The organism is Kitasatospora sp. NPDC056800 (assembly GCF_042789775.1).
GTDB lineage: Bacteria > Actinomycetota > Actinomycetes > Streptomycetales > Streptomycetaceae > Kitasatospora.
This window is the reverse complement of the sequence record NZ_JBHUAL010000031.1, coordinates 1-54,467: the sequence shown is the minus strand read 5'-3', so window position 1 is coordinate 54,467 and position 54,467 is coordinate 1. Positions and strand designations below refer to the sequence as shown.

The window sequence follows — 54,467 nt, the reverse complement described above, 5'->3', positions numbered from 1 at the left end:
CCGCCTGGGGGCGAGCCCCCCCGACACCAGCGTCCCCCGGGCCGCCCCGGCTCCGGCCGCGGGCCCGGCGGGCGGGGGCGGCGGCCCGGCGGCCGCGGGCACCGGCGGGCTGCGGGCCCGCTGGCGGACCGTCCCGGCGCCGGACGGGACGGCCCGGCTGGAGGCCACCTGGCACCCCGGCCGCTGTGCGGGCGGAGCGGCGCTCCCGCTCCGCCCGCACCCCCGCCCCGTCCGCCCCGTCCGCGCCGCCCGTCCCGTCCACCCCGGTCGCCCCGGCCGCCCAGACCCCGAAGGAGCCCCTCCGCCATGGCCCTGCGCTACCCCAGGCTCGACGCCCTCTTCTCGGACCACCCCGCGCCCGCCCGGCGCCCGGCCCCGCGGCCGGCTCCCGCGCCCGGCCTGGTGGTGGACACCGAGCAGCGCACCGTCACCGTCGAGGGCCGCCCCGTCACCATGCCGTACCTGGAGTTCGAGCTGCTCGCCCACCTGGTCGGCAACCCGCTGCGGGTGCACTCCCGGCGCCAGCTGATGGAGAACGTCTGGGGGCGCCCGGACAGCGGCGACTCCCGCACCGTCGCCACCCACATCGCCCGGATCCGGCGCAAGCTCGGCCCCGGGCACCGGGAGGCGATCGCCACCGTCCGGCAGATCGGCTACAAGTACGACCCCCGGCTGGCCCGGACCGCCTGACGCCACCGGCCGGACCTGACCCGACCTGACCCGACCTGACCTGACCTGACCGGACCGCCCGACCCCACCACCGAAGGACCCGACGACCGTCCGAAGGAGGACCCCCGCGATGACCCGAACCGCCCTGTTCCCCAGGACCGGCAGAGGGACCGCGCTGTGCGGCGTCCTACTGCTGATCACCGCCGAGGGCCTCGCCGTCGCCCTCGCGCCCCACCCCCTGCGGCTCTTCCTGTCCGGCACGCTCATCGGCGCCTCGACCGCCGGGCTGCTGCTCGCCCTGCTGCTGGCCACCAGCCGGCGGCGGGCGGGCGCGGCCGCGGCGGCGGGGGCCCGGCCGTTCCGCGACGACGCCCAGTGGTTCAGCGCCCGCTCGCTGGACGGCTTCCCGATGGAGCAGGTCCGCCCGCTGCTGCTCGCCCCCGGCGCGCCCGGCCTGAGCCGGCTCTACACCGCCTGGGTGTTCGCCACCCACGGGCACGACCCCCAGTGGATCGCCCGGCACCTGGACCTGCCCGTCCGCACCGCCCGGCTGCTGGTCACCGCGGCCCGGCGGCACACCGGGGCCGCTCCCACCCGGTAGCGACCGGCGGGGCCCGGGCAGCGGTCCTCGAAACGCGGGACGGGTTTGCGTACGGACGTACCGAGGGAGCAGACTGCCCGGGTTTGCGCCGGAGGTACCGCCATGACCCTGCCGAAGTCCGTCCCGGCCCTGTCCCGGGGCTCGCTGCCCGCCCGGACGGCGAGCCGCCTCGGCGGTCGGGTGTGGGTGGACCTGGTCGTCGCGGCCGCCGTGCTGGTGCTGCTCTACCTGGGGCTGCGCCTCGGCCAGGGCGGCACCCTCCGGTTCTCCACCGCCCGGGACGCGGCCGTCGACACCGACCCGGCCCGGCTGCCGTACGACGCCCTGCGCTCGCTGCTGCGGATGTTCACCGCGCTCGCCGTCTCGGTCGTCTTCACCTTCGGCTACGCCTACGCGGCCGCCCGCAGCCGCCGGCTGGAGCGGGTGCTGATCCCGGCGCTGGACATCCTCCAGTCGGTGCCGGTGCTCGCGTTCCTGAGCGTCGCCGTCTCCGGCTTCCTCGCGCTCTTCCCCGGCTCGATGCTCGGCCTGGAATGCGCCGCCGTGTTCGCCATCTTCACCTCCCAGGCCTGGAACATGACCTTCGCCTTCTACCAGGCGCTGGTCTCGCTGCCGCCCGAACTCGACGAGCTGTCCCGCTCGTTCGGGTTCAGCCGGTGGACGCGGTTCTGGAAGGTCGAACTGCCCTCGGGCATGATCGGCCTGGTCTGGAACGGCATGCTCGGCTTCGGCGGCGGCTGGTTCTTCCTGGTCGCCTCCGAGGCGATCACCGTGGACGGCCAGCGGTACGCGCTGCCCGGGGTCGGCTCGTACGCGGGCGCGGCCATCGCCGCCGGGGACCTCGGCCGGGTCGGCTGGGCGATCGCCACCATGGTGGTGCTGGTGGTCGGCGTCAACTTCCTGTTCTGGCGGCCGCTCACCGCCTGGGCCGAGCGGTTCAAGAACGAGCAGTCCGAGGCCACCGAGGTGCAGCGCTCGGTCGTGCTGGACCTGCTGCGCCGCTCCCGCCTGCCCACCGCGCTCGGCCGGGCGCTGCGGCCCGTCGGGCGGGCCCTGAACCGGGCCGGGCGGGTGTTCGGCACCGCCGAGCGCCCGCCGGCCGTCCACCCCGGCCGGCGGCGGGCCGGGGACGTGGCCTTCGGCCTCGTCTCGGGCGGCATCGTGCTCTGGGGCCTCGTCGACCTCGGCCGCTACCTCGCCGACCGCACCGGCCTCGGCGTGTTCGGCGAGCCGCTGCTGCTCGGGCTCGCCACCCTCGCCCGGGTGGTCGTGCTGGTCGCGGTGGCCACCGTGGTCTGGGTGCCGATCGGCGTGCGGATCGGCTTCTCGCCCCGGCTGACCAGGATCGCCCAGCCCGTCGTCCAGGTGCTGGCCGGCTTCCCGGCCAACTTCGTCTTCCCGCTGGTGGTCTGGCTGCTGCTGCGCACCGGGGTGTCGATCGACCTCGGCGGCATCCTGCTGATGGCCCTCGGCTCCCAGTGGTACATCCTGTTCAACGCCATCGCCGGGGCCATGGCCGTCCCCGCCGACCTGCGCGAGGCGATGGACGACCTCGGCGTGCGCGGCCGGCAGCGCTGGCGGCGGCTGATCATCCCCGGGATCTTCCCGGCGTACGTCACCGGCGGCATCACCGCCTCCGGCGGCGCCTGGAACGCCTCCATCGTCGCCGAGGTGGTCACCTTCGGCTCCACCACGCTCACCGCGACCGGCCTCGGCGCGTACATCGCCCGGGCCGCCGAGCACGGCGACCACCCGCGCCTGCTGGCCGGGGTCGCGGTGATGAGCCTGTACGTCGTCGTCCTCAACCGTCTGCTCTGGCGCCGGCTGTACCGGCTGGCCGAGCGCCGCTACTCGCTGTAGTCCGGAGTCCGCCGATGCGCTTCCCCTTCCGCCGCCGCCCCGCCGAGCCCGCGCCCGTCGAGCCCGCGCCCGTCCCGCGCGGGGACGTCCCGCACGACGACGCCCCGCGCCCGGACGACGAGGTCCTGCTGGAGACCGTCGGCCTGACCAAGGCCTACGCCGGGGCCGCCGGCGAACTGCCGGTGCTCTCCGGCATCGACCTGACCGTGCGGGCCGGCGAGATCGTCGCCGTGCTCGGCCGCTCGGGCTCCGGCAAGTCCACCCTGCTGCGCTGCCTGGCCGGCCTGATCCCGCCCAGCTCCGGCACCGTCCGCTACCGCGGCACCCCGCTCACCGGCGCCAACCCCGGCACCGCGCTGGTCTTCCAGACCTTCGCGCTGCTGCCCTGGCTGACCGTCCGGCAGAACGTCGAGCTCGGATTGGAGGCCCGCGGGGTGCCGCCCCGGGAGCGCGCCCGGGCCGCCGCCCAGGCCATCGACCTGATCGGCCTCACCGGCTTCGGGTCCGCCTACCCCAAGGAGCTCTCCGGCGGCATGCGCCAGCGGGTCGGCTTCGCCCGGGCGCTGGTCGTCGAACCGGACGTGCTGATGATGGACGAGCCGTTCTCCGCCCTCGACGTGCTCACCGCCGAGAACCTGCGCGGCGAGCTGATGGAGCTGTGGGACTCCGGCCAGTTCCCGACCCGGGCCGTCGTGCTGGTCACCCACAACATCGAGGAGGCGGTGCTGATGGCCGACCGCGTCGTGGTCCTCGGCGCCCGCCCGTACGGGACCATCCGGGAGACCGTCGAGGTCGACCTGGAACGGCCGCGCGACCGCGACTCGGCCGCCTTCGACGAGCGGGTGGACCGGGTGTACCGGATCATGACCGGCCGCCCCAAGGACACCCGGGCGCCCGGCCGCACCGACCAGCCGGGCCCCGACCCCGACCGCCGCACCGTCGCCAGCACCCCGCTGCCCACCGCCGGCGTTGACGGCCTCTCCGGTCTCGCCGAGACGATCGCCCACCGGGGCGGCGGCTGCGACCTGGCCGGCCTCGCCGACGAGCTCGGCCTGGACATCGACGACCTGCTCCCCCAGGTCGACGCCCTCGACCTGCTCGGCTTCGCCGAGGTCCACGGCGACGACCTGCTGCTCACCGACGCCGGCGCCGCCTACACCGGGGCGGACGCCCAGGACTCCCGCGCCCTCTTCGCCGCCGCGGCCCTGGAGGTCCCGCTGATCAAGCTGATCGCCAACAGCCTCGGCGACCGGCCCGGCGCCACCGTCCGCACCGGCTTCCTGCGCGACCTGCTAGGCCGCCACTACACCGTCGAACAGACCGACCGGCAGTTGGAGACGGCGACCGACTGGGGCCGCTACGCGGGGCTCTTCGCGTACGACGCCGACCGGCAGGAGTACCGGCTGGACGCCCCGGAGCGCTGAGGGCTCAGCCCGTCGCCGGGCGGCGGCGCACCGCGCGGGCCGCGCGGGCGAAGGGCTGCGGCGCGGTGGCGCCGGCCGGGTCGGCGCCGTCGTCGCCGCCGTCGCGGCGGTCGGGCAGATCGTGGGCGATCAGCGCGGCCTCGGTGAGCAGCCCGCGCACCTCGGTGGCCCGGTAGAAGATCCGGGTCCCCTCCCGCCGTGCCACCACCAGCCCGGCCGCCCGGAGCTTCGCCAGGTGCTGCGAGGTCGCCGCGACGTGCGCCCCCAGCAGCTCGGCCAGCTCGCTCACCGGCAGCTCCCGACGGCTCAGCGCCCACAGCAGCCGGTACCGCGACGGGTCGGCCACCGCCTTCAGCACCGCCACCGCCCGCTCCGCCGCATCGGCGTCCCAGGCCTCTTCCCGCGCACCACCCATACAGGGATCGTACCGATCCGTACCCGGGCACCCGGAGCCGGGAATCCCCGCCGCCCGCGCCGACGGCGGCCGCCGGGTGAATGAAGCGCGACAGAACCGGGGGTACGCGCCGCGGCGGCGCCTAGCCTGGGCCTGGGCCCGGCCGGAACTGCGCACCGGCCGGGCGGAGTTGGTCCTGTCCGCCGCGAGGAAGGGTCGGCCGTGGCTGCCATCAGTGTGATTCCGGGCGACGGCATCGGCCCCGAGGTGGTCGAGTCCGCGCTGGGGCTGGTCGAGGCGTTCGGCCTGGGGCTGGACGTCGACGTGCTGGACCACGTGGGCGCGGAGCGCTACCGCCGGGAGGGCGTGGCACTGGGCGAGGCGGACCTGGCCCGGGTGGCGGCGAGCGGCGCGGTGCTGCTCGGCGCGATCGGGCGGCCGGACCTGGAGCACACCGGGTACGTGCGCGACGTCCTGCTGGAGCTGCGCTACGCCTTCGACCTGTACGCCAACTACCGGCCGGTGCGCCTGTGGCACGACCGGCTCAGCCCGCTGCGGGACCCGGCCCGGCGCGCCCTGGACTGCGTGATCGTCCGGGAGAACACCGAGGGGCTCTACAGCGGCATCGGCGGGAACCTCCGCGCCTCCTCCGACCACGAGGTGGCCGTCGACGCGGACGTCAACACCCGGCACGGCGTCTCCCGGATCCTGGACTTCGCCTTCGCCACCGCCCGCCGGGAGGTCTGCCTGGTGGACAAGGCCAACGCGGTGCGGGCCGGCGGCCGGCTGTGGCAGGAGTGCTGGCGGCGGGCCGCCGAGCGGCACCCCGGCGCGGCCACCCGGCACCTGTACGTCGACGCCGCCGCGATGAAGCTGGTCACCGAGCCCGAGCGGTTCGACGTCATCGTGGCCAGCAACTCGCACGGCGACATCCTCAGCGACCTCGCGGCCGCGATGGCGGGCGGGATCGGGCTGGCGCCCTCGGCGAGCCTCAACCCGGAGAGCGGCTTCGGGATGTTCGAGCCGGTGCACGGCTCGGCGCCGGACATCGCGGGCCGGGGCGTCGCCAACCCCTTCGCCTGCCTGCTGACCGCCGCGCTGCTGCTGCGCCACCTCGGCCACGACACGGAGGCGGCCGCGACCGAGGCGGCTGTCGCCGGATCGATCGCGGCCGGACGGACCACCCCGGACCTCGGTGGCACGCTGAGCACCCGGGAGGCGACGCGCGCGGTCCTCGCCGCCCTGTGACGGCGTCCGCCGGGGGCCGGGACAGCGGCCTCAGGGCGCCGGGTACGCCTCGGGCTCCAGGGTCGAGCTGGTCCGGATCACCTCGGCGACGGTCAACTCGTAGAAGGCGTACCACTTCTCCTTCCCCTGCTGCTGGGCGTTGTGGTGCTCCACGTCGGCGCGCCACCGCGCCAGCGTCTCGGGGTCGCGCCACCACACCAGGGCGAGGCGTTCGCCGTCCTCGGTCTCGTAGTTCTTGACCTGGACGAGGTCGTCCCCGTAGACCGCCCGCACCTTCTTGGCGAGGTAGTCCTCCGTGGTCTCGTACTCGTGGTCGTACTGCTCCGAGAAGCGCGACCTGAAAACGACCAGAATCATCGTTGATCTCCCGTCAGTTCCGGCTGGTGACACGACAGTTCACGCGACTCGTGCAGATCGGGCGGACCGGGCAGGCAGAGCGGGCCGAGTAGGCAGAGCGGGCCGAGCGGACCGAGTGGACCGGGCGGCTCAGCCGGCCCCGGCGAAGGCCCGCAGCTGCGGGTCGGGCAGCTCGGCGGCGCCGGCGCCGTGCCGGCTGAGGATCCGCCGGGCAAGCTCGCGCAGCCGGTGCTCCTCGGTGAGCGCCAGGGAGTAGCTCTCCTCGCTGAACGCGCAGCGCTCGTACAGGGGCCGGAACCGCTCCGGCATCAGGTCGACCAGTCGGCGCGCGATGGCCTCCTCCGCCTCGTGCCTGGGGTCCGGCAGCCGGGACATCGTCCAGTAGTGCCGGTAGGAGATGTCCGCGATCGCGTCGCCGTCGCCCTTGCGGATCCGCTCGTACGCGGCGAAGGCCCGTTCCCAGTCCCGCTCCCGGTCCAGGCAGGCGACCAGGGTGCGGACGTCCTCGAAGGCGGCGTTCATGCCCTGGCCCATGAACGGCGCCATCGCGTGGCAGGAGTCGCCGACCAGCGCGGCCGTGCCGCCCAGGACCCACCGGTCGCACCGGGTGAGCCGGACGGCGGAGACCGGCTTGGCGCCCAACTGCTCCTCCAGGTCCGGGATTCCGGCCGCCAGCCGGGGGAAGACGGCGGCGAACTGCTCGGCCAGGGCCCGCCCGCCGACCGCGGCCCGGTAGGACGGGCGCGGGCCCTCCCGGCGGAAGAACACCGAGCCCGCGAAGCGCCGGCTGGACACCTGCGGGAAGGCCCCGAACAGCGCGTCCCCGGCCGGCCAGTAGTGCATCACCCCGCGGTCGCAGTCGGGCAGGTCCAGGACGATCTCCTGGTAGGCCAGTTCCAGGGTGCTCACCCGCGCCCGGGCGCCCCGCTCGACGAGGGCGCCGCGCACCGCCGAGTGGACGCCGTCGCAGCCGATGACGTGCCGGCACCGCACCCACCGCTCGGCGCCGCCCGCCCCGACCAGCAGCGCGGGCGCCGCCGGGTCGACGGCCAGCACCGGGTGGTCGAAGCGCAGGTCGACCCCCGGCTCGGCCTCGGCCGCGTCCAGCAGCAGCCGGTGCAGCGCCTGCCGCTCGACCGCCCAGATCGCCGCGCCGTCCCGGCTGTACGGGGTGACGGCGGTGCTGCCGTCCGGCAGGTGCCCGCACCGGCCGGTGATCGGCGCGCAGATCCGCCGCACCGCCGCTTCCAAGCCGAGTTCCCGCAGCACCCGCCGGCCCCGCTCGGAGAGGATCACCATCAGCGACCGGCCCTGTCCGGCCGGGATCCGCCGGGGGTCCGCGTGCCGTTCCAGGACGGTCACCCGGCCGTGGCGCCGGGCCAGGTAGAGCGCGGCGACCGGGCCGGCCAGCCCGGCCCCGACCACCACGATGCCGCCGCCCGCCGTCGCGGGCCCGTACGAGTCGCTCATCGGGGCCTCCCGCCGCTACCAGGTGACCGGGAGCTCGCGGACGCCGTAGGCCACGCCGTCGTACTTGAACGGGACGTCGGCGAAGTCGATGGCCAGGCGCAGCGTCGGGATCCGCCGGTAGAGCGTGCCGTAGACGGTCTGGAGTTCGAGGACGGCCAGCGGGCGCCCCAGACAGTGGTGGGGGCCGAAGCCGAACGCCAGGTGGTGCGCGGCGTCCCGGGTGATGTCGAGGCGGTCCGGGTCGGGGAAGTTGTCCGGGTCCCGGTTGGCCAGTTCGCTGGTCAGGATGATGCCCTCGCCGGCCCGGATGACGACGTCGCCGACGGTGATGTCCTCCAGGGCGACCCGGCGGCGGCCGGAGTGCGAGATGTTGAGGTAGCGCAGCAGCTCGTCGACGGCGCGGTTGACCACGCCCGGGTCGTCGGTCTCCCGCAGCACGGCCAGCTGCTCGGGGTTGCGCAGCAGGGCCAGCGTGCCGAGGGCGATCATGTTCCCGGTGGTCTCCAGGCCGGCGACCAGCAGCGTCATGGAGATGTACGACAGCTGTTCGGGGCTGAGCGCGCCGGGGCGGACCTGGGTCTCGATCACCTCGGAGATCAGGCCGTCGGCGGGTTCGCGCAGCTGGCGGTCGATCAGCTCCCGCAGGTAGCCGCGCAGCGCCTCCTGGGCGCCGACCACCATGTCGGGCGAGCTGTCCCGGTGCAGCATCCGGGTGCTCTCGTCCTGGAAGAACTCGTGGTCGGCGTACGGGACTCCGAGCATCCGGCAGATCACCTTGGTGGAGGTCGGGAAGGCGAGGCCGCCGACCAGGTCGGCGGGCCGGGGCCGGGTGAGGAACTCGTCGATGAGCCCGTTGACGATGTCGGCGACCTCGTCCTTGAGCGCGTCGATGTTGCGGATCGCGAAGGGCGGGGAGACCATCCGGCGCTGGCGGGCGTGCTCGGGGTCGTCGAGGGCGACGAAGGAGCGGCCGTCCTTGCGCCGTTCGCGGCTGCCCAGGTCGAAGTGCGGGTAGCCGGACCTGGTCGAGTCGGCGCTGACCCGGGGGTCGACCAGGAGCTTGCGCCCGAGGTCGTAGCCGGTGACCAGCCAGGGGGTGCTGCCGTCCCAGAGCCGGACCCGGACCGGGCCGGCGCCGAGCTCGCGCATGGCGGAGGGCGGGTCGAAGGGGCAGGCGGGCTCCTTCAGGATGGGGAAGCGGGTGAGCTGCCCGGTCGCGGAGCCGCCGGCGGGGTCGCCGGCGGAATCGGTTGCGGACCCGGTCGCGGAACCGGTCGCGTCGTCGATGGTCACGGAATCTCCCTTCCTCGCCGCGCCGCGCGGGGTCCCGCCGGGCGGCCCTTCGTGGTCTGTCACCCGTGCAGGGCCCGGGCGATCTCCCGCAGGTCCTGTGCCGCGAGGACCGAGCGGATCGGCACGCGCACCCCGAGCTCCTCGCGCAGCGCGCCGATCAGCCGCCCCGCCAGCAGTGAATTGCCGCCCAGGTCGAAGAAGTTGGCCTCCGGCTCGACCCGCGGCAGGTCGAGCAGCCGGGCGATCGTGCGGTACAGCCGCTCCTCCCGGGAACCGGGCTCCGCGCCGCCGTCGGATCCGGTCGCACGGTCCAGGGCGGAATGGTCCGAGGCGGAATGGTCCGGCGCGGTGCGGTCCAGGGCGGCGCGGTCGATCTTCCCGTTCGGGGTGGTGGGGAAGGCGTCGAGCACCTCGATCCGGGCCGGCACCATGAACTCCGGCAGCACGTCGGCGAGTCGGGCGCGCAGCGCCGCGGGGTCGAGGGCGGCGCCGGGGCTCGGGGTGACGTAGCCGACCAGGCGCGCGTCGGCCTGTCCGCCCCGTACCAGCACCGCGGCCAGGTCCACGTCGGGCTGCCGGGTGAGCCGGTCCTCGATCTCGCCCAACTCGACCCGGAAGCCCCGCAGTTTGACCTGTCCGTCGGCCCGGCCGGCGAAGTGGAACCGGCCGTCGGCGGTGCGCCGGCCGCGGTCGCCCGAGCGGTACATCCGGGCGCCGGGGGGACCGAACGGGTCGGGCAGGAAGCGGGTCGCGGTCAGCCCGGGGCGGCCGACGTAGCCGCGGGCCAGCCCGGAGCCGCCCAGGTAGAGCTCGCCCTCCGCGCCGCCGGCCACCGGCCGCAGCCGCTCGTCCAGCACGTACACCCGCGCCCCGGTCCAGGGGACGCCGATGTCGACCCCGTCCGCCGCGTCGATCGGCCCGGCGAGGGTGCAGCCGACGGTCACCTCGGTGGGGCCGTAGCCGTTGAACATCCGGCGCCCGGGCGCCCAGGCTCCCAGCAGTGCGGGGGTGCAGGCGTCGCCGGTGGAGGTCACCGTGCCGCCCTGGAGCACGTTCTGACTGTCCGTCACACTCAGTGCGGCGGGCGGCAGGGTGGCGTGGTCGATCGCGTGCCTGGCCAGCGTCCCGTGCAGGGCGTCGCCCGGCAGCAGGTCCTCGTCGTCGGCGACCACCAGGGCGGCGCCGTGCAGCAGGGCCAGCGAGAGGTCCCAGAACCCGGCGTCGAAGCTGACCGAGGCCCAGGAGAGCACCCGCTCGCCGGGGGCCGGGCGCAGGTGCTCGGCCTGGGTGGCGACCAGGTCGGCGACGCCCTCCTGGGGGACGGCGACGCCCTTCGGGGTGCCGGTGGAGCCGGAGGTGTAGATCACGTACAGCAGGTGGTGCGGCGACAGCGGAGCCAGGCGCTCGTCCTGCCGGACGTTCCCGTCGCCGTACCGGGCGCAGGCCGCCGCGCACTCCGCGGAGTCGAGCACGACCTCGTCCAGTTCCACGCCCTCGGGCCGGGCGGCCGCGGTGCGCAGCAGCAGCCGCGGTGCCGCGTCCCGCACCATGAAGGCCTTGCGGGACGCGGGGTAGCGGGGGTCGAGCGGCAGGTAGGCGCCGCCCGCCTTGAGCACGGCGAGCTGGGCCACCACCAGCTCGGGCGAGCGCGGCACGGCCAGCGCCACCAGGTGGTCCGGGCCGACGCCGCGGTCGATCAGCAGCCGGGCCAGCCGGTTGGCCCGGGCGTTGAGCCGGCCGTAGTCGAGCGCGGTGTCCCGGTACAGCACGGCCGTCGCCCCAGGGCGGAGCGCCGCCTGCTCCTCGAACAGTTCGGCGACCGTACGGGCTCGCGCGGCCGCGGGTGCGGCCACCGTACGGACGGGCGCGGTCACGGCGCCTCGCCCAGCCGCGGGCGGACCTCGGTGGCGAACAGCTTCAGGCTGCGCGACATGCTCTCCAGCGACTGCTGGCCGTAGTCGAGCTGGAACAGCACCACGTCCGTCCCCAACTCGGCCTCGATGCGCCGCAGTTGCTCGACCGCGCTGCGCGGGGAGCCGATCACCGCCAGGCCCGCCGCCTCGCTGGGGCCGGCCTGGTGCTTGTCGACCATGGCCTCGCGGTAGCCCTGGTAGGAGGTCGAGCTGCGCTCGCGCCAGGACTCCGCGGCCGCGCCGAAGGTGTCCCAGTGCCGGCGCAGCGCGGCGTTGCCCTCCGCCACGGCCTCCTCGTCGGAGTCGGCCAGGTACAGCGCGACGCTGATCGCGACCTGGGGCCGGCGGCCGGCGTTCTTCGGCGCCGCGGCGAAGCGCTGCCGGTACAGGTCGATCATCTCCCGTACCTGGCCGACCTGTTCGCGGCTGGGGGCGGAGGCGATCAGCAGGTTGTAGCCGGAGTCGCCGATCCACTCGAAGCTGGAGCGGGTGATCAGCGCGGCGGCCCACACCGGGGGGTGGGGGTCCTGGGTGGGCAGCGGGAGGGAGTCGGCGTCCCGGTAGCGGAAGAAGGGGGTGTCCTCGCTCACCCGGGACTCGGTCCACAGCCGCACCACCGCGTCCACCACCGCCCGGAACCGGTCCTTGCTGCTGTCCAGGTCGATGCCGAAGGCGTCGAACTCGTACGGCAGGAAGGCGCGGGCGAAGCCGACGTCCAGCCGGCCGCCGCTGAGCGCGTCGAGCTGCGCGGTGCGGGCCGCGAGCTGGATCGGGTGGTGGAAGGAGGCCTGGATGCCGCCGGTCATCAGCCGCACCCGGCTGGTGCGCGCGGCGACGGCGGAGAGGAAGGCGAGCGGGTCGGGGCAGTAGCCGCCGTAGGCGTGCAGGTAGTGCTCGGTCATCTTGACGTACTCGAGGCCGAGGTCGTCGGCCAGTTCGGACACCGCCAGCAGGTTGCCGTAGTACTCCTCGGCACTGCGCACCAGCGGCGGGGTGTCGGGCAGCAGGGATATTCCGTAGGTCGTCATCTCTGGGCCTCCGTGGTCGGGTCCGGTGGTGCGTCGGGCAGGGCGCCGCGGCCGCCGAGGGACCAGTACGCGCGCAGTCCGTGGACCAGCGGCCGCGGCCGTCCGTCGTCCGCCGCGGCGGCCCGGTAGACCTCTCCGAAGAGCACCACGTGGTCGGCAACGGTCACCGAGCCGGTGATCCGGCAGTCGGCGACGGAGTGCGCGGCCCGGTCGAGGTGCGGGCCGGCCCAGTCCGGGCGGGCGGTCCACCCGACGTGCTCGAAGCGGTCGGGTCCCCGGGCGGCGAAGAGTTCGGCGACGGCGCGGGCCCGGTCGTCGAGCAGGTTCACCGCGAAGCCGCCGCTCCGTTCGAGGACGGCGAGGGTACGGCTGGAGCGCTGCAGGCACACCAGCAGGGTGGGCGGGTCGGCCGACACGCTGGAGATCGCCGTGCAGGTCGTGCCGTACGGTCGGCCGGCCTCGTCTGCGGCGGTGATGACGGCGACGCCGGCGGGGAAGCCCGCCATCAGGGTTCTGAACGCGGTCGCGGAGACCGGTCCGGCCGTCGTGCGGCCGCCGGCCCCCGTCATGGGCGTGGGGGGCATGGGGAGGAACCTCCTGGCGTCCCGTCGGGAGCCGACGGTCGCGCTGTCCTCGGTCACGGTGTACGTCCTGGTCACGGCGTACGTCCTGGTGCGCGGCCTGGTCCTCGGCCGCCGCACACCGACTCTGGCACGGGCCCCGGCCGGGCCGTTCGGCGGAAAAAGATTTGCGAAAGAGGCGCTCCGCCCGCGCTGGTCGGGGCGGCCGGGCGGGGGCCGGAGTCGGGGCCGGGACGGCCCGCACCACGTCGGGCGCCAGGGCGGCGGCGATCAGCCCGGTGTCCCCGGTGGCGGCCGCGAGCCGGAAGGCCGCCACCGCCTCCCGGTGGCGCTCCGGCTCCACCGGGTGCCGCTCCAGCGGGGACCGCACCTTCTGCCGGGCCCGGCTGGCCAGCTTCTTGGCGGTGGTCCGGCTGCGGTCGAGGAGCGCGCCGATCTCGTCGAAGGGCACCCCGAAGACGTCGTGCAGCACGAACGCGACCCGCTCGGCCGGGCTCAGCGCGTGCAGGACCACCCGCAGCGCGAGGCCCACCGACTCGGCCGCCAGCGCCTCCTGTTCCGGGTCCGCCTCCGCGCCGGGGCCGCAGGTGTGCGTCAACTCCTCGCCCCCGCACCGCTGTTGGCCACCCGACCGGCTGCGCAGCGCGTCCAGGCAGACCCGGGAGGCGACGGTGCGGATCCAGCCGGGCAGGTTGCGCACCGCCGTGGTGTCGGCGCGGTCCAGCCTCAGCCAGGTCTCCTGCACCGCGTCCTCGGCCTCCTCCCGGGAGCCGAGGATGCGGTACGCGAGCCCCAGCAGCGCCGTTCGGCTCTCCTCGAAGAATTCCGCCAGCAGTTGGCGCTGATCCATCGGTCACCTTCCGGGTTCACGGTCCGTCGTACTGATGACCCGCGCACCGCGGGGCTTGTGACTCACGACCGTTCGAAGGAGAGTTCCGATGACGGAGGCCGTCGCCGAGATCCCCGCGTACACCGCGGGCACCTGGAGCATCGACAAGGCCGACCCGCACATCACCCCGGACGTCCAGGCCTCGCTCGACGCCTGAGCCCGGCCCGGCGGGACGCCCTCTGCCCGTGTGAGGTACGGGCAGAGGGCACCGGCCGCACGCCGGGGTGGCGGCGTGCCGGCTGTACGGCGTACGGGCTTCGCGGTGTGCCGCCCGCGCGGGGTGTCAGCCGCGGTCGGCGCCGCCGGTCACAGGCCGTCCGCCTCCAGGATGTAGCCGCGGCCCCACACCGTCCGGATGCAGAGGCCGACCTCGGAGATCCGCCTCCGCAGCCGCATGATCTGCAGGTCCAGGGCGTTCCTGGAGATCGCTCCGGTGGCCCGGACCACCTGCTGCTCCAGCTCGGCCCGGTACACCACCTCGCCGTAGTGGGCGACGAGTTCCTCCATGATCCCCACCTGGGTGGTGGAGATGGCGACCGAGTTGCCGCCGAAGCAGAGCACCCCGGTGGAGTCGACGGTCGGGACCCTGCGCCCGTACACGCGTTGGGACAGCGCCTGGATGCGCGCCTCGACGTCCCCGCGCGGGGCCGGCGACCTGATCCAGTCCTCCCCGGGGTCGACGCACACGGGAGCGTCATTGCCGGCCTCCACGACGAGCAGGCAGGGAATTCCCGCCTTTCGGCAGTGATTCCGTTTGTCCGCCTCGATGGGCCATCGTATTAACGTGACACCTTTGCTCAAGGGTGTCTCCCTCGTCAGAGAAAAAGGCAGTCTCGGCTTTCCTTGCTTTCTCGTACGAACCGCCCCGAAGGCAGTGGGAATCGACGCCCGGCGCGGCTCACGGCCGGGCCCGCGGCCTCCCGCCGGGGCGGGGCTCCGCAAGGCCCGGTTGCACACGTTCACCGACTGGTAAGCACACGTTTGCTGCTGGGCACTCGGCCCTCGGCAGCGCCGTGCCCGCCCCCCTGGAATCCGGGAGCGGGCGCGACGTACCGGTGGTTCGGACCACCTCCTACCTTGCCCGAGCTCTATCCGCGCACCCGCGTGACATGGGTCACGGACGGGGGCGCAGACCCTTTCCGGCCACCGTCACCTCGTCGGCGGACGAACCGCCCGCCGGTCGGGGTCCGGCCGGCTCCGGAGTACTCGACTCCGGGGTGGTCGGCTCCGGGGCCATCGGCAGCTGTCCGGCGCGCTGCCGGAACCCGGCCCAGGCCAGCACCGCCGCCACCGCCGTGGCCGCGGCGGCGATCCCGATCGACAGCTGGTAGCCGTGCAGGAAGGAGTCGACGGCCGGCTGCCGGAACGGCTCGCCGAGCGCCTCCACCACCGTGTGCAGCCGGCCGCCGCCGACCTCCCGCGACCGCTCCAGCACCTGGGCCCGCTGGGCCCCGTCCAGCCCGGCCGTCTTCTCCTGCCAGGCGGAGACCGCCGAGTTGACGCCGACGGCGCCCAGCACCGCGAGGCACACCGAACTGCCGATCTGCCGCGAGGCGTTCAGCACGCCCGAGGCGGCGCCGGAGGCCCCCGGGGGCACGTCCCGCATGGCCACGTGGGTCACGGCGGGCACGAAGGTGCCGAACCCGCCGCCGTACAGCACGTACCCGAGCGCGCTGACCGCGAAGGGCGTGGTCCCGGCCCGGCTGAGCAGGAACACCCCGACCGCGGCCAGCAGGATCCCCGAGACGGCCACCGTCACCGAGCGGAACCGCGAGTCCAGGCGGCCGCCGAACTGCGCCATGGTGAGGAACGGGATGTTCATGAACAGCCACGACAGCCCGGTGCGCAGCACCGACCAGCCCGCCACGTCCTGGAAGTACAGCGTCACCCAGAACAGCGCGCCGCTCATGCCGCCGTAGCACAGCAGGTAGATCCCCGAGGCGCTCGCGAAGCTGCGCGCGCGCAGCAGGGCGGGCGGCATCATCGGGTGCGGGGCACGGCGCTCCCACCCGAGGAAGGCCAGCAGCAGGACCACCCCGGCCGCCAGCGGGAACGCCACCACGGCCGAGCCCCACGGGTGGTCGGCGGACTCGACGAAGCCGAGCGTGAGGCAGACCAGCCCGAGCGCGCTGAGCACGATCCCCGGCACGTCGAGCCGGCGGGCCTGCGGGTTGCGCGACTCCCGCACCGCCAGGAAGGTGCAGGCGATGCCCAGGGCGGCGAACGGCAGGTTGATCCAGAAGACCGACTGCCAGCCGAAGAAGGTCAGCAGGATGCCCCCGCCGACCGGGCCCGCGCCGAAGCCGGTGCCGCCGATCGCCGCCCAGGCGCCGATCGCGGAGGCCCGCTGCTCCTTCGGGTAGGTCTCCGTGATGATGGACAGCCCCAGCGCGAGCATCGCGGCCCCGCCCAGGCCCTGCACCGCCCGGAAGGCGATCAGCGAGAGCGCGTTCCAGGCCACGGCGCAGGCGACGACGCCGATCGAGAAGACGACCATCCCGGTCAGGAAGATCCGCTTGCGGCCGTACCGGTCGCCGAGCGCCCCGCTGGCCGGGATGACCGCGGCCAGGCTCAGCGAGTACGCGCTGATCACCCACTCCAGCTCGGCGGCGCCCATGTGCAGTTCGCTCTGCATCGACGGGAGGGCCACGTTCACGATGGTCAGGTCGAGCGAGGTCATGAACGTGGCCATGCACATCGCGAACAGGGTCAGCCGCCGGCGTCGCGACTCCGTGAGGGAGAGGGTCATGGCCTCTCGCCCCTCCGGAGTCGTGTGATATGTGTGATACCCAGTGTGATCATCCCGCGCTCCAAGTAAGGTCCACGAACGACGGGGGCGGCTCGCCGCCCCCGTAGTGATGACCCCTCCCGACCGAGGAATGTGACCGTGCCCGACCACGATCGGCTGGCAGAGCAGTTCGAGCGGCACCGGCCGCACATGCGGGCCGTGGCGTACCGCATGCTCGGCTCGCACGCGGAGTCCGAGGACGCCGTCCAGGAGACCTGGATCAGACTCAGCCGCAGCGACGCCGACGAGGTGGCGAACCTCGCCGGCTGGCTCACCACGGTGATCGGCCGGATCTGTCTGAACATCCTCCGCTCCCGCGCCGCCCGGCCCGAGGACCCGGTCGGGGTGCACCTGCCGGACGTCGTCGTCGGGCAGGAGCCGTCCAACGGCCCGGAGGACGAGGCGCTGCTGAGCGACTCGGTCAGCCTCGCCCTGCTGATCGTGCTGGACACCCTCGCCCCGGCCGAGCGGGTCTCCTTCGTCCTGCACGACATGTTCCACCTGCCCTTCGACGAGATCGCGGCCGTCGTCGGGAAGACCCCGGCGGCGGCCCGCAAGCTCGCCAGCCGGGGGCGCCGCCGGGTGCAGGAGGAGCGCGAGGCGGACTCCGGCGGCGACTTCGCGACCCGCCGCACGCTGGTGAACGCCTTCTTCGCGGCGGCCCGGGACGGCGACCTGGACGGGCTGGTGGCCGTCCTCGACCCGGACGTCGAGCTGCGCGCGGACGGCGGGCCCGCCCTCGCCGCCGCCACCGCCTCGATCCGCGGCGCCCGGCCGGTGGCGGGGCGCGCCTCGCTGTTCCGCCAGGGCGGGGTGGCGGTCTTCCCGGTGCTGGTCAACGGCGTCCCCGGCGCCCTGGTCACCCGGGACGGCGCGCCGACCTCGGTCATGGGCTTCTCGGTGCGCGGCGGGCGGATCACCCGGATCCAGATCCTGCTGGACCCGGAGCGGGTCGGCGCGGTCGACTTCGCCGCCTTCACCGCGTAGCGGGGGCGGTCCGGGAAGGGTCCGGGAACGCCGGTGGGGCGCCTCCCTCGGGGGCGCCCCGGCTCGCTGCGCGCGCTACCGCTCCACCTCCGGCCCGACGCCGACGGTGATCGCCCGCGAGGGGCAGAGGTGGGCGGCCTGCCGCACCCGGTCCCCGAGTTCGTCCGCCACCTCCGCCCCGAGCAGCCGGACGGTGCCGTCCTCGTCCCGCTGGGCGAAGACCTCGTCCGCGGTGATCACGCACATCCCCGAGCCGATACAGCGCTGTCGGTCGACCGTCACCCGCATGGTTGTCCCTCTTCTCCGTTCGTTTCCGGATCCCGGGCCCCGCCCGGGATGCTCAGCGCGGGAGCAGCCGCACCGGCAGGGAGCTGTAGCCGTTGAGGAAGGCGGACCGGATCCGGGTGGCCGGCCCGGTCACCTCCACGCCGCGCACCGCCTCGGCCAACACGCCCAGCAGCGCCCGCAGTTCGACCCGGCCGAGGAAGGCGCCCAGGCAGAAGTGGGCGCCGTGGCCCAGCGCGACGTGCTTGTTCGGGGAGCGGGAGAGGTCGAAGGAGCGCGGCTCGGCGAACGCCCGCTCGTCGTTGTTGGCCGAGATGTTCCACAGCGACACGATGTCCCCCGCCCGCACCTCCTGGCCGCCGATCAGCTGGTCGCGGGTGGCGGTGCGGGCGAAGTGGAACGCCGGGGTGGCCCAGCGCAGGGCCTCCTCCACGGCGGAGTCGAGGTCCACCCGGCCGTCCCGGAGCGCCCGCCACTGCGCGGGGTTCTCGGCCAGCGCCTTGACCGTGCTGACGGCGGAGACCCGGGAGGACTCGTCGCCGCCGATGATCAGGCTGTAGCAGTTGAGCGCGATGTCGTCCAGGCTCAGCGGCTCGCCGTCGACCAGGCCGGTGGCGAGCGTGCTGATCACGTCCTCGCCCGGGGACTCGCGCCGCTGCTGCGCCAAGTCCATGAAGTACAGCACCAGTTCGTTGCGGGACTCGAGCGAGTCGAGCTCGTCCGCCCCGGTCAGCGCGCCCTTGCTCCAGTGCAGCAGGTCCGGCCGGTCCGCCTCCGGGACGGACAGCAGGTCGCAGATGGTGTTCATCGGCACGTGCTCGGCGACGTCGGTCGCGAAGTCCACGGTGTCCGCGTCGAGCGCGGCGCCGACCAGTCCGGCGGTGCGCCGCTCGACCTTGCGGGCCACGGTGTCGAGGACCTTCGGCGACAGCGCCCGCCACAGCAGCGCGCGCAGCCCGCGGTGGCGGGGGCGGTCGGTGACGGCGAGCATCCGGCCGCCGGCCGAGTCGTCGCCGCGCAGGAGCACGTCGAGCACGGTGCCGCGGCCCGAGGCGAGCGCGTCGGCGGCGCCGTAGCAGGCGACCACGTCGGCGTACCCGGCCACCACCCAGAAGCCCGGCCGGTCGGCCGCGGCGGCGTGCCAGTACACCGGCTCGTTCGCCCGTACCCCGGCGAAGAACTCGAAGGGATCGTGCGCCAGGAAGGTGCGTGAGTCGGTCAGGTCGAGCGAGGCGGTCACGGTTCGGCTCATCGTCCACAAACCCCACGGAAGACGGGAAACGCACTGCGTGCAGTGCTCGGCACGGGCCCGGTGACCGGATCCTCACAGAGGCCCGAACCGGCCCGCGCCAGTTGTGTCGGATCTCTTTCAGTTGTGTCAGAACTCTTTCGTGGCCGGTCCGGTCAGGGAGGAAGAGCCGAAAGATTGCGGACACCTGCCGAAGCACCCGTACTCCGAAGCGGAGGAGTTCCGTCATGCTTCGTACCCGCCGCGACCACTGCCTGCGGACACTGGTCCGAGCGCCCGCGGCCACGGCACGGCTGGTCTGCCTCCCGCACTCCGGCGGCAGCGCGGCCGGCTACGGCCCGTGGTCCACCGCCCTCCCCCCGACCGTCGAGCTGCTGGCGGTGCAGTACCCGGGGCACGGCGACCGCTTCGGCGAACCGCCGTCCACCGACGTGCGCGCGCTGAGCGCGGAGCTGGCCTCCGAACTCCTGCGCCTGCCGCCGCTGCCCACCGTGCTGTTCGGGCACAGCCTCGGGGCCCTCGTCGGCTACGAGACCGCCGTCACCCTCGGCACCCTGGGGCGCCCGCCGGCCGGCCTGCTGGCCTCCAGCTGCCCGCCGCCCGGCCGGGCCGGACGGATCCGGGCCGGCGGACTGTCCGACGAGGTCCTGTGGTCCCTGATCCGCTCCCTGGGCGGCATCGACCCGGACCTCCCCGAGGAGCCGGAGGTCGCGGAGGCCGTCCTGCCCGTCCTGCGCGCGGACCTCACCGCGCACGAGCAGTACCGGGTGGAGCCGCGGACCGCGCCGCTGGCCTGCCCGGTCCGCTGCCACCACGGCACCCTGGACCCGCTGGTCGACCGCGCCCTGGTCGCCGAGTGGGCGGCCGTCACCACCGGGCCGTTCAGCCTCCTCGAACGCGAGGGCCACCACTTCCACCTGTTCCAGCACCCCGAGGGCGTCCTCGCCGACCTCACCGCCTTCCTCGACGCGGTGACCGTCGACGCAGTGACCGTCGACGCGGCGGCCGCCCCGGCACCGCGCCTCCCGGCCCCGAGCACCGCCGACCCGAGCACCGCCGACCCGGGCGACTCCACCCCGGGCGACTCCACCCCGCGCCCGGCGCGGGCCCTCTGATGCGGAGCTGACCATGACCGAAGCCGTCACCGAGACGATGACCGACCTGACCTACTCCACCTACCTCCAGATGGACACCCTGCTCTCGCTCCAGCAGACCCGCTTCCCCGAGTCCACCGACCGGAGCGTCGCCCTGGCCGAGCACTTCTTCATCGTCGCCCACCAGTCCTGCGAGCTGTGGCTCAAACAGATCGTGGCCGACCTCCGGCTGGCCCGGGACCTCCTGAACGCCCCCGGCGACCCGGCCGGCGGAGCCGAGGACGGGGTCGAACTCCTCCAGCGGGCCGCCGAGTTGCTCCGCGTCCTGCACGAGCAGGTGATCGTCCTGGAACGCCTCCCGCTGCGGCACTTCGTCCGGTTCCGGCCCTACCTCGGCACCGCCAGCGGCGCCCAGTCGCAGCAGTTCCGGGTGCTCGGCCGGCTGCTGGAGGACGGCACCGAGACGAGCGAGCTGTACCGGGCCTTCCTGGCCGACGCCCACCGGCAGGGCCTGAGCGCCGCCGACGTCTGCCGCCTCGGCGTCGCCTGCGGCGGCCCGCACCGGGTCGCCGAGGCGCTGCTCGACGTGGGCAACGGCTACTGGCGCTGGAAGGTGGCCCACCTGGGCCTGGTGACCAAGATGGTCGGCGGGCAGCAGGGCACCGGCGGCACCTCCGGGGAGGACTACCTGCTGCGCCGGATCACCCTCCCCTTCCGCGACCTGCGGCAGCTGCGCGGCAACCCGCACACCGAGGTGCTCGCCACCAGCCCGGTGTAGCGGCCCTCCCGCTCACCGCCACCCCACCAGAAGCCCGTAGGAGCGACCGAGCCATGCTGCACGTCGACGTGGCATCCATGACCGCCCGCCAGCGCCAGCGCCTGCTGCTGTGGAGCGTGGTCCCCCGGCCGATCGCCATGGTGAGCACGGTCTCCCCCGGCGGGGCCGTCAACCTGGCGCCCTTCTCGTACTACACGGCCGTGGGCTACTCCCCGATGGCGCTGCTCTTCTGCGCCAGCCGGCGGGCCGACGGCACCGAGAAGGACTCCTGCCGCAACGCCCGCCTCCCCGCCGAGGGCGGCACCGGGGAGTTCACCGTCAACGTCCTGATCGAGAAGCACGCCGAGGCCGCCACCACCACGGCGAAACCGCTCCCGTACGGCGAGTCGGAGTACGAGCTGGCCGGGCTGCGCGCCCTGCCCGGGCACGCCGTCCGCTCGCCGCGCATCGACGGCTCGCCGCTCGCCTTCGAGTGCCGCACCTCCTCGGTGGTGCCGGTCGGCGACCACTCCGTGGTCATCGGCGAGGTCGTCCACGTCGTCGCGGAGGAGGGACTGGTCGACGAGACCGGCTTCCACCTCGACCTGGACCGGCTGGGGTCGGTCGGCCGGATGGGCGCCGCCGAGTACGTCCGCACCCTGGACCGCTACGCCGTCGGCGGCTGACACCCGTCCGGCGGGACCTCGGCCCCCGGCCGTCACCTCCTCCGCGCCCGAACCGTTGCAGCAACGGGACGCCCGGCAGTGCCGGACGCGGCCCCGGAACGGTCGGGCGAGGTGTGAGGACGCGGCTGGTGGACGTCTACGAGGCTGTCGAGACCCGTCGGGCGGTGCGGGGGTTCACCGACCAACCGGTACCGAGGGAGGTGCTCGAACGGGTGCTCGCGGCCGCGTCCCGCGCCCCCTCCGGCGCCAACCTCCAGCCCTGGCACACCTACCTGGTCACCGGGGAGCGGCTGGAACGGCTCAAGCGGCTCGCCGTCGCCCGCGCCTCCTCCGGCGACCAGGGCGACGACCCCGAGTTCGAGATGTACCCGCCCGAACTCAAGTCCCCCTACCAGGAACGGCGCCGGGAGGCCGCCGAACAGCGCTACCGCGCCTTCGGCATCCCCCGCGAGGACCGGGACGCCCGGCAGCGGGCCGTCGTCCGGAACTGGGACTGCTTCGGCGCGCCCACCGCGCTGTTCAGCTACATCGACCGGTCGATGGGCCCGGCCCAGTGGGCCGACCTCGGGATGTACCTGCAGACCGTCATGCTGCTGCTGCGCGCCGAAGGGCTGCACAGCTGCCCGCAGATGGCCTGGTCCGTCTACCACCGCACCGTCGCGGACGTCCTGTCGCCGCCCGCCTCCCTCGTGCTCTTCTGCGGCCTCTCCGTGGGCCACCCCGACCCGGCCGCCCCCCGCTACCGGGTGGGCCGGGCTCCGCTCGACCAGACGGTCACCATCCTCGACTGACCGCTCCCGACACCGCCTTGCCCCTTCACCGCCTTGCCCCTTCACCGTCCGACGGCTCCACGTCCGACGGCTCCACCGACGTACCGCGGAGGCAACCTCCCGTGCCCGAGAGCCCGGCCCCGACGCTCATACCCGGCCGCGCCCCCGTCCCCGTCTACCGGGGCATGGACCGCGCGGCCCTCGACCGCCAGTACACCCCCAGCCACCGCGTCCCCGACCTCCGGGCCTACCTGGACCGCTACGCACGGGACAGCGCGAACGCCCGCCGCCGCCACCCCGTCCTCACCGGCCTCCCGTACGGCCCGCACCCGGCCGAGACCCTCGACTACTTCCCCGCCCCCGACGGCCCCGACGGCCCTGACGGCCCGCCCCCGCTCCTGGTCTTCGTCCACGGCGGCAACTGGCAGGAACTGTCCAAGGACGACTCCGCCTTCCCCGCCCCGCCGCTGCTCCGGGCCGGCGCCGCCGTCGCGGTCGTCGGCTACGGCCTGGCCCCCGCCACCCGGCTGGACGACATGGTCGCCATGGTCCGGCGCGCCGTCCACTGGCTCCACCGCCACGCCGACGCCCTCGGCTTCGCCCCCGACCGCCTCCACCTGGCCGGCCACTCCGCCGGCGCCCACCTCGCCGCCATGGCCCTCCTCCCCCGCGTCCCCGGCACCCCCCACCACGGGCCCGACGTCTCCGCCGCGATCGCCGGCGCCACCCTGCTGAGCGGCATGTACGACCTGGAACCCGTCCGCCTCTGCTACGTCAACGACGCGCTCGCCCTCGACCCGGCCGCCGCCCACCGCAACAGCCCGCTGCACCACCTCCCGCCGCGCCTGCCCCCGGTCGTCCTCGCCCGCGGCGCCGACGAGACCGCCGAGTACGCCCGCCAGCACACCCTGATGGCCGCCGCCCTACGCCCCCGCACCGCCCTCACCGACCTCGTCGCCCCCGCCCACAACCACTTCTCCCTCCCCTACGCACTCGCCGCCCCCGGCTCCCCCCTCGGCACCGCCGTCCTGGCCGCACTCGCCCGCGGCAGGCCCCGGAGCGTTCCGGCCGGCCGTTCCAGGCAGGTGTGAAACCGCAGGCCGGAGGGGGTGGAACCGTTCCAGCGTCCCGACTCGGACGGCTGGCTCGGCGGACCGGTCGGACGCCGGACCAGAGTGCTGACCAGCGGTCGGCGCCGCACCGTCAGACCAGCCCGCCCGCCGAACGCAGGGCAGCCGGCGCGGTGTTGACCGCCTCCGTGGAGTGCTCCTCGCCGGTCAACCGCTGGTGGTAGCCCGGCCCGCCCGGGTCGCTCTTCGCGTTGACCAGGATCCTGTACGGCATCAGCACTCCTCCAGGTTCGCCATCAGCCAGGCCTCGGCCCGCAACAACCGTTCCTCGACCTGCTCCGCGTCGGCACCCGCGACGATCACGAAGCACAGGTGCGAGGCGCTGTAGAGGGTGACCGCCCCGGGCTCCAGTTCCTCGTTCACCTGGTAGTGCCGCACCCACGGGAACGGCGGCCGCCCCGGCGCACGTACCGGCCGCCCCTGCGGCAGGACGGACACCGAGCCGTGCACCTCGGTCGGCGGCGCGGCCGGCGGCGGCTGGACGGGCAGCCCGGCGGACTGGCGCAGCACCGAGGTGTGCAGGTCCACCCCGTAGGTGGCCCGGGTGAGCCACGGAATGCGGTCGCCGCCGACCCGCGAGGCGATCTCGCACATCACCAGCTCGTCGTCCGGTGTGTGGAACACCTCCAGGTGGTAGGCGCTGACCGGCGGGACGTCGAAGGCGGACAGCGTCCGGTCGAGGAACTCCTCCAGCCGCCGGGCCATCCCGCTCTCCGGGTGCAGCTGGACCGAGCCGTTGTTCTGCCCGGTGAAGACCCCGAGGCAGCTGCGCAGGTAGCGGGAGGAGGCGACGAAGCGGTAGCCGTCGCCGAGCACCGCGTCGACGTGGTACATCGGGCCGTCGACGAACTCCTCGGCCATCAGGTCCTCGCGCCAGCGCCGCCGGGCGAAGGCGAGCAGTTCCTCGTCCCCGTGCAGCACCGCGATGTCCCGCGAGCCGCCCTGGCTGACCGGTTTGACGACCACGGGGTAGCCGACCGCCTCGATGAAGCCGGTGAGGTCGACGACCGTGTCGAGCCGGGCCCAGCGGGCGGTCGGCACGGCCCGGCCGGCGACCTCCTTCATCACCGCCTTGTCGCGGAACGACCGGGCGCTGTCCGGGGTCTGGCCGCCCAGGCCGAAGTCCGCGCGCATCCGGGCGGCCCGTTCCAGGTCGTACTCGTTGTCGGTGATGATGTGGGTGAACGGCCGTTGCCGGTGCAGCCGGCGGATCGCCAGCTCCGCGTAGGGGACGGCGTCGGAGTCCGGGACGTACTCGTAACGGGCCAGCCGCTCGGTGTTCTTGAGCTCGTTCTGGCTGAACACCTGCAGCTTGTCGGCGAGTTCGGGGAACATCCCGGGGTAGTCGTGGCCCTGGCCGTAGTTGAGCACGGCGACGTTGGTCATGATGGGTCGGCCTCACAGTGGACGTGCGGTGCGGGAGGGGTGTCGGTCAGTGCGCCGGTGGGGGTCGGCGCGGGCGGTGCGCGGGGCCGCCGGAGCGAACACCGGTTCGGCGACTGCGCCGACGACATCGAGGACCTGATCGCCGACCAGCGGGAGACGGTCCAGCGGGCGGCGGCCGGAGCCTGAGGAGGGCGCGGACCGGCCGGGTCGAGCGTCCGGCCCTCCCGCCGGTCAGCGGTGGACATGGTTCGCCAGGAAGGTGCCGGCCGAGGCGAGGACCAGCCCGGCCAGGGTCAGCGCGCCGAGCGGCTGGTCGAGCAGCACCGCGGCGAAGGCGGCGGTGCACATCGGGACCAGGTAGAACAGGCTGCTGACCTGGCTCGTGCCGTGCCGCTGCAGCAGGTGGTAGAGCAGGCCCACGCCGACGATCGAGTTGATCAGCGCCGTCCACAGCAGCACCGGCCAGTACGAGGCGGTGAACTCCACGGACCAGCCCTCGACCAGCAGCGCGGGAACCAGCGCCGCCGCCGCGGCGGCCAGCAGCTGCACCGCGTTGCCGCCCACCGGCTCCATCCGCGCGCAATGGCGCTTCTGGTGGACGGTGCCGTACGAGATGCCGAGCAGGCCCAGCAACAGGAAGCCGAGGCCCAGCAGGTAGCCGCCGGACAGGTCGATCCGGTCCGCGACGGCCAGCGCGACGCCGCCCAGCCCGAGCACCAGGCCCAGGCACTGGCCGCGGGTGACCTGCTCACCGAGCAGCGGCACCGCCAGCAGCGATGTGGTCAGCGGGTAGAGCGCGATGACCAGCGCGGCGAGCCCGGAGGACACCCCGAGCTTCATGCCCATGTAGATGCTGGAGAACTGCACGCCCTGGACGAGCACACCCGCCACCGCCAGGTGCAGCAGCAGGCGCCCGCGGGGCAGGCGCTCCCGGCGGATTCCGGCGATCGCCAGCAGTACCAGCCCGGCGATCGCGAACCGCAAGGTCGCGAAGGTGTACGGCGCGGCGTGCCGCAGGCCGAGCTTGCCGGAGATGAATCCGGAGCTCCAGACCACCACGAGCGCCACACGCGGGGCCGCGCCGGTCCCCCGGCCCCGCCGCTCGTCGGTCCCCACGGGCGGGCCTGCGTCCGGGACGGCTTCGCGCGCGGCGCCCTCGAGCGGCGGGGTCGGCATCGTCATCTCCGAGCTCCTCTGGATCTCCTCGATTGTTCGATATAGAGCACCGTAGAGCAGAATATCGCTCACGTCGAGACGGGCAGTCCCCGCGGCGACATCCCGGGACCGAAACGCCGACTGCCCCACGGACCGCTGTCCGTGGGGCAGTTGGCGAGCAGGCGGCGACGCCCGGAAGTCAGTAGAGGCTGGAGAAGAGGACCCCCACCAGCTGGGCCGGCTCGTCCGTCTCGTTGCGGAAGCTGTGCGGATGGCCGGCCGAGAACTGGATGCTGTCGCCCGCTCCCAGCACGTGGTCCACCCCGTTGTAACGGACCACCAGCTCACCCCGGGTGACGGTGATCAGATCGGACCCCTCGTGCTGGAGGTCCTCGCCGAGACCGCTGTGCGGCGCGAAGTCACCGGTGACCACTTGGTAGCCGAGCTCCGGGGAGCGCACCACCCGGTAGACCACCCCCGGGGCCCGCTGGAGCTCCTCCTGCCCCTCCCGGGGGAACAGCGCGGGGGTCGCCCGCCCCCGGGAGAAGCCCAGGAAGGAACCGACGTCGTGGCCGAACACCCGGGCGAGCCGGCCGAGCCGTTCCAGCGCGATGTCGGTCTCCCCGCGCTCCAGCGAAGCCAGGAAGGAGACCGACAGCCCGCACTCGGCGGCCACCTGCCGCAGCGACATGCCGCGCTGGGTGCGCAGCCGCTGCAGCACCTCGCCGGGGCGCGGGAAGCCCAGCTCCGGATCGCGGGGTCCGGGAGCGCCGGTGGAGGGTGCCGAATCAGCCATGATCGCATCCTAGGCGCCGCAGACCTGCCCACCAATGCCCGTACGCGCCGCTCCCGGCCCTCGTCCGACGCGGCCCCGGAACCCGCCTCCCACGCCTCCCGCGCCTCCCCGCCGTCCGCGGCTTCGGCGCCCGGGCGGCCGCGTGCCGCACCGTCTCCTGCTGAGGCCGGGCTTCCGCTCCCGACCCCTGGTTTGTGTCAGCATCCTTGACATAACCTCGGGCGCATGACCGACCGCGTAGTCCCCGAGCCGCAACGGCGGCGGCGGCGCCCCACCAAGCAGGGTGTGGTGCTGTCCGCCGAGCTGATCGTCGACACCGCGATCCGGCTGATCGGCCGGCACGGCGCCGAGGCGCTCACGGTGCGGCGGCTGGGCGCCGCGCTCGGGGCCGATCCGAGCGCGGTCTACCGCTACTTCCACAGCACCGACGACCTGCTGCTCGCCGTCGCCGACGAGCTGATCGGCCGGGCCCAGCACGACTGGCGGCCCACCGGCGACTGGCGCGCCGACCTGCGCGCCATCGGCCTGCGCATCCACGCCAGTTACCTGGCCCATCCGCAGGCCGCCATCCTCGCCGCCCACCGCACCACCGGCCGCGCCCACGAGATCGCCGCCGTCGAGGCGATCCTCGGCGTCCTGCGCACGGCGGGCTTCCCGGACCCGGAGGCCGTCCGGATCTACCACGCCTTCGTCGACCAGAGCCTCGGCTTCGCCGCCCTGGACGCCGCCACCCTCGCCCTGCCGTCCGCCGCCCAGAGCGCCGACCTCGAGGTCTGGCAGGCCTCCTACGCCCGGCTCGACGCCGCCGAGCACCCCCACATCGCGGCCACCGCCCACCTGCTCACCGCCGACATGCGCCGCAGCGGCTACCCGTACGCCCTGGACCTGCTGCTGGACGCCGCCGAGGCCCGGCTGCGGGCCGCCGGGGGCTGAACCGCCGTCCACCGAACCCCCGATCCGGGGAACGCGAGGGCCGCCGGTGGTGGGCCCCCGTGCGCCCACCACCGGCGGCCTTCGTCCGGCCCCCTGCCGCGGTCAGTCCGCCGCGTGCACCAGCTCCCCGCCGACGTAGGTGCGCTCCACCCGGGCCTGCGCGATCTCCTCCGGCGGCCCGGTGAGGATGTCCCGGTCGAGCACCACCAGGTCCGCGAGCCGCCCAACGGCCAGCACCCCGGCGTCGTCGTGCCCGTTGAGGTACGCGCTGCCGGCCGTGTACGCGGCGATGGCCGAGCCCAGGTCGAGCCGCTGCTCGGGCAGGAAGACCCGCCCGTCGGTGGCCTCCGGCTCCATCCGGTTGACCGCCACGTGCAGCCCCGCCAGCGGGTCCGGGCTGCTCACCGGCCAGTCGCTGCCCGCCGCGAGGGTGGCGCCGGCCCGCTGGAGGGAGCCGAACGGGTACTGCCAGGCGGCCCGCTCCGGCCCGAGGAACGGGATGGTCAGCTCGTCCATCTGCGGCTCGTGCGCGGCCCAGAGCGGCTGGATGTTGGCGACGGCGCCGAGCCGGGCGAAGCGCGGGAGGTCGTCCGGGTGGACCACCTGGAGGTGGGCGAGGTGGTGCCGGGCGCCGCGCCGGCCGTTGGCGGTGCGGGCGGCTTCGATCGCGTCCAGCGCCTCGCGCACGGCCCGGTCGCCGAGCGCGTGGAAGTGCACCTGGAAGTCGAGCGCGTCCAGTGCGGTGACGTACCCGCGCAGGGCCTCCGGGTCGACGAAGCTGAGGCCGGAGTTGGCGGTGGCGCAGCCGCAGCCGTCCAGGTACGGGCTGGTCATCGCGGCGGTGAAGTTCTCCGCGATGCCGTCCTGCATGATCTTCACCGAGCCGGCCCGGAACCGTCCGTGGGCCAGTTCCGCGCGCCGCCGCACGAGGTCGGGGATCTGGTCGGCGCCGCGGTCCCGGTCCCACCAGAGCGCGCCGGTCACCCGGGCGGTGAGCGCGCCGGAGCGGGCGGCGGCCAGGTAGGCGTCGGACGGGTCCGGCTGGCCGTTGAACTCGCCGAGCAGCGCGTCCTGCCAGCCGGTGATGCCGAGCGAGTGCAGCAGCCGCTGGGCGCGGAGCAGTCCGGCCAGCCGGTCGGCGGCGGTGGCGGGCGGCAGCAGCCGGGCGACCAGGGCGGTGGCGCCCTCCTGGAGCGTGCCGCCGGGGGTGCCGTCGGCCTCGCGCTCGATCCGCCCGTCGGCCGGGTCGGGGGTGTCGGCGGTGAGCCCGGCGAGTTCCAGCGCCCGGGTGTTGGCCCAGGCGCCGTGGTGGTCCCGGTTGGTGAGGTACACCGGCCGGTCGGGGACGACGGAGTCGAGCAGCTGCCGGGTGGGCAGGCCGCCTTCGAAGCTCTCCATCGACCACCCGCTGCCGGTGATCCACTCCTGGTCCGGGTGGGCCTCGGCGTACGCCCGGATCCGCTCCAGGTAGTCGGCGACGCCGACCGTCCCGGTGAGGTCGCAGGAGGCCAGCTCGGCGCCGCCGAACACGGCGTGGATGTGCGCGTCCTGGAAGCCGGGCAGCAGCAGCTTGCCGGTGAGGTCGACGACCTCGGTCCGCGGCCCGATCAACTCCCGGACCTCGTCGTGCCCGACGGCGGCGATCCGCTCGCCGACGACCGCCAGCCCGCTCGCCCGGGTGCGGGCCGCGTCGCCGGTGTGGACGGGGCCGTGGGTGAAGACCAGATCGGCCTGGGTCATGGGTGGTGCTCCGTTCTCGCGTGGTCGTGCCTGGTCGTGCGTCGTACGGGCGGCTACCCGGCCGCCGCGTCCTCCCGCAGGAAGTACGGCGAGCGCCGCCGCCAGCGGGCCCAGGCCGCCGCCGGCAGCCCGCTGACGATCATCATGATCACCACGGACAGCTCGAACCAACCGTTGTCGGCGGCGAGTTCGAAGTGGTCCGTGGAGTCGTAGAAGGTCCAGGCGAGGTAGCCGCCGACGGCGAGCAGCGCCGCCGCGCCCAGCAGCGGCCCGACCACCGCGCGCAGCCCCTCCAGCGGGGCGGTGCGCAGCAGGTGGCGGAACCGGACGGCGGCCGCGACGGCGGTCAGCGCGTAGTAGAGGGCGACGACGATGCCGATCGCGTTGACCGCGGCCGAGATCAGGTCGTTGACGGTCGGGATGGCGATGGAGGCCAGCGCCAGGGCGACGGCGACGCCGGTGATCAGCAGGGTGCCGACGGCGGGCGTGGCGTGCCGGGGGTGCAGGCGGGTCCAGACCGGGCCGAGCACCCGGTCGCGCCCCATCGCGTACATCCCGCGCGCCGTCGGGATCACCGAGGACTGCAGCGAGGCCACCGCGGAGAACATCAGCGCGATCAACGGCAGTGCGGCCAGCGGCTGTTCGGCCAGTTTCGTGCCGAAGTAGGTCAGCCCGTGGGCGCCGTTGTCGGCCAGCTCGTCGATCGGCAGGACCCGCTGGAAGGCGGTGCCGGCGAGCAGGAACAGCGCCAGCATCACCACCAGGGCCAGCAGGCCGCCCCGGGAGGCGTCCCGCGGGTCGCGCACCTCCTCGCCGACGCTGAACACCGACTCGAAGCCCCAGTAGCAGAACACCGCCAGCACCATGCCCTGGGCGACGGCGTCGAAGGAGGGGATGTCGAAGGGGTTGAACCACTGGAGCGAGAACGGCTGGTCGCCGGCGAACAGCCCGTAGCCGCAGAAGCCGAGCAGGACGGCGTACTCGAAGACCAGCAGCGCCTTCTGCAGCCGGGCCGCCAGGTCCAGTCCGCGCACCGCGACCAGCGCGGCGCCCACCAGCACCACCAGGCCGATCAGGGTGCACTGGACGGTGGAGTCGGCGTCGAGCCGCAGCCCGGCCACGCTGCGGACGTGGGCCTGGTCGAGCAGCTGGACGATCGAGGAGCCGGTGACGGTCGTGGTGTACGCCATGAAGACGACGGTCCCCACGGTGTTCACCCACCCGGTGAGGAAGCCCAGCCACGGGCTGAGGGTGCGCCCGACCCACCGGTAGCTGCTGCCCGCGTCCGGCTCGACGGCGTTCAGCCGCCCGTACCCGCCGGCGATGGCGAGCACCGGCAGGAAGGCCAGCAGCATGATCGCCGGAAGGTGCAGGCCGACCACCCCGGCCATCAGGCCCAGGCCGATCCCGATGCTGCTGGTGGCGGCCGTGCTGGAGGCGGCGATCGCCGCCCCGTCCAGCAGGCCGAGCGACTTGTGCATCGCGACGTGCGTTCCTGCCGCGTCCGCTCTCGGACCGCCGCCCGTGTCCTTCACCGTCGATGCCAACGGATCACCGCCTTGGTCGTGGGGTGCGCGTGTGGGGGAAGCTCCCGTACCGGTCGTGGGGGGTGACGCGGGCCGGAAGTGCGAGCCATGAAACCGGCGGCGCCGCCACACGTCAATGCCGTTGTCATAAGGCGGCGCGCACCGCCGAAAGCGCCACCGCCGGCCCGTGACGGGTCCGGCGGTGGCGAAGCGGGTGAGGCAGGCGAAGCGGGCGGTGCGCGCGGCGCGCGGGCCGGTCAGAGTTCGTCGAGGGGTTCGTCCAGGACGCCCTGGCGGGCGATGATGTAGCCGAGGTGGCCGCGGCTGCGGCTGCCGAGGAGTTCGCTGGCCTTCTGGATGTGGCTGGACACGGTGCGGGTGCTCATGCCGAGGCGGGAGGCGATGGCCTCGTCGGTGTAGCCGTTGACCATCAGGCGCAGCACGTTCTGCCGGGTGCGGGCGGTCAGCAGCCGGGGGCGGTGGTGGCCCTGCTGGTAGGTGACGGGCTCGGCGCGCTCCCACATCAGCTCGAAGATCTTGAGCAGGTACTCGACCAGCGGCGGGAGTTCGATGAGCATCGCGGCGGCCTGGCGGTCGGCGCCGGCCGGGATGAAGGCGGTGGAGCGGTCGCAGATGATCACCCGGTCGAAGACCTCGTTCAGGGTGCGCACCTGGGCGCCCTGGGCGGTGACCTGCTCGATGTAGGCCAGCGTCGGGCCGTGCGAGCGCACGGTGTGCTGGTAGAGGGTGCGTTGGCGCACGCCGCGGCCGGCCAGGGCGAGGTCGCGCGGGAGCGCGTCGCCCAGTTGCTCGGGGCCGCGGCCGCCGCCCGGCTGGGCGGTGAGCAGTTCCTCGGAGCAGGCCGCGACGGCCTTCTCCAGCGCGGGGTTGATCTCCTCGCCCGCCAGCAGCCGGATCGGCAACTTGGCGCGCCGCATGACGTCGCGGTAGGTGTGCTCGGCGGCGTGGAAGGAGGTGTGCAGCGCGGCGAGCCGCTCCTGGTGGGCCAGTACGGCGAGTTCGAGCGGCCGCGCCAGTCCGGTGGCGGCGATGTCGGGCGGGACGGGGACGAGCCGGTCACCGGAGCCGGGCAGCGGGCGCAGCAGACCCATCGCGAGCAGGCATTCGGGGGCTTCGCCGACCGCCTCCCCCTCGGCCAGCGCCGTGCGGTAGAACTCGATGCCCCGGTCGCAGAGCTGGGGTGTTCCCCTTTCCGCGCAGTTGTCCTGACTTGGGCACATCTGGGCATCCTTCCGGCTTCGGCATTGCGGTTTCACGAATGCCCGTACCGGCTACCGCCAGGCATCCGAACCGGCAAGATGGAAGTGACTGCCGTTCGGAAGCCGCCCCCCGGGCTCCGACAGCCGTGAGTGTACGCCCAAAGGGCGCGGAAATCATCGGCTGACGGTAGTCGGGCGTGCACGCAAACGGGGAGCCGGGGTCACGGTCGTGACCGTACCCGGCAGCGGTGACCGGGGGATTGCCGGCGCATCGCACCTGGCGTTCCGACGGGACGTCCGGAGCGGGCGGTCGGTGCACGGAACGGCCTACAGACGGAAGGCACCCCCAGTTGCGAGCTGATTCCGACCCGGCGGCACCGCCCGCCGCCCTCGCCGGCCTGGTGGACCAGCGCCTGGTGCGGCAGTTGGCGGAGGCCGCCGCCGCGCAGGTCGGCTCCGGCGCGGTCCGGCTGCTGGGCGACGGCGGGATTCTCCAGGCCTTCGCCAAGCAGCTGATCGAGGGCGCCCTGGAGCTCGAACTCCAGGAGCACCTGCGCGGCTCCGGCAGCGGCACCGGCAACGGCTCCGGTCCCGGCGGCAACGGCCGCAACGGCGCCCGGGCCAGACGGCTGCTCACCGAGATCGGCCCGGTCGAGGTGCGGGTGCCCCGGGACCGCGAGGGCAGCTTCACCCCCAAGGCCGTCCTCCCCCGCGCCCGGCGGCTGCCCGGGCTCGACCGGCTGGTGATCTCGCTGACCGCGCGCGGCCTCAGTTCGGGCGAGCTGGTGGCGCACCTGGCCGAGGTGTACGGCGTGGAGCTGAGCCGGGAGACCGTCTCGGCCATCACCGACCAGGTGCTGGACGAGCTCGCCGAGCGGCGCGGGCGGCGGCTCGACCCGGTCTACCCGGTGGTCTTCGTCGACTCGGTGCGCAGCGGCCGCTCGGGCGGGCCGCTGGTGCACCTGGCGCTCGGGGTCTCCACCGAGGGCCGGCGCGAGGTGCTGGGCCTGTGGCCGGCCGCGGACGGTGAGCAGTGGCCGCAGGTGCTGGCGGGGCTCGCCGAGCGCGGGGTGCGGGAGGTCTGGGTGCTGGTGGGCGGCACCGGCGCGGTGCTGGCGGAGGCGGCGGCCGAGCAGTGGCCGCGCACGGTGGTGCACGGTTCGGTGGCGCACCTGCTGCACGCGGCGCTGCGGCACGCGCCCGGCGAGGACTGGGGCGCGCTCTCACGGGCGCTGCGCGAGACCTGTACGGCGCCGACCGAGACGGCGGCGCTGGAGCGGCTGGCCCAGGCCGAGCGGGAGTGGGGGCCGAGCCACCGCGAGGTGTTCCGGGTGTGGCGGTCGGCCTGGCCGCTGCTGGCCCCCGGTTTCCGCTTCGGCCCGGAGGCGCGGCGGCTGCTGACCGGCGGGGGCGCGCTGGAGCGGCTGCACGCCCGGCTGCGCCGGATCGAGCAGTCCGCGGGGCGGGTGCAGGACGAACGGGCGGCGCTCAAGCGCGCCTACCTGGCGACGCTCGCCCTGGAGTCGCCGACCGGGACGGGCCGGCCGTGGGTCGAGGACTGGCCCGCCGTCCGGGAGGAGTTGCGCCGGGGCTCGCTGCGGCGGGCCGGAGTACCCGCTTCCGCCCCGCGATGTCCTCCGCGATGTCCCACGCGCCCACGGAGTTCCCACCACTGATCTGACAGACCCAGGTACGACTTGGATCATGTCTGTCTGTTTTTGGCACGATCTGACCGGGCTTCCGGTTCCCGCATTGCGTGTTCACGATCACAGTGAGAGCTTCCAAGCACGTTTGGGGCTTCGGCAGGATGCATTTCAGAGCGAAGAGGGCAGACCGCCCTCCTCAGGAAGAGGAATTCGCGATGCCAAGCCTTGCCGTCCGCGTCCACAAGATGCTCGGGATGCTCGCCGTCCTGCTGGCCGCCGTGGTCGGCCTCCAGCTCCACGCCCAGCCGCACCTGTCCACGGTCTCCGTCACCGCCCACGACGCCCCCAGCGAGGACTCCGGCTGGGGTCCGTGAGCCGCGGCTCCGTTTGATCACATCCGGTCACGTCCGACCACCCTGCTCCTCCCCTTCTCGCACTGCTCTGCACGGCTACGAACCAGATCTGCACAGCTACGAACAGAGAGGAACCGACGATGGCGAACCCGTTCGAGGATGCCGAGGCCAGCTACCTCGTCCTGACGAACGACGAGGGCCAGCACTCGCTGTGGCCGGCCTTCAGCCCGGTGCCCGCCGGTTGGCAGCAGGTGTTCGGTGCCGCCGGACGACAGGACTGCCTCGACTACGTCGAGCAGAACTGGCAGGACCTGCGGCCGAAGAGCCTCATCGCGCACCTGTCCGAGCACTGACCCCGGCCACCGCCCACCGACCGTCGGACCGCTGAGCACCGCGCGGCCGCCGGACGGGGATCCGCGCCGAACGGCCGCTCACCCGGTCGCACCACCTCGGCGGCGCAGCACCCGGCACAGCACCATCCGGCAGGGCACCACCCGGCAGGGCACCACCCGGCAGGGCACCACCTGACAGCGCACCACCTCGGCAACGCACCCGGGGCAGACCGCCGCTCACCCGGCACCGCCCCACACCCGAGCCGCCCCTCACCAGGCCGCTCGCCCGGTCGTCGGCGCACCGCACCGCCGGAACCCGCCGACACCGCCTCACCACACCACCGCAGCACCCCGTCACCGCCGCGCGGCCGCACCGTCACGCCGCCGGCGCGGTCCCGTGTCCGACGTCTACGCGCGTGCATCGAACAGCACCGGCGCGCCACCACCCTCCGCACCGCCGCACCGCACCCGTGTGCCGCACGGACGTCACACGAAGCACACCGCAGCACCGCAAGACGACCGCAACATCGCTCCGCCGACCCCCGGGCCGACCGCCCCGGGGTCAACCCAGCTCGCCGCTCCCGCCACCGCGGGAGCCAGCCGCACGAGGGAGAGAGTCACATGTCCGGGGTCCAGCAGACGCACAGATCCGAGCAGCGGCCGGAAGCGGCCGAGGTCCTGTGCCGACTGTTCGCGGAGGTGCTCGGCCGGGAGTCGGTCGACCCCGCGGCGGGCTTCTACGACCTGGGCGGCGACCGGCCCGCCGCCGAGCGGCTGCTGGCCCGCGTGCACGAGGAGTTCGGCGTCCGCCTGGAACCGTCCGTCCTGGCGGACGCCCCCACCCCCGCCGCGCTGGCCGCCCGGCTGGCCCGCCCCGACACCCGCCCGACCCTCACCGAGCTGGTCGACGCCCAGGTCGCCCGCACCCCGGACGCCCCCGCCCTGTACGCCGAGGGCACCACCCTCACGTACGCCGAGCTGGACGCCCGAGCCAACCGGCTGGCCCGGGTGCTGGCCGCCCGCGGCCTGGGCACCGAGGACGTCGTCGCGCTGGCCCTGCCGAAGTCCCCCGAGGCGATCGCCGCGATCCTCGCCGTCGCCAAGACCGGCGCCGCCTGGCTGCCCGCCGACCCGGCCTACCCGGCCGAGCGGCTGCGCCACATGCTGACCGACTCCCGCGCCGCCCTGGTGCTCACCACCGCCGGGGCCGCCGCCCAGCTGCCGGAGACCGGCGCCCCCCGGCTGCTGATCGACTCCGCCGAGCACCTCGCCGACCTGGCCGCGCGCTCCGGGGACCGGTTCACCGCCGCCGAGCGGGTACGGCCGGCGAGCGCGCCGAACACCGCGTACGTCATCTACACCTCCGGCTCCACCGGCGTGCCCAAGGGCGTGGCCGTCACCCACACCGGGCTGCCCAGCATGGTCGGCACCCAGGTCGCCGCCACCGGTGTCGGCCCCGGCAGCCGGGTGCTCCAGGCCTCCTCGCTCAGCTTCGACGTCTCGGTCTCCGACCTGTCCGTGGCCCTCACCACCGGCGCCGCCCTGGTGCTGCCGCGCGAGCAGAGCCAGCTGGTCGGCGAGCCGCTGGCCGCCCTGATCGACCGGTTCGGCGTCACCCACGCCGACGTCGCCACCGCGATGATCTCCACCCTGCCCGACCTGCCGATGCCCTCGCTGCGCACCCTGATCGGCGGCGGCGAGGCGGTCTCCCGCGAGCTGGCCGCCCGCTGCGGCCGCGGCCGGCTGATGCTCAACAGCTACGGGCCGACCGAGGCCACCGTCATCGTCAGCATGAGCGAGCCGCTCACCGGCGAGGAGCTGCCCCCGATCGGCCGCCCCTGCCAGGACGTGCGCATCCACGTGCTGGACGAGCAGCTGCGCCAGGTCGAGCCGGGCACCGTCGGCGAGCTGTACCTGGCCGGCCCGCACCTGGCCCGCGGCTACCTGAACCGCCCGGGCCTGACCGCCGAGCGCTTCGTGGCCGACCCGTACGGCGAGCCCGGCGACCGGATGTACCGCACCGGGGACCTCGGCAGCTACCGCCCGGACGGCCAGCTGGACTTCCTCGGCCGGGCCGACGACCAGGTGAAGATCCGCGGCTTCCGGGTGGAGCTCGGCGAGATCGAGCAGACCCTCTCCGCCCACCCCAAGGTGCGCCAGGCCGTGGTGCTGGTCCGCGAGGACCGCCCGGGCGAGCGCCGCCTGGTCGGCTACACCGTCGGCGCCGCCGACCCGGCCGAGCTGCGGGCGTACTGCGCCGAGCGGCTGCCCGACCACATGGTGCCCGTCGTCGTGGTGCTCGACCGGCTGCCGCTCACGCCCAACGGCAAGGTGGACAAGCGCGCCCTGCCCGCGCCGGTGTTCGGCGCCGGCGAGGAGGACGGCCGCGCCCCCGCCGGCGAGCTGGAGCACACCCTGGTCCGGCTGTTCGGCGAGGTGCTGGGCCTGCCCCGGGTGGGCGTCACGGACTCCTTCTTCGAGCTCGGCGGCGACTCCATCGTGGCCATCCAGCTGGTCTCCCGGGCCCGGCACGCGGGCCTCCAGCTCACCCCGCGCGAGGTGTTCCTCGCCCCGACCGTCGAGAAGCTGGCGCTGATCGCCCGTCCGCTGGAGGGGCCGGTCGTCGTCGAGCCCGCCGGGTCCGGCCTCGGCGAGGTGCCGCCGACGCCCATCGTGCACTGGCTGGCCGCCCAGCACGGCGCGGTGGAGAGCTTCTACCAGTCCACCCTGCTCACCCTGCCCGCCGGCACCACGCGGGAGCACCTGACCACCGCCGTCCAGGCCCTGCTCGACCATCACGACCTGTTCCGCGCCCGCACCTCCCCGCTCGCCGAGCGCCCCTGGACGCTGCACGTGCCCGAGCCCGGCGCCGTCCCCGCCGACGCCGTGCTGCGCCGGGTCGAGGGCCGGGCCGACGCGGACGCGCTGCGCGCCGAGACGGAGGCCGCCCGCGGGCGCCTGTCGCCCGAGGACGGCCGGATGGTCCAGGCCGTGCGCTTCGACGCCGGCCCGGAGCAGCCCTCGCAGTTGCTGCTGGTGATCCACCACCTGGTGGTGGACGGCGTCACCTGGCGCATCGTCGAGGAGGACCTGCTCGGCGCGCTCGCCGCGCTCCGCGAGGACCGCGCCGTCGAGCTCGCCCCGGTGCCCACCTCCTTCCGCCGCTGGGCCCAGCGCCTCACCACCGAGGCCAACACCGACCGCCGGGCCGCCGAACTCCCGCTCTGGCAGGCCGCGTTGGCCACCCCGGACCCGCTGCTCGGCGACCGCCCGCTGGACCCGGCCCAGGACACCTACGCCACCGAGGGCCTGCTGCGGCTCGTGCTGCCCGCCGCGACCACCCGGGCGCTGCTCACCAAGGTCACCGCCGCCTACCACGCCCAGGTCAACGACGTGCTGCTGACCGGGCTGGCCCTGGCCCTCGGCCACTGGCGCGGCCAGGAGACCACCGGGCCCGACGGCGCCGTGCTGGTCACCGTGGAGGGCCACGGCCGCGAGGAGGTCGTCGACGGCGTCGACCTGCACCGCACCGCCGGCTGGTTCACCTCCGTCTACCCCGTCCGGCTCGCCCCCGGGGCGCTGCCCTGGTCCGAGGTCACCGCGGCCGGCCCCGCACTCGGCCGGGCCCTCGGCCGGGTGAAGGAGCAGCTGCGCGCCGTCCCCGACAACGGCATCGGCTTCGGCCTGCTGCGCCACCTCAACCCGGACACCGCCGCCGCGCTGGCCGGGCACGCCGACCCGCAGATCGAGTTCAACTACCTGGGCCGCTTCGCGCCCGAGGGCGTCACCGCCGAGGACGTGCTCGCCGGCACCGAGGCGATGTCCGAGGGCGCCGCGACCGGCCTCGCCCTCGGCCGGGTGCTCGGCCTGGACGCCACCACCGTGGACACCCCGCAGGGCCCGCTGCTGGTCGCCCAGTGGTCCTACGCCACCGGGCTGCTCTCCGAGGAGCGGGTGCAGGCCTTCGCCGAGGCCTGGTTCGCCGCGCTGGGCGCGCTCGCCGAGCACGCCGAGCGGCCGGACGCCGGCGGGCACACCCCCTCCGACTTCCCGCTGGTCGCCGTCACCCAGGACGAGCTGGACGGGCTCGCCGCCCGCCACGCCCCCGCCCGCCTGGTCGACGTCTGGCCGACCTCGCCGCTCCAGCAGGGCATGGCCTTCCACTCGGCGTACGACGCCGACGGCGCGGACGTCTACACCTCGGTCGTCACCTTCGACCTCGACGGCCCGGTGGACGCCGACCGGCTGCGCGCCGCCGCCGAGGCGCTGCTGGTGCGCCAGCCCAACCTCCGGGCCGCCTTCCACCAGCGGCACGACGGCCCGCCGGTGCAGGTCGTCCCGGACGGCGTCGAACTGCCCTTCACCGTCGTGGACCTGAGCGGCCACGCCGAACCGGAGGCGGAGGCCGGGCGGATCGCCGCCGCCGAGTACGGCCGCCGCTTCGACCTCGACCGGCCGCCGCTGCTGCGCTACACCCTGCTCCGGCTCGCCCCCGGGCGCCACCAGCTGATCGCCTCCGCGCACCACATCCTGCTGGACGGCTGGTCGACCCCGCTGTTCGCCGAGGAGCTGTGGGCGCTGTACTTCGAGCAGCCGATGGCCCCGGCCGCCCCGTACCGCGAGTACCTGCGCTGGATCACCCGGCGCGACGGCGACACCGCCCGCGCCGCCTGGGCCCACGCCCTGGCCGGCGCCGACGAGCCCACCCTGCTCGCCCCCGGCCGCTCGGCGGCCGTCCCGCAGCTGCCGCTGCGCCTGCACACCGGGCTCTCCCCGGAGGCCACCGAGGCCCTCGCCCGCACCGCCCGCCGCTACGGCGTCACCCTCAACACCCTGGTCCAGGCGGCCTGGGGCGTGCTGCTGGCCCGGCTCACCGGGCGCGAGGACGTGCTGTTCGGCACCACCGTCTCCGGCCGGCCGCACGACCTGCCGGGCGTGGAGCGGATGATGGGCCTGCTCATCAACACCGTGCCGGTGCGGGTGCGCCTGGACCAGGCGGAGAGCTGGGGCCAGCTGCTGCTGCGCCTCCAGCACGAGCAGTCCGCGCTGCTGGACCACCAGCACCTCAGCCTCACCGAGATCCAGCAACTCGCCGGCATGGGAAGCCTGTTCGACACCGTCACGGTGTACGGCAACTACCCGGACCCGTCCGCGCTGGACGACGCCGACCCGAGCGGCGCCACCCGCGTCACCCTGGTCGAGGACGTCGACAGCGCCCACTACCCGCTGGTGCTGGCCCTCACTCCCGGCGACGGCCTCCAGCTGCGACTGGACCACCAGCCGGACGCCTTCACCACCGGGGAGGCCCGCGCCCTGCTGGACCGCTTCCTCGCCCTGCTCGACCGGATCGTCGCCGACCCGGCCGAACTCGTCGGCACCGTCGAGGTGTTGACCGCGGCCGAGCGCGCCGAGCTGGTCACCGAGTGGAGCGGCACCAGCACCCCGCTGCCGGAGGGCTCGCTGCCCGAGCTGTTCGAGGCGCGGGCCGCCGCGACCCCGGACGCGCTCGCGCTCACCGCGGACGACGCCGAGCTGACCTACGCCCAGCTCAACGCCCGGGCCAACGGCCTGGCGCTGCGGCTGGTCGAGGCCGGGGTGGTCCGGGAGACGCCGGTCGCGCTGATGATCGACCGCTCGGCCGCCCAGGTGGTGGCGATCCTGGCCGTGCTCAAGGCCGGCGGCCTGTACGTCCCGCTGGACGACGCCCAGCCCGCCGACCGGCTGCGGACCGTCCTCGACGACGCCGGGGCCGCCCTGGTGCTGGCCGACGCCGCCCACCGCGAGCACCCCGCGCTGGCCGGACTGACGGTGCTCGACCCGCACGCCGAGGAGCACCCCGAGAACCTCGGACTGCCGCAGCGCGCCGACCAGTTGGTGTACGTGATGCACACCTCCGGCTCGACCGGCGTGCCCAAGGGCATCGCCATCACCCACCGCGGTGTGGTGGACCTCGCGCTCGGCGGCCAGTTCACCGGCGGCGGCCACGAGCGGCTGCCGGTGCACGCGCCCTCCGCCTTCGACGCCTCCACCTACGAGATCTGGACCCCGCTGCTCTCCGGCGGCCAGCTGGTGATCGCCCCGGCCGGCCGGCTCGGCATCGCCGAGCTGGCGGCGGTGATCGGCCACGAGCGGACCACCTCCGCCTGGATCAGCGTCGGCCTCTTCAACGTGCTGGCCGCCGAGGCCCCGGAGACCTTCACCGGGCTGCACGAGGTGTGGACGGGCGGCGACATCGCCTCGCCGGTCGCCATGCGGCGGGTGCTGGACAGCTGCCCCGGGCTGCGGCTGATCAACGTCTACGGGCCGACCGAGACGACCACCTTCGCCACGCACTTCCCGATGACCTCGGCCGCCGAGGTGCCGGCCGTCGTGCCGATCGGCCGACCGCTGCCCAACAACCGGCTGTACGTGCTGGACGCCGGGCTGCGCCCGGTGCCGGTCGGCGTGCCCGGCGAGCTGTACATCGGCGGCTCCGGCCTGGCCCGCGGCTACGTCCGCCGCCCCGGCCTGACCTCCGAGCGCTTCGTGGCCTGCCCGTTCGGCGAGCCCGGCGGCCGGATGTACCGCACCGGCGACGTGGTGCGCTGGACGCCCACGGGCGAACTGGAGTTCGTCGGTCGAGCGGACGACCAGGTCAAGCTGCGCGGCTTCCGGATCGAACTCGGCGAGGTGGAGGCGGCGTTCACCGCCCACCCGGAGGTCGGCCAGGTCTGCGTGGCGGTCCGCCAGGACCAGCCGGGCGACAAGCGCCTGGTCGCGTACGTCACCGGCGAGGTGCGGGCCGACGCGCTGCGCGACTTCGTCACCGAGCGGCTGCCCGGCTACATGCTGCCCGCCGCGATCGTCGTCCTCGACGAACTGCCGGTGAACCCCAACGGCAAGGTGGACCGCAAGGCCCTGCCCGCGCCCGACTACAACGGCGCCGACGGCGGGCGCGAGCCGCGCAACGCCACCGAGCAGGCCCTGTGCGCGCTGTTCGCCGAGGTCCTCGGGCTGGCCCGGATCAGCATCGACGACAACTTCTTCGACCGCGGCGGCCACTCGCTGCTCGCCACCAAGCTGGTCAGCCGCATCCGCGCCGGCCTCGGCGCCGAGCTGCCGATCCGCACGCTCTTCGACAACCCGACGGTGGCCCTGCTGGCCGCCGCCCTGCCCGACTCCGCGGCGGCCCGCCCGGCCCTGCGGCCGGCCGAGCGTCCGGAGCGCGTGCCGCTCTCCTCCGCCCAGCAACGCCTGTGGTTCATCGAGCAGTTCGAGGGCCCCAGCGCGCTCTACAACACCCCCGTCGCGGTCCGGCTCACCGGCGCCGTCGACCTGCCCGCCCTGGAGCAGGCCGTCCGGGACGTGGTGGAGCGGCACGAGGTGCTGCGCACCGTCTTCCCGACCGTCGACGGCCAGCCGCACCAACAGGTCGTCGAGGCGGGCGGGTTGTCGCTGCGCCAGGTGCCGGTGGCCGACGAGGGGCAGCTGCGGGCGGCCCTGGTCGCGGCCGGCGAGGAGGTCTTCGACCTCGCCCACGACCTGCCGGTGCGCGCCACCCTGCTGTCGCTGCCGAACGACGAGCACGTCCTGCTGGTGCTGATGCACCACATCGCCAGCGACGGCTGGTCGGTCGGGCCGCTCTTCCGCGACCTCGCCGAGGCCTACCGGGCCCGGACCGCCGGCGCCGCGCCCACCCGCGCGCCGCTGCCGGTGCAGTACGCCGACTACACCCTCTGGCAGCGCGAGCTGCTCGGCACCGACGAGCGGCCCAGCGCCCTGCTGACCGACCAACTCGCCTACTGGCAGCAGGCCCTGGCCGACGCCCCGGAGGAGCTGGCGCTCCCCTACGACCGTCCGCGCCCGGCCGTGCCGGGGCACCGGGGCGGCCTGGTGGAGGTCACCGTCGACGCCGAACTGCACGGCGCGCTCGGCGAGTTGGCGGCGGCGCAGAACGCCAGCCTGTTCATGGCGCTGCAGGCCGCGGTCGCCACCCTCTACACCCGCCTCGGCGCCGGCACCGACCTGCCGCTCGGCACCCCCGTGGCCGGCCGCACCGACGAGGCCCTGGACGACCTGGTCGGCTTCTTCGTCAACACCCTGCTGCTGCGCACCGACACCAGCGGCGACCCGACCTTCCGCGAGCTGCTCGACCGCGTCCGGCGCGCCGACCTGGACGCCTACGACCACCAGGACATCCCCTTCGAGCGCCTGGTCGAGCACCTCAACCCCACCCGCACCCCCGCCCGCCACCCGCTCTTCCAGACCCTGGTGGCGCTGGAGAGCCGGGTCACGGTGCCGGCCGAGTTCGGCGGCCTGGGCTGCGCGGAGCACCCCTTCGAGCTGGACGTGGCCAAGTTCGACCTGTCCTTCCGCTTCACCGAGCAGGGCCCGCAGGCGGGCCTGACGGTGGCGGTCGAGTACGCGGTCGACCTCTTCGACCACGCCACCGCCACCGCCCTCGGCGAGCGGCTGCTGCGCGTCCTGCGCGCCGCCGCGGCCGCCCCGGACGCGCCGATCGGCGGCATCGGGATCCTCGCCCCGGCCGAGCGCGAGCAGCTGCTCACCGGCTGGAACGACACCGCCGCGCCCGTCCCGGACGCGACCCTGCCGGAGCTGTTCGAGGCGCGGGCCGCCGCCACCCCCGACGCGCCGGCCGTGGTCTTCGGCACCGAGCGGCTGAGCTACGCCGAACTGGACTCCCGGGCCGAGCACCTGGCGGCCCACCTGGCCGGTGCCGGGGTCGGCGCCGAGACGCCGGTGGTCCTGCTGATGGACCGCTCCGCCGACCTGCTGACCGCGATCCTCGCGGTGGCCAAGGCGGGCGGCACCTACGTCCCGCTGGACGACCGGCACCCGGCCGAGCGGCTGCGGCGGATCACCGCCGAGACGGCCGCCGCGCTCGTCCTGGTCGACCCGGCGCACCGCGACCACCCGCTGGCCGCCGACGCCCCCTGCCCCGTCCTGCCGCTCACCGAGGGCTGGTTCGACGGTCCGCGCGAGCGGCGCGCCCACCGGGCCGCGCCCCACCCGGAGCAGCTCGCGTACGTGATGTTCACCTCCGGCTCCACCGGGGAGCCCAAGGGCATCGCGATCAGCCACCGGGACGTGGTGCAGCTCGCCACCGACCCGTGCTGGCGGCACGACGAGGGCCTGCGGGTGCTGTTCCACGCGCCGCACGCCTTCGACGCCTCGACCTACGAGATCTGGGTGCCGCTGCTCTCCGGCGGCCAGGTGGTCGTCGCGCCGCAGGGCGACCTGGACGCGGCCGCCATCCGCGGGCTGGTCCGCGAGCACGCGCTCACCCACGTCCACGTCACCGCCGGTCTGTTCCGGGTCATCGCGGAGGAGGACCCGGGCATCTTCGCCGGTGTGCGCGAGGTGCTGACCGGCGGCGACGTGGTCTCCGCCCCGGCCGTGCGCCGGGTGCTGGAGGCCGTCCCCGGCATCGCGGTGCGGGCCCTGTACGGGCCGACCGAGACCACCCTGTGCGCCACCCAGTACCCGATGCCGGACGCCGCGGCGGTGCCGAACGTGGTGCCGATCGGGCGCCCGCTGGCCAACACCCGGCTGTACGTGCTGGACGCCGCGCTCCAGCCCGTCCCGGCCGGGGTGGCGGGCGAGCTGTACATCGCCGGGGCCGGCCTGGCCCGCGGCTACGTCGGCCGCCCGGCGCTCAGTGCCGAGCGCTTCGTCGCCTGTCCCTTCGACGGGGACGGCGGCCGGATGTACCGCACCGGCGACCTCGCCCGCTGGACCGCCGACGGGGTGCTGGAGTTCCTCGGCCGGGCCGACGACCAGGTCAAGATCCGCGGCTTCCGGATCGAACTCGGCGAGGTGGAGGCGGCGTTCACCGCCCACGAGGGCGTCGGCCAGGCGCTCGCGGTGGTCCGCGAGGACCAGCCGGGCGACAAGCGCCTGGTGGTGTACGCCACCGGCAAGGCCACCGACGGCGAGCTGCGCGCCTTCGTCGCGGACCGCCTCGCCGCCTACATGCTCCCGGCCGCCGTGGTCGTCCTCGACAGCCTGCCGGTCACGACCAACGGCAAGGTCGACCGCAGGGCCCTGCCCGCGCCCGAGTACGCCGGGGCGGCCGAGGGCCGCGCCCCGCGCACCGAGCGCGAGCGGGAGCTGTGCGCCCTGTTCGCCGAGGTGCTGGGCGTGGAGACGGTCAGCATCGACGACCGGTTCTTCGACCTCGGCGGCCACTCCCTGCTCGCCACCCGGCTGGTCAGCCGGATCCGCGCCACCCTCGGCGCGGAACTGCCGATCCGCACGCTGTTCGACGCGCCAACGGTCGCCGCCCTCGCCGCCGTCCTGCCCGGGGGCGAGGCGGCGCCCGCGCCGAAGAAGGCCCGCCCGGCCCTGCGGCCGATGCGCCGCCCGAGCGGCCAGGCCTGACCCGCGGCAGGACGCGGGCCGCGCCACCGGCACGGCCCGCCCCCGCCGCACGACCGCTCCGCACCACCGGGCACCGCAGCCCCACCAGCCACAGCAGCCGTACGTCGCCAGTCGGAGGCAGACCTTGATCCCGTTGTCGTTCGCCCAGCAGCGGCTCTGGTTCATCGAACAGTTCGAGGGCCCGAGCGCCCTCTACAACACTCCGTTCGCCCTCCGGCTGACCGGCCGGCTCGACGCCGCCGCCCTCGAAGGCGCGCTCGGGGACGTGGTGGACCGGCACGAGGTGCTGCGCACCGTCTTCCCCACCACCGACGGCCAGCCCCACCAGCACATCCTCACCGAGGGGCGCCCGACGCTGCACCGGGTGCCGGTGGCCGACGAGGCCGAGCTGCCCGCGCTGCTGCACGAGGCCGCCGGGCAGGTCTTCGACCTCGCCGCCGACCTGCCCGTGCGGGCCTGGCTGTACGCGCTGCCCGCGCCGGACGAGCACGTCCTGCTGCTGCTCACCCACCACATCGCCAGCGACGGCTGGTCGGTCGCCCCGCTCTTCCGCGACCTCGCCGAGGCCTACCGGGCCCGGACCACCGGCACCGAGCCGCGGTGGGAGCCGCTGCCGGTGCAGTACGCCGACTACACCCTCTGGCAGCGCGAGCTGCTCGGCGAGGAGGACGACCCGGAGAGCGTCGTCTCCCTGCAACTCGCCCACTGGCGGCAGGAGCTGTCCGACCTGCCGGAGGAGCTGGCGCTCCCCTACGACCGGCCGCGCCCGGCCCGGCCGAGCCGCCGCGGCGGCGCCGCCGACTTCGAGCTGGACGCCGAACTGCACAGCGCGCTCACCGAGTTGGCCTCCGGCCGGCACGCCAGCCTGTTCATGGCGCTGCAGGCCGCGGTCGCCACCCTCTACACCCGCCTCGGCGCCGGCACCGACCTCCCGCTCGGCACCCCCGTGGCCGGCCGCACCGACGAGGCCCTGGACGACCTGGTCGGCTTCTTCGTCAACACCCTGCTGCTGCGCACCGACACCAGCGGCGACCCGACCTTCCGCGAGCTGCTCGACCGCGTCCGGCGCGCGAACCTGGACGCCTACGACCACCAGGACATCCCCTTCGAGCGCCTGGTCGAGCACCTCAACCCCACCCGCACCCCCGCCCGCCACCCGCTCTTCCAGACCGTCGTCACGCTCAACGCGGAGCAGGCCGGCGACCTCGCCTTCGGCACCGCGACGGGCACCCCGGTCGAGGTCGGCGAGGCGCAGGCCCAGTTCGACCTCAACTTCAACTTCGTCGAGCGGCTCGCGGCCGACGGCACCTGCCTGGGCGTGCGCGCCGCCGTCGACTACGCGGCCGACCTCTTCGACCACGCCACCGCCGTCTCCCTCGCCGAGCGGCTGGTGCGCGTCCTGCGCGCCGCCGTGGCCGCCCCGGACGCCCCGATCGGCGGCATCGAGATCCTCGCCCCGGCCGAGCGCGAGCAGCTGCTCACCGGCTGGAACGGGCCGGCCGCGCCGGTCGCCGAGCAGAGCCTGCCCCGGCTGTTCGAGGCCCAGGCCGCCGCCACCCCCGGGGCCCTCGCCCTGGTCTCCGGCACCGAGCGGCTCGACTACGCCGAGCTGAACGACCGCGCCAACCGGCTCGCCGCCCTGCTGCTGGAGCGCGGCCTGACCACCGAGCAGCCGGTCGCGGTGCTGATGGAGCGCTCCGCCGGGCTGCTCACCGCCGTCCTCGCGATCGCCAAGGCGGGCGGCACCTACGTCCCGCTGGACGACCGCTACCCGCTGGACCGGCTCCAGCACATCCTCGCCGACACCCGCACCGCCCTGCTGCTCGTCGACCCGGCCCACCAGGGCCACCCGGTGCTCGCCACCGAGGGCTTCGCCACCGTCGAGGTCACCGACGCGCTGCTCGCCGGGGCCCCCGCGGCGGGCGACCCGGCCGTGCCCGTCCTGCCCGGCCAACTCGTCTACGTGATGTACACCTCGGGCTCGACCGGGGTACCCAAGGGCGTCGCCGTCACCCACCGCAACGTGGTGGACCTGCTGGGCAACCCGCACTTCCGGGCCGGCCACCACGAGCGGGTGCTGCTGCACTCGCCCACCGCCTTCGACGCCTCCACCACCGAGATCTGGGCGCCGCTGGTCACCGGCGGGGCGATCGTGCTCGCCGAGCCCGGCGAGCTGGACATCCGCCGCCTCGCCGAGACCATCACCACCCACGAGGTGACCCTGGTCCAGGCCCCGTCCGGCCTGCTGCGGCTGATGGCCGACGAGGACCCGGCCGCCTTCCGCAACGTCCGCCAGGTGTGGACCGGCGGCGACGTCGTCCCGCCGGAGTCCGTCCGCCGGCTCCACCGGGCCTGCCCGGACACCTCCGTGGTCGCGGTGTACGCCCCCACCGAGACCACCGCCATCAAGACCACCTTCACCATGGCCCCGGGCGAGCCCGTCCCCGCCGTGGTGCCGATCGGGCGCCCGCTGAACAACACCGGGCTGTACGTGCTGGACACCGCGCTCCAGCCCGTCCCGGCCGGCGTGGCCGGCGAGCTGTACATCGCCGGGGCCGGCCTGGCCCGCGGCTACGTCGGCCGCCCCGGCCTGACCTCCGAGCGCTTCGTCGCCTGCCCGTTCGGCGAGCCCGGCGCCCGGATGTACCGCACCGGCGACCTGGTCCGCTGGACCGCCGACGGCGTGCTGGAGTTCCTCGGCCGGGCCGACGACCAGGTCAAGATCCGCGGCTTCCGGATCGAACTCGGCGAGGTGGAGGGCGCGTTCACCGCCCTCCCGGGCGTCGGCCAGGCCTTCGCCGTGGTCCGCGAGGACCGGCCCGGCGACAAACGCCTGGTGGTGTACGCCACCGGCGACGGCACTCCCGCCGAGCTGCGCGCCGCCGTCGCCGACAGCCTGCCCGGCTACATGCTCCCGGCCGCCGTGGTCGTCCTCGACGCCCTCCCGGTGACGGCCAACGGCAAGGTGGACCGCCGCGCCCTGCCCGCCCCGGACTGGACCGGCGGCGCCGAGGGCCGCGCCCCGCGCACCGACACCGAGCGCGCCCTGTGCGAACTCTTCGCCGACGTCCTCGGGTTGGAGCGGATCGGGATCGACGACAGCTTCTTCGACCTGGGCGGCCACTCGCTGCTCGCCACCAAGCTGGTCGGCCGCATCCGCACCGCGCTCGGCACCGAACTGCCCGTCCGCACACTGTTCGACGCCCCCAGCGTGGCCGCGCTCGCCGAGGCGCTGCCCGCCCCGGGCGCCGCCCGTCCGGCCCTGCGGCCGGTCGAGCGCCCCGACCGCGTCCCGCTCTCCCCCGCGCAGCAACGCCTCTGGTTCATCGACCAGTTCGAGGGCCCGAGCGCGCTCTACAACACCCCGTGCGCCCTCCGGCTGACCGGCCCGGTCGACGCCGCCGCCCTCCAGGCGGCCCTGGCGGACGTGCTGGAGCGCCACGAAGTGCTCCGCACCGTCTACCCGACCACCGACGGGCAGCCGCACCAGCTGCTCCTGGAGAACCCCGAACTCCCGCTGCACACCGCCTCGGTGGCCTCCGAGGAGGAGCTCGCGGCGGCCCTCGCCGAGGCCGGGTCGCAGGTCTTCGACCTCGCCCGCGACCTGCCGGTGCGCGCCACCCTGCTGTCGCTGCCGCACCAGGAGCACGTCCTGCTGGTGTTGATGCACCACATCGCCACCGACGGCTGGTCCGTGGTCCCGCTGGTGCGCGACCTCGCCGAGGCGTACCGGGCCCGCCGCACCGGCACCGCCCCCGACTGGGAGCCGCTGCCGGTGCAGTACGCCGACTACACCCTCTGGCAGCACGAGCTGCTCGGCACCGACGAGCGGCCCAGCGCCCTGCTGACCGACCAACTCGCCTACTGGCAGCAGGCCCTGGCCGACCTGCCGGAGGAGCTGACGCTCCCCTTCGACCGGCACCGCACCGCCGCCCCGAGCCGCCTCGGCGCCGCCGTCGAGCTGCGGATGGACGCCGGACTCCACGCCTCCCTGGTCGAGTTGGCGCAGCGGAGCCGGGCCAGCGTCTTCATGGTGATGCAGGCCGCGCTCGCCACCACCCTGGGCCGGATCGGCGCGGGCACCGACCTGCCGATCGGCACCGTGGTGGCCGGCCGCACCGACGAGGCGCTGGAGGACCTGGTCGGCTTCTTCGTCAACACCCTGGTGCTGCGCACCGACCTCTCCGGCGACCCGAGCTTCCGGGAGCTGGTGGAGCGCGTGCGGGTCTCCACCCTGGACGCCTTCGAGCACCAGGACGTGCCCTTCGAGCGGCTGGTCGAGCTGCTCAACCCGGTGCGCTCGACCGCCCGCCACCCGCTCTGCCAGGTGATGCTGACCTCCGGCGGCGACGCCGGGGAGATCAGCCTCGACGGCCTGCCCGGCCGGGTCGAGCAACTGGACTCCGACCTCGCCAAGTTCGACCTGACCTTCGCCTTCAGCGAGAGCTTCGACGCGGCCGGCGCGCCCGCCGGGCTGGGCCTGACGGTGGAGTACGCCGTCGACCTGTTCGACCGGGCCACCGCCGAGGCGACGGCCGCCCGCTTCGAGCGCGCCCTGCGCGCGGTGCTGGCCGACCCGGACCTCGCGGTGGGCCGGGTCGAGGTGCTGGCGCCCGAGGAGCGCGAGCAGCTGCTCACCGGCTGGAACGACACCCGGGAGGACCTCCCGCTCGGCACCTTCCCGGCGCTCTTCGAGGCCCGGGCCGCCGCCCGCCCGGAGGCCGTCGCGCTCTCCTTCGGCGCCGAGCAGGTCACCTACGGCGAGCTGAACGAGCGCGCCAACCGCTTCGCCCGGCTGCTGATCGAGCACGGCGCGGGCCCCGAGCGGTTCGTCGCGATCGCCCTGGAGCGCTCGATCGAGCTGATCGTCGCCCAGCTCGCCGTGCTCAAGGCCGGCGCGGTCTTCCAGCCGCTGGACCCGCGCTACCCGGCCGACCGGATCGCCTACATGCTGGACGACGCCCGGCCCGCGCTGGTCCTCACCAGCCGGGCGCTGGCCGACGGCCTGCTCGCCGACAGCACCGTCCCGCGGCTGCTGATCGAGGACCTGGACGCCTCCGGCCACCCGGCGCACGACCTCACCGGCACCGCGATCACCCCGCACTCGGCCGCGTACGTCATCTACACCTCGGGCTCCACCGGCCGCCCCAAGGGCGTGGTGGTCACCCACACCGGCCTCGCCGCCATGGTGGAGAGCCAGCGCCGGGGCCTGGCCGTCACCCCGGACAGCCGGGTGCTGCTGTTCGCCTCGCCGTCCTTCGACGCGGCCGTCTGGGAGCTGGGCATGGCGCTGCTCACCGGCGCCCGGGCCGTCCTCGGCGACGCCGACCAGCTGCTGCCCGGCCCCTCGCTGACCGAGCTGATCGCCGAGCAGGGCGTCACCCACCTGACCCTGCCGCCGACCGCGCTGGCCGTCCTGGCCCCGGACGCGCTGCCGGAGGGCGGCACCCTGGTGGTGGCCGGCGAGGCCTGCCCGCCCGACCTGGTCGAGCACTGGTCGGCCCGGCTGCGGATGGTCAACGCCTACGGCCCGACCGAGTCCACCGTCTGCGCCAGCATGAGCGAACCGCTCGCCGGCCGGATCGCCCCGCCGATGGGCCGGCCCGTGCTGGACACCCGGCTCTACGTCCTGGACGCCGCGCTCCAGCCCGTCCCGGCCGGGGTCGAGGGCGAGCTGTACATCGCGGGCGCCGGCCTGGCCCGCGGCTACCTCAACCGGCCCGGCCAGAGCGCCGAGCGCTTCGTCGCCGACCCGTACGGCGCCCCCGGCAGCCGGATGTACCGCTCGGGCGACCTGGTCCGCCGCCAGGCCGACGGCGCCCTGGAGTACCTGGGCCGCACCGACCACCAGGTGAAGATCCGCGGTTTCCGGATCGAGCCCGGCGAGATCGAGGCCGTGCTGGCCCGCCACCCCGCCCTGGCCCAGGCGTTCGTGCTGGTCCGGGAGGACCGCCCGGGCGACCGCCGGCTGGTCGGCTACGCCGTCGCCCACCCCGGGCGGACGGTCGACCAGGCCGAACTGCGGGCCCACGTCGGCGCGTCCCTGCCGGACTACATGGTGCCCTCGGCGGTCGTCGCCCTGGACGCCCTGCCGCTGACCGCCAACGGCAAGGTCGACCGCAAGGCCCTGCCGGCCCCCGACACCACCTGGCTCGGCTCCGGGCGGGCGCCCGCGACGCCCCAGGAGGAGCTGCTCTGCGGCCTGTTCGCCGACCTGCTCGGGCTGGAGAAGGTCGGCGTGGACGACAACTTCTTCGAACTGGGCGGGCACTCGCTGCTGGCCAGCCGGCTGGTCGCGGGCCTGCGCGACCTGGTCGGCGAGGGCGACCAGGTCGGCGTCCGCACGCTGTTCGAGGCGCCGACCGTGGCCCGGCTGGCCGAGCGGCTCACCCGGGGCCCGGCCGCCGAGAGCTTCCCCGTCCTGCTGCCGATCCGCACCCGCGGCTCGCGCCCGCCGCTGTTCTGCGTCCACCCGGCCGCCGGCATCAGCTGGGTCTACACCGGCCTGCTGCGCCACCTCGACGCCGAGCAGCCGATCTACGGCCTCCAGGCCCCCGGCCTGGCCGACCCGGCCGCGCACCCGGCCTCGGTCGAGGAGCTGGCCCGGACCTACCTCGCGCAGATCCGCGCCGTCCGCCCCGAGGGCCCGTACGCCCTGCTCGGCTGGTCGTTCGGCGGGGCCGTCGCCCACGCGATCGCCGCGCTGCTGCGCCGCCAGGGCGAGGAGGTCCGGCTGCTGGCCCTGCTGGACGCCTACCCGGGCACCGGCGAGCCGGGGCCCGAGCAGTGGCGGGACGACCCGGCGCAGCTCGCGGTGATCCTCGACTCGCTCGGCCACCCGGCCGGGGAGGTCACCGCCTGGCCCGCCGACGAGGACGGCTACGCCGCGCTCGTCCGCGACGGCGAGGGCCCGCTGGCCGGCCTCAGCGGCGCCGGGGTGGCCCGGGTGGTCTCGGTCTTCCAGGCCAACGCCGAGCTGTCCCACGAACTCCCGCTGCCCGGCTACGACGGCGACGCGGTGTTCTTCACCGCCGCCAAGGACCGGCCGGCCGACGCCCCCGACCCGGAGAGCTGGCGCCCGCACCTGGGCGGCCGGCTCGACGTCCACGAGGTGCCGAGCACCCACGGCGCGATGACGGGCACCGAGGCGCTCGCCGTCATCGGCCCGGTGCTCGCCGCCCGCCTGACCTCCTGACGCACCGACTTCAGACCCCTACCGACCGCAGGCGACCGACCTGCGCACACCACGCGGACCGCACCCGGTCCGCCCACCGAGAAACGGACACCACCATGACCACTGCGGCCATCCCCGACACCTGGCGTGGCATCACCCCGTCGCCGATCACCTCGACCGACGCCTACAACGGCTTCATCGCCGCCAACGTGATCTTCGCGCTGGACCGGATCGGCCTGCTGGAGTCGATCGGGCGCGGCGAGCCGCTCTCGGCCGCCGAGGCCACCGCCCAGGCCGGCGACACCGCCCGGACCGAGGCCGTGCTGCGCGCCGCCGCCGACTACGGCTACCTCAAGGCCGACGGCGACGCCTACCTGCCCACCGAGGCGGGCCTGGAGATCGCCGCCGCGCGCGGCTACTTCACCTGGGCCGTCGGCGGCTACCACGACGTGTTCGGCCGCGCCGGCCACCTGAGCGCCGGCACCCACCGCTACGACACGGACGTCTTCCGCGACGAGGCGATGGTCGCCCTCGGCTCCGCCCAGTGCGACCAGTCGCTGTTCGCCGCCCAGCTCACCGACGTGCTGAGCGGCATCGACTTCCGGCACATCGCCGACCTGGGCTCGGGCACCTCCGCCCGGGTGCGCCGGGTGGTCTCGCAGCGCGAGGGCTCCCGGGGCCTGGGCATCGACATCAGCCGCCCGGCCACCGACATCGCCCGCCGCGACATCGTCGAGGCCGGCATGCAGGACCGGGTCACCGCCGTCCGCGCGGACGTGCTGGGCCTGCTCGGCACCCAGATCGACAACGACGCCGAGGCCGCCGAGGTGGCCGAGGTCGACACCGTGATGAGCTTCTTCCTGCTGCACGACCTGCTGGCCGACCCGGCCACCCGCTCCTCGATCTTCACCCGGATGCGGGAGTCCTTCCCGAAGGCCCGCACCTTCGTCCTCGGCGACACCATGCTGCGCGACCCGGGCACCTCCGACGGCGCCCAGCCGGTCTTCTCGGTCGGCTTCGAGCTGGCGCACGCGATGATGGGCGTCCCGCTGCACACCAAGGCCACCTACGAGGAGCTGTTCACCGAGGCCGGCCTGCGGATCGACCGCGTCGAGGCGCTCGCCACCCCGCACTCCTGGCTCTACGTCCTCCAGGCCGACTGATGGCCGGCCCGTCGGACGCCAGGTACCTGCTGGCACAGAACGAGCACCCGTACCCGCCACTGCCGTCGGTGCTGGCGGCGCTGGCCGAGGCCAGTGCCGACCTGCACCGCTACCCGGACTTCCGTCCGGAGCGGATCGCCGGGATCGTCGCCGACTGGCAGGACGTCCCGGCCGGCCAGGTCGTGGTCGGCCACGGCTCGGCGGGCGTGGCGCTGGACCTCTTCCACGCGGTGGTCGAGCCCGGCGACAACGTGGTCCACTCGGCGCCCTGCTTCGACGCGTACCCGCTGTTCTGCGAGATCGCCCGGGCCGAGGCCCGGCCGGTCCCGCTCGGCCCCGACGCCCGGCACGACCTGGCGGCGATGGCCGAGCGGATGGACGGGCGCACCCGGATCGTCGTGCTGTGCAACCCGCACAACCCGACCGGCACGGTCTACTCCTGGGCCGAGCTGACGGAGTTCTTCCGCCGGGTGCCGGCCACCGCGCTGATCCTGCTCGACGAGGCGTACGTCGACTTCGCCCTGGGCTGGCAGGCCCCGGACGTGCCGGCCCGGATCGCCGAGTGGCCGAACCTCGTGGTGCTGCGCACCCTGTCCAAGTCGCACGGCATCGCCGCGCTGCGGATCGGCTACGCGCTGGCGGAGGAGTCCGTGGCCCAGCGGGTACGGGACCACCAGGTGCCGTACGCGGTGAACCGGCTCCAGGAGGCGGGCCTGCTCGCCGCCGTCGGCGCCGAGGACGAGATGGCGCGCCGGATCGCCGAGATCGCCGCGGAGCGGGAGCGCACCGAGGCCGAACTGCTGCGCCTCGGCTGGACGGTGGCGCCCAGCGTCACCAACTTCCTGTGGGTCGACGCCCCCGGCGACCAGCTCCCGCTGCGCGCGGAGCTGGAGCGCCTGGGCGTGGCCGTGCGCTACTACCCCGGCCAGGGCATCCGGGTCGCCATCGGCGAGAAGGACGCCAACGACGCGGTGATCGAGGGCTTCGCCGCCGTCGCCCCGCTCGCCCCGGCCCACCCGGCCACACCCTGAGCGCCCGGCGCCCGACCCGCCGACGCGCCGACCGCCCGGCGCCCTGAGCACCCCGCGTGCGTCTGGGCGCACCCCGGGCGCCCCTGCACCACCGCACTGCACAGCACCGCACCACCGCACAGCACCACCGCACAGCACCACCGCACCACCGAGCACCAC

37 protein-coding genes and 2 pseudogenes are annotated in these 54,467 nt (G+C 74.7%); 20 read left to right on the top strand and 19 right to left on the bottom strand.

Translation table 11 applies throughout. The annotated features are described in order from the left end of the window. The first annotated feature begins 306 nt into the window (after positions 1 to 306). The 4 genes from ACFRQN_RS10295 (at position 307) to ACFRQN_RS10280 (ending at position 4,554) form a co-directional block, all read left to right on the top strand. The gene (locus ACFRQN_RS10295) at positions 307 to 690 is read left to right on the top strand and encodes a winged helix-turn-helix domain-containing protein (protein WP_049656267.1); all 384 of its coding nucleotides are present in this window, start codon (positions 307 to 309) and stop codon (positions 688 to 690) included. 109 nt (positions 691 to 799) lie between these two features. Further along, positions 800 to 1,270: a hypothetical protein gene (locus ACFRQN_RS10290; RefSeq protein WP_053112287.1), complete on the top strand. Its 471-nt coding sequence runs from the start codon at positions 800 to 802 to the stop codon at positions 1,268 to 1,270. A gap of 102 nt (positions 1,271 to 1,372) precedes the next feature. Then, complete coding sequence (locus ACFRQN_RS10285; RefSeq protein ID WP_074004082.1) at positions 1,373 to 3,130, top strand: ABC transporter permease subunit; 1,758 nt, start codon at positions 1,373 to 1,375, stop codon at positions 3,128 to 3,130. Positions 3,131 to 3,144: 14 nt separating this feature from the next. Beyond that, the gene (locus ACFRQN_RS10280) at positions 3,145 to 4,554 is read left to right on the top strand and encodes a nitrate/sulfonate/bicarbonate ABC transporter ATP-binding protein (RefSeq protein WP_380739622.1); all 1,410 of its coding nucleotides are present in this window, start codon (positions 3,145 to 3,147) and stop codon (positions 4,552 to 4,554) included. Between the two features lie 4 nt (positions 4,555 to 4,558). Here the strand turns inward: ACFRQN_RS10280 and ACFRQN_RS10275 are convergent, their stop codons facing one another. After that, positions 4,559 to 4,969, bottom strand: coding sequence for an ArsR/SmtB family transcription factor (locus tag ACFRQN_RS10275; protein ID WP_380739620.1), 411 nt, complete (start codon positions 4,967 to 4,969; stop codon positions 4,559 to 4,561). A 201-nt stretch (positions 4,970 to 5,170) separates the two neighbouring features. Between ACFRQN_RS10275 and ACFRQN_RS10270 the strand changes: the two genes are divergently transcribed. Beyond that, positions 5,171 to 6,196, top strand: a complete 1,026-nt coding sequence (locus ACFRQN_RS10270) for an isocitrate/isopropylmalate dehydrogenase family protein (RefSeq protein WP_380739618.1) — start codon at positions 5,171 to 5,173, stop codon at positions 6,194 to 6,196. Between the two features lie 30 nt (positions 6,197 to 6,226). Here ACFRQN_RS10270 and ACFRQN_RS10265 read toward each other — a convergent pair whose 3' ends face one another. The 9 genes and pseudogenes from ACFRQN_RS10265 to ACFRQN_RS10225 form a co-directional block, all read right to left on the bottom strand. Continuing rightward, positions 6,227 to 6,553: an antibiotic biosynthesis monooxygenase gene (locus ACFRQN_RS10265; protein WP_049656274.1), complete on the bottom strand. Its 327-nt coding sequence runs from the start codon at positions 6,551 to 6,553 to the stop codon at positions 6,227 to 6,229. A 129-nt stretch (positions 6,554 to 6,682) separates the two neighbouring features. Next, positions 6,683 to 8,023, bottom strand: a complete 1,341-nt coding sequence (locus ACFRQN_RS10260) for an NAD(P)/FAD-dependent oxidoreductase (protein WP_049656276.1) — start codon at positions 8,021 to 8,023, stop codon at positions 6,683 to 6,685. Positions 8,024 to 8,038: 15 nt separating this feature from the next. Further along, complete coding sequence (locus tag ACFRQN_RS10255; protein WP_049656281.1) at positions 8,039 to 9,214, bottom strand: cytochrome P450; 1,176 nt, start codon at positions 9,212 to 9,214, stop codon at positions 8,039 to 8,041. A gap of 161 nt (positions 9,215 to 9,375) precedes the next feature. Then, on the bottom strand, positions 9,376 to 11,190 hold the full coding sequence (locus tag ACFRQN_RS10250) for a non-ribosomal peptide synthetase (protein WP_380739616.1): 1,815 nt from the start codon (positions 11,188 to 11,190) through the stop codon (positions 9,376 to 9,378). Beyond that, on the bottom strand, positions 11,187 to 12,257 hold the full coding sequence (locus ACFRQN_RS10245) for an LLM class flavin-dependent oxidoreductase (RefSeq protein ID WP_049649200.1): 1,071 nt from the start codon (positions 12,255 to 12,257) through the stop codon (positions 11,187 to 11,189). Before ACFRQN_RS10245 ends, ACFRQN_RS10250 begins: the two co-directional genes overlap by 4 nt. After that, positions 12,254 to 12,841 (bottom strand): flavin reductase family protein, encoded by a 588-nt coding sequence (locus ACFRQN_RS10240; RefSeq protein ID WP_380739625.1) that lies wholly within the window; start codon positions 12,839 to 12,841, stop codon positions 12,254 to 12,256. Before ACFRQN_RS10240 ends, ACFRQN_RS10245 begins: the two co-directional genes overlap by 4 nt. A gap of 415 nt (positions 12,842 to 13,256) precedes the next feature. After that, a pseudogene (locus tag ACFRQN_RS10235) lies at positions 13,257 to 13,688 on the bottom strand (sigma-70 family RNA polymerase sigma factor); the annotation flags it as partial. A gap of 345 nt (positions 13,689 to 14,033) precedes the next feature. Beyond that, positions 14,034 to 14,414: a winged helix-turn-helix domain-containing protein gene (locus tag ACFRQN_RS10230; protein WP_198959425.1), complete on the bottom strand. Its 381-nt coding sequence runs from the start codon at positions 14,412 to 14,414 to the stop codon at positions 14,034 to 14,036. Between the two features lie 427 nt (positions 14,415 to 14,841). Next, positions 14,842 to 16,476 carry an MFS transporter gene (locus ACFRQN_RS10225; RefSeq protein WP_380739614.1) on the bottom strand — a complete coding sequence of 545 codons (1,635 nt, stop codon included), beginning with the start codon at positions 16,474 to 16,476 and terminating at the stop codon, positions 14,842 to 14,844. A 138-nt stretch (positions 16,477 to 16,614) separates the two neighbouring features. On the opposite strand from ACFRQN_RS10225, the gene ACFRQN_RS10220 reads away from it, so the two are divergent. Then, positions 16,615 to 17,502 (top strand): sigma-70 family RNA polymerase sigma factor, encoded by an 888-nt coding sequence (locus ACFRQN_RS10220; protein ID WP_074004396.1) that lies wholly within the window; start codon positions 16,615 to 16,617, stop codon positions 17,500 to 17,502. A 75-nt stretch (positions 17,503 to 17,577) separates the two neighbouring features. Here the strand turns inward: ACFRQN_RS10220 and ACFRQN_RS10215 are convergent, their stop codons facing one another. Beyond that, positions 17,578 to 17,790, bottom strand: a complete 213-nt coding sequence (locus tag ACFRQN_RS10215; protein WP_049649205.1) for a ferredoxin — start codon at positions 17,788 to 17,790, stop codon at positions 17,578 to 17,580. A 52-nt stretch (positions 17,791 to 17,842) separates the two neighbouring features. Then, positions 17,843 to 19,039: a cytochrome P450 gene (locus ACFRQN_RS10210; protein ID WP_074004079.1), complete on the bottom strand. Its 1,197-nt coding sequence runs from the start codon at positions 19,037 to 19,039 to the stop codon at positions 17,843 to 17,845. A 224-nt stretch (positions 19,040 to 19,263) separates the two neighbouring features. Here ACFRQN_RS10210 and ACFRQN_RS10205 point away from each other — a divergent pair, with 224 nt between their 5' ends. The 5 genes from ACFRQN_RS10205 to ACFRQN_RS10185 all read left to right on the top strand — a co-directional run bounded on the left by ACFRQN_RS10205 (position 19,264) and on the right by ACFRQN_RS10185 (position 23,434). Next, positions 19,264 to 20,151: a thioesterase II family protein gene (locus ACFRQN_RS10205; protein ID WP_380739612.1), complete on the top strand. Its 888-nt coding sequence runs from the start codon at positions 19,264 to 19,266 to the stop codon at positions 20,149 to 20,151. 13 nt (positions 20,152 to 20,164) lie between these two features. Continuing rightward, positions 20,165 to 20,908, top strand: a complete 744-nt coding sequence (locus ACFRQN_RS10200; RefSeq protein ID WP_074004077.1) for a tryptophan 2,3-dioxygenase family protein — start codon at positions 20,165 to 20,167, stop codon at positions 20,906 to 20,908. 53 nt (positions 20,909 to 20,961) lie between these two features. Then, positions 20,962 to 21,573, top strand: coding sequence for a flavin reductase family protein (locus tag ACFRQN_RS10195; RefSeq protein ID WP_380739610.1), 612 nt, complete (start codon positions 20,962 to 20,964; stop codon positions 21,571 to 21,573). Between the two features lie 128 nt (positions 21,574 to 21,701). Further along, positions 21,702 to 22,364 carry a nitroreductase gene (locus ACFRQN_RS10190; RefSeq protein ID WP_049649215.1) on the top strand — a complete coding sequence of 221 codons (663 nt, stop codon included), beginning with the start codon at positions 21,702 to 21,704 and terminating at the stop codon, positions 22,362 to 22,364. Positions 22,365 to 22,465: 101 nt separating this feature from the next. Continuing rightward, complete coding sequence (locus ACFRQN_RS10185) at positions 22,466 to 23,434, top strand: alpha/beta hydrolase (RefSeq protein WP_380739608.1); 969 nt, start codon at positions 22,466 to 22,468, stop codon at positions 23,432 to 23,434. 112 nt (positions 23,435 to 23,546) lie between these two features. On the opposite strand, the gene ACFRQN_RS10180 is transcribed toward ACFRQN_RS10185, so the two are convergent. After that, positions 23,547 to 23,687, bottom strand: coding sequence for a hypothetical protein (locus tag ACFRQN_RS10180; protein ID WP_380739606.1), 141 nt, complete (start codon positions 23,685 to 23,687; stop codon positions 23,547 to 23,549). Continuing rightward, entirely contained in the window at positions 23,687 to 24,859 is a 1,173-nt protein-coding gene (locus tag ACFRQN_RS10175) for an acetyl-CoA carboxylase biotin carboxylase subunit family protein (protein ID WP_375874556.1), read from the bottom strand. The genes ACFRQN_RS10180 and ACFRQN_RS10175 overlap by 1 nt, the downstream gene beginning before the upstream one ends. Positions 24,860 to 24,898: 39 nt before the next feature. On the opposite strand from ACFRQN_RS10175, the gene ACFRQN_RS10170 reads away from it, so the two are divergent. Then, positions 24,899 to 25,045, top strand: a complete 147-nt coding sequence (locus tag ACFRQN_RS10170; RefSeq protein ID WP_380739604.1) for a hypothetical protein — start codon at positions 24,899 to 24,901, stop codon at positions 25,043 to 25,045. Between the two features lie 45 nt (positions 25,046 to 25,090). Here the strand turns inward: ACFRQN_RS10170 and ACFRQN_RS10165 are convergent, their stop codons facing one another. Together ACFRQN_RS10165 and ACFRQN_RS10160 are read right to left on the bottom strand one after the other, a co-directional pair. After that, positions 25,091 to 26,041, bottom strand: coding sequence for a DMT family transporter (locus tag ACFRQN_RS10165; protein WP_380739602.1), 951 nt, complete (start codon positions 26,039 to 26,041; stop codon positions 25,091 to 25,093). 172 nt (positions 26,042 to 26,213) lie between these two features. Further along, complete coding sequence (locus ACFRQN_RS10160) at positions 26,214 to 26,810, bottom strand: cupin domain-containing protein (RefSeq protein ID WP_380739600.1); 597 nt, start codon at positions 26,808 to 26,810, stop codon at positions 26,214 to 26,216. A 225-nt stretch (positions 26,811 to 27,035) separates the two neighbouring features. On the opposite strand from ACFRQN_RS10160, the gene ACFRQN_RS10155 reads away from it, so the two are divergent. Beyond that, positions 27,036 to 27,743 carry a TetR/AcrR family transcriptional regulator gene (locus ACFRQN_RS10155; RefSeq protein WP_049649218.1) on the top strand — a complete coding sequence of 236 codons (708 nt, stop codon included), beginning with the start codon at positions 27,036 to 27,038 and terminating at the stop codon, positions 27,741 to 27,743. Positions 27,744 to 27,845: 102 nt separating this feature from the next. Here ACFRQN_RS10155 and ACFRQN_RS10150 read toward each other — a convergent pair whose 3' ends face one another. From ACFRQN_RS10150 to ACFRQN_RS10140, 3 genes are all read right to left on the bottom strand, one after another. Beyond that, positions 27,846 to 29,483, bottom strand: a complete 1,638-nt coding sequence (locus ACFRQN_RS10150) for an amidohydrolase (RefSeq protein ID WP_380739598.1) — start codon at positions 29,481 to 29,483, stop codon at positions 27,846 to 27,848. Positions 29,484 to 29,536: 53 nt separating this feature from the next. Beyond that, entirely contained in the window at positions 29,537 to 30,964 is a 1,428-nt protein-coding gene (locus ACFRQN_RS10145) for an APC family permease (protein ID WP_049649220.1), read from the bottom strand. A 302-nt stretch (positions 30,965 to 31,266) separates the two neighbouring features. Beyond that, complete coding sequence (locus ACFRQN_RS10140) at positions 31,267 to 32,250, bottom strand: LuxR C-terminal-related transcriptional regulator (protein ID WP_049649231.1); 984 nt, start codon at positions 32,248 to 32,250, stop codon at positions 31,267 to 31,269. Positions 32,251 to 32,579: 329 nt separating this feature from the next. Here ACFRQN_RS10140 and ACFRQN_RS10135 point away from each other — a divergent pair, with 329 nt between their 5' ends. The 7 genes and pseudogenes from ACFRQN_RS10135 to ACFRQN_RS10105 all read left to right on the top strand — a co-directional run bounded on the left by ACFRQN_RS10135 (position 32,580) and on the right by ACFRQN_RS10105 (position 54,308). Further along, complete coding sequence (locus ACFRQN_RS10135; protein ID WP_380739596.1) at positions 32,580 to 33,905, top strand: IS256 family transposase; 1,326 nt, start codon at positions 32,580 to 32,582, stop codon at positions 33,903 to 33,905. Positions 33,906 to 34,090: 185 nt separating this feature from the next. Then, positions 34,091 to 34,249 (top strand): hypothetical protein, encoded by a 159-nt coding sequence (locus ACFRQN_RS10130; protein WP_158077742.1) that lies wholly within the window; start codon positions 34,091 to 34,093, stop codon positions 34,247 to 34,249. A 119-nt stretch (positions 34,250 to 34,368) separates the two neighbouring features. Continuing rightward, positions 34,369 to 34,581, top strand: a complete 213-nt coding sequence (locus tag ACFRQN_RS10125) for an MbtH family protein (RefSeq protein WP_049649760.1) — start codon at positions 34,369 to 34,371, stop codon at positions 34,579 to 34,581. A gap of 600 nt (positions 34,582 to 35,181) precedes the next feature. After that, positions 35,182 to 44,940, top strand: coding sequence for an amino acid adenylation domain-containing protein (locus tag ACFRQN_RS10120; protein WP_380739594.1), 9,759 nt, complete (start codon positions 35,182 to 35,184; stop codon positions 44,938 to 44,940). Positions 44,941 to 45,064: 124 nt separating this feature from the next. Continuing rightward, positions 45,065 to 52,135, top strand: a pseudogene (locus ACFRQN_RS10115) (amino acid adenylation domain-containing protein); the annotation flags it as partial. 95 nt (positions 52,136 to 52,230) lie between these two features. Beyond that, positions 52,231 to 53,277, top strand: coding sequence for a class I SAM-dependent methyltransferase (locus ACFRQN_RS10110; RefSeq protein WP_049649758.1), 1,047 nt, complete (start codon positions 52,231 to 52,233; stop codon positions 53,275 to 53,277). Then, complete coding sequence (locus ACFRQN_RS10105) at positions 53,277 to 54,308, top strand: histidinol-phosphate transaminase (RefSeq protein ID WP_049649757.1); 1,032 nt, start codon at positions 53,277 to 53,279, stop codon at positions 54,306 to 54,308. The genes ACFRQN_RS10110 and ACFRQN_RS10105 overlap by 1 nt, the downstream gene beginning before the upstream one ends. Positions 54,309 to 54,467: the final 159 nt, after the last annotated feature.

Excerpts from the sequence above, each read along its gene's own strand:
- ACFRQN_RS10295 (WP_049656267.1), top strand. The coding sequence starts at position 307 with ATGGCCCTGCGCTACCCCAGGCTCGACGCCCTCTTCTCGGACCACCCC.
- ACFRQN_RS10290 (WP_053112287.1), top strand. The coding sequence starts at position 800 with ATGACCCGAACCGCCCTGTTCCCCAGGACCGGCAGAGGGACCGCGCTG.
- ACFRQN_RS10285 (WP_074004082.1), top strand. The coding sequence starts at position 1,373 with ATGACCCTGCCGAAGTCCGTCCCGGCCCTGTCCCGGGGCTCGCTGCCC.
- ACFRQN_RS10280 (WP_380739622.1), top strand. The coding sequence starts at position 3,145 with ATGCGCTTCCCCTTCCGCCGCCGCCCCGCCGAGCCCGCGCCCGTCGAG.
- ACFRQN_RS10275 (WP_380739620.1), bottom strand. The coding sequence starts at position 4,969 with ATGGGTGGTGCGCGGGAAGAGGCCTGGGACGCCGATGCGGCGGAGCGG.
- ACFRQN_RS10265 (WP_049656274.1), bottom strand. The coding sequence starts at position 6,553 with ATGATTCTGGTCGTTTTCAGGTCGCGCTTCTCGGAGCAGTACGACCAC.
- ACFRQN_RS10260 (WP_049656276.1), bottom strand. The coding sequence starts at position 8,023 with ATGAGCGACTCGTACGGGCCCGCGACGGCGGGCGGCGGCATCGTGGTG.
- ACFRQN_RS10245 (WP_049649200.1), bottom strand. The coding sequence starts at position 12,257 with ATGACGACCTACGGAATATCCCTGCTGCCCGACACCCCGCCGCTGGTG.
- ACFRQN_RS10240 (WP_380739625.1), bottom strand. The coding sequence starts at position 12,841 with ATGCCCCCCACGCCCATGACGGGGGCCGGCGGCCGCACGACGGCCGGA.
- ACFRQN_RS10225 (WP_380739614.1), bottom strand. The coding sequence starts at position 16,476 with ATGACCCTCTCCCTCACGGAGTCGCGACGCCGGCGGCTGACCCTGTTC.
- ACFRQN_RS10215 (WP_049649205.1), bottom strand. The coding sequence starts at position 17,790 with ATGCGGGTGACGGTCGACCGACAGCGCTGTATCGGCTCGGGGATGTGC.
- ACFRQN_RS10210 (WP_074004079.1), bottom strand. The coding sequence starts at position 19,039 with ATGAGCCGAACCGTGACCGCCTCGCTCGACCTGACCGACTCACGCACC.
- ACFRQN_RS10205 (WP_380739612.1), top strand. The coding sequence starts at position 19,264 with ATGCTTCGTACCCGCCGCGACCACTGCCTGCGGACACTGGTCCGAGCG.
- ACFRQN_RS10200 (WP_074004077.1), top strand. The coding sequence starts at position 20,165 with ATGACCGAAGCCGTCACCGAGACGATGACCGACCTGACCTACTCCACC.
- ACFRQN_RS10195 (WP_380739610.1), top strand. The coding sequence starts at position 20,962 with ATGCTGCACGTCGACGTGGCATCCATGACCGCCCGCCAGCGCCAGCGC.
- ACFRQN_RS10180 (WP_380739606.1), bottom strand. The coding sequence starts at position 23,687 with ATGCCGTACAGGATCCTGGTCAACGCGAAGAGCGACCCGGGCGGGCCG.
- ACFRQN_RS10175 (WP_375874556.1), bottom strand. The coding sequence starts at position 24,859 with ATGACCAACGTCGCCGTGCTCAACTACGGCCAGGGCCACGACTACCCC.
- ACFRQN_RS10165 (WP_380739602.1), bottom strand. The coding sequence starts at position 26,041 with ATGACGATGCCGACCCCGCCGCTCGAGGGCGCCGCGCGCGAAGCCGTC.
- ACFRQN_RS10160 (WP_380739600.1), bottom strand. The coding sequence starts at position 26,810 with ATGGCTGATTCGGCACCCTCCACCGGCGCTCCCGGACCCCGCGATCCG.
- ACFRQN_RS10155 (WP_049649218.1), top strand. The coding sequence starts at position 27,036 with ATGACCGACCGCGTAGTCCCCGAGCCGCAACGGCGGCGGCGGCGCCCC.
- ACFRQN_RS10150 (WP_380739598.1), bottom strand. The coding sequence starts at position 29,483 with ATGACCCAGGCCGATCTGGTCTTCACCCACGGCCCCGTCCACACCGGC.
- ACFRQN_RS10145 (WP_049649220.1), bottom strand. The coding sequence starts at position 30,964 with ATGCACAAGTCGCTCGGCCTGCTGGACGGGGCGGCGATCGCCGCCTCC.
- ACFRQN_RS10140 (WP_049649231.1), bottom strand. The coding sequence starts at position 32,250 with ATGTGCCCAAGTCAGGACAACTGCGCGGAAAGGGGAACACCCCAGCTC.
- ACFRQN_RS10130 (WP_158077742.1), top strand. The coding sequence starts at position 34,091 with ATGCCAAGCCTTGCCGTCCGCGTCCACAAGATGCTCGGGATGCTCGCC.
- ACFRQN_RS10125 (WP_049649760.1), top strand. The coding sequence starts at position 34,369 with ATGGCGAACCCGTTCGAGGATGCCGAGGCCAGCTACCTCGTCCTGACG.
- ACFRQN_RS10120 (WP_380739594.1), top strand. The coding sequence starts at position 35,182 with ATGTCCGGGGTCCAGCAGACGCACAGATCCGAGCAGCGGCCGGAAGCG.
- ACFRQN_RS10110 (WP_049649758.1), top strand. The coding sequence starts at position 52,231 with ATGACCACTGCGGCCATCCCCGACACCTGGCGTGGCATCACCCCGTCG.
- ACFRQN_RS10105 (WP_049649757.1), top strand. The coding sequence starts at position 53,277 with ATGGCCGGCCCGTCGGACGCCAGGTACCTGCTGGCACAGAACGAGCAC.